This window comes from Flavobacterium sp. PLA-DH12 (assembly GCF_059511845.1).
Genome location: NZ_JCAMPD010000002.1, coordinates 634385 through 692055, shown reverse-complemented (window position 1 = coordinate 692055; position 57671 = coordinate 634385). Strand labels below are relative to the sequence as shown.

50 protein-coding genes and 1 tRNA gene (2 of these 51 running past the window's edge) are annotated in these 57671 nt (G+C 33.4%); 32 read left to right on the top strand and 19 right to left on the bottom strand.

What is annotated here, in order from left to right; translation table 11 throughout:
- The 7 genes from AC5ZCW_RS06165 to AC5ZCW_RS06135 all read left to right on the top strand — a co-directional run.
- Window positions 1–12, top strand: partial view of an AraC family transcriptional regulator gene (locus tag AC5ZCW_RS06165; RefSeq protein WP_496118524.1) — the end only. The gene continues 762 nt to the left of window position 1, outside the view; 12 of the gene's 774 nt are visible here — the last part of the coding sequence; its start codon lies beyond the left edge, outside the window; its stop codon occupies window positions 10–12.
- Window positions 13–79: 67 nt separating this feature from the next.
- Window positions 80–508: a hypothetical protein gene (locus tag AC5ZCW_RS06160; RefSeq protein ID WP_496118522.1), complete on the top strand. Its 429-nt coding sequence runs from the start codon at window positions 80–82 to the stop codon at window positions 506–508.
- Between the two features lie 55 nt (window positions 509–563).
- The gene (locus tag AC5ZCW_RS06155; RefSeq protein ID WP_496118520.1) at window positions 564–1121 is read left to right on the top strand and encodes a cysteine hydrolase family protein; all 558 of its coding nucleotides are present in this window, start codon (window positions 564–566) and stop codon (window positions 1119–1121) included.
- 15 nt (window positions 1122–1136) lie between these two features.
- Window positions 1137–1961, top strand: a complete 825-nt coding sequence (locus AC5ZCW_RS06150; protein WP_496118518.1) for a DUF6597 domain-containing transcriptional factor — start codon at window positions 1137–1139, stop codon at window positions 1959–1961.
- Window positions 1962–2032: 71 nt separating this feature from the next.
- Window positions 2033–2998, top strand: coding sequence for a nitrilase family protein (locus AC5ZCW_RS06145; protein ID WP_496118516.1), 966 nt, complete (start codon window positions 2033–2035; stop codon window positions 2996–2998).
- Window positions 2999–3071: 73 nt separating this feature from the next.
- Entirely contained in the window at window positions 3072–3578 is a 507-nt protein-coding gene (locus AC5ZCW_RS06140) for a GNAT family N-acetyltransferase (RefSeq protein ID WP_496118514.1), read from the top strand.
- Window positions 3579–3700: 122 nt separating this feature from the next.
- Window positions 3701–4099 carry a helix-turn-helix domain-containing protein gene (locus tag AC5ZCW_RS06135; RefSeq protein ID WP_496118512.1) on the top strand — a complete coding sequence of 133 codons (399 nt, stop codon included), beginning with the start codon at window positions 3701–3703 and terminating at the stop codon, window positions 4097–4099.
- Window positions 4100–4115: 16 nt separating this feature from the next.
- Here the strand turns inward: AC5ZCW_RS06135 and AC5ZCW_RS06130 are convergent, their stop codons facing one another.
- The 3 genes from AC5ZCW_RS06130 to AC5ZCW_RS06120 form a co-directional block, all read right to left on the bottom strand.
- Window positions 4116–4895 (bottom strand): KilA-N domain-containing protein, encoded by a 780-nt coding sequence (locus tag AC5ZCW_RS06130; protein ID WP_496118560.1) that lies wholly within the window; start codon window positions 4893–4895, stop codon window positions 4116–4118.
- Window positions 4896–5073: 178 nt separating this feature from the next.
- Window positions 5074–5160: transfer RNA gene (locus AC5ZCW_RS06125), tRNA-Ser, on the bottom strand.
- Between the two features lie 48 nt (window positions 5161–5208).
- Window positions 5209–6090, bottom strand: coding sequence for a LysR substrate-binding domain-containing protein (locus AC5ZCW_RS06120; protein WP_343540464.1), 882 nt, complete (start codon window positions 6088–6090; stop codon window positions 5209–5211).
- Window positions 6091–6180: 90 nt separating this feature from the next.
- Between AC5ZCW_RS06120 and AC5ZCW_RS06115 the strand changes: the two genes are divergently transcribed.
- Window positions 6181–7425, top strand: coding sequence for an MFS transporter (locus tag AC5ZCW_RS06115; RefSeq protein ID WP_343540466.1), 1245 nt, complete (start codon window positions 6181–6183; stop codon window positions 7423–7425).
- A 107-nt stretch (window positions 7426–7532) separates the two neighbouring features.
- Window positions 7533–8507, top strand: a complete 975-nt coding sequence (locus AC5ZCW_RS06110; protein WP_496118509.1) for an integrase core domain-containing protein — start codon at window positions 7533–7535, stop codon at window positions 8505–8507.
- Window positions 8508–8707: 200 nt separating this feature from the next.
- Here AC5ZCW_RS06110 and AC5ZCW_RS06105 read toward each other — a convergent pair whose 3' ends face one another.
- The 6 genes from AC5ZCW_RS06105 to AC5ZCW_RS06080 all read right to left on the bottom strand — a co-directional run bounded on the left by AC5ZCW_RS06105 (window position 8708) and on the right by AC5ZCW_RS06080 (window position 15103).
- Complete coding sequence (locus AC5ZCW_RS06105) at window positions 8708–9736, bottom strand: asparaginase (protein WP_496118507.1); 1029 nt, start codon at window positions 9734–9736, stop codon at window positions 8708–8710.
- On the bottom strand, window positions 9726–10862 hold the full coding sequence (locus tag AC5ZCW_RS06100; RefSeq protein WP_343540468.1) for a 1-acyl-sn-glycerol-3-phosphate acyltransferase: 1137 nt from the start codon (window positions 10860–10862) through the stop codon (window positions 9726–9728). The genes AC5ZCW_RS06105 and AC5ZCW_RS06100 overlap by 11 nt, the downstream gene beginning before the upstream one ends.
- 63 nt (window positions 10863–10925) lie before the next feature.
- On the bottom strand, window positions 10926–11705 hold the full coding sequence (locus AC5ZCW_RS06095) for a TatD family hydrolase (protein ID WP_496118505.1): 780 nt from the start codon (window positions 11703–11705) through the stop codon (window positions 10926–10928).
- A 303-nt stretch (window positions 11706–12008) separates the two neighbouring features.
- Entirely contained in the window at window positions 12009–13661 is a 1653-nt protein-coding gene (locus AC5ZCW_RS06090) for a S41 family peptidase (protein WP_496118503.1), read from the bottom strand.
- 129 nt (window positions 13662–13790) lie between these two features.
- Window positions 13791–14516, bottom strand: coding sequence for a CDC27 family protein (locus AC5ZCW_RS06085; RefSeq protein WP_343540473.1), 726 nt, complete (start codon window positions 14514–14516; stop codon window positions 13791–13793).
- 2 nt (window positions 14517–14518) lie between these two features.
- Window positions 14519–15103, bottom strand: coding sequence for an RNA polymerase sigma factor (locus AC5ZCW_RS06080; RefSeq protein WP_177211300.1), 585 nt, complete (start codon window positions 15101–15103; stop codon window positions 14519–14521).
- A 130-nt stretch (window positions 15104–15233) separates the two neighbouring features.
- On the opposite strand from AC5ZCW_RS06080, the gene AC5ZCW_RS06075 reads away from it, so the two are divergent.
- The 6 genes from AC5ZCW_RS06075 (at window position 15234) to AC5ZCW_RS06050 (ending at window position 23940) form a co-directional block, all read left to right on the top strand.
- A complete protein-coding gene (locus AC5ZCW_RS06075) occupies window positions 15234–15533 on the top strand; it encodes a hypothetical protein (RefSeq protein ID WP_343540475.1) in 300 nt (99 codons plus the stop codon).
- 184 nt (window positions 15534–15717) lie between these two features.
- A complete protein-coding gene (locus tag AC5ZCW_RS06070; RefSeq protein WP_496118500.1) occupies window positions 15718–16701 on the top strand; it encodes a hypothetical protein in 984 nt (327 codons plus the stop codon).
- A 112-nt stretch (window positions 16702–16813) separates the two neighbouring features.
- On the top strand, window positions 16814–18766 hold the full coding sequence (locus AC5ZCW_RS06065) for a PKD domain-containing protein (RefSeq protein ID WP_496118498.1): 1953 nt from the start codon (window positions 16814–16816) through the stop codon (window positions 18764–18766).
- A 113-nt stretch (window positions 18767–18879) separates the two neighbouring features.
- Window positions 18880–21507 (top strand): CHAT domain-containing protein, encoded by a 2628-nt coding sequence (locus AC5ZCW_RS06060; protein ID WP_496118496.1) that lies wholly within the window; start codon window positions 18880–18882, stop codon window positions 21505–21507.
- Window positions 21467–21904 carry a retropepsin-like aspartic protease gene (locus tag AC5ZCW_RS06055; protein WP_177211305.1) on the top strand — a complete coding sequence of 146 codons (438 nt, stop codon included), beginning with the start codon at window positions 21467–21469 and terminating at the stop codon, window positions 21902–21904. Before AC5ZCW_RS06060 ends, AC5ZCW_RS06055 begins: the two co-directional genes overlap by 41 nt.
- Before the next feature lie 53 nt (window positions 21905–21957).
- The gene (locus AC5ZCW_RS06050; RefSeq protein WP_496118494.1) at window positions 21958–23940 is read left to right on the top strand and encodes a T9SS type A sorting domain-containing protein; all 1983 of its coding nucleotides are present in this window, start codon (window positions 21958–21960) and stop codon (window positions 23938–23940) included.
- Window positions 23941–24010: 70 nt separating this feature from the next.
- Here AC5ZCW_RS06050 and AC5ZCW_RS06045 read toward each other — a convergent pair whose 3' ends face one another.
- The 6 genes from AC5ZCW_RS06045 to AC5ZCW_RS06020 form a co-directional block, all read right to left on the bottom strand.
- Window positions 24011–25270 carry a TCR/Tet family MFS transporter gene (locus AC5ZCW_RS06045; protein WP_343540481.1) on the bottom strand — a complete coding sequence of 420 codons (1260 nt, stop codon included), beginning with the start codon at window positions 25268–25270 and terminating at the stop codon, window positions 24011–24013.
- 274 nt (window positions 25271–25544) lie between these two features.
- On the bottom strand, window positions 25545–28721 hold the full coding sequence (locus AC5ZCW_RS06040; RefSeq protein WP_343540482.1) for an efflux RND transporter permease subunit: 3177 nt from the start codon (window positions 28719–28721) through the stop codon (window positions 25545–25547).
- Between the two features lie 92 nt (window positions 28722–28813).
- Window positions 28814–29881 carry an efflux RND transporter periplasmic adaptor subunit gene (locus tag AC5ZCW_RS06035; RefSeq protein ID WP_281634528.1) on the bottom strand — a complete coding sequence of 356 codons (1068 nt, stop codon included), beginning with the start codon at window positions 29879–29881 and terminating at the stop codon, window positions 28814–28816.
- A 12-nt stretch (window positions 29882–29893) separates the two neighbouring features.
- Complete coding sequence (locus tag AC5ZCW_RS06030) at window positions 29894–31225, bottom strand: TolC family protein (RefSeq protein ID WP_281634527.1); 1332 nt, start codon at window positions 31223–31225, stop codon at window positions 29894–29896.
- A gap of 93 nt (window positions 31226–31318) precedes the next feature.
- On the bottom strand, window positions 31319–31918 hold the full coding sequence (locus tag AC5ZCW_RS06025; protein ID WP_281634526.1) for a TetR/AcrR family transcriptional regulator: 600 nt from the start codon (window positions 31916–31918) through the stop codon (window positions 31319–31321).
- A 107-nt stretch (window positions 31919–32025) separates the two neighbouring features.
- Window positions 32026–32547 (bottom strand): YceI family protein, encoded by a 522-nt coding sequence (locus AC5ZCW_RS06020; RefSeq protein ID WP_281634525.1) that lies wholly within the window; start codon window positions 32545–32547, stop codon window positions 32026–32028.
- A gap of 266 nt (window positions 32548–32813) precedes the next feature.
- On the opposite strand from AC5ZCW_RS06020, the gene AC5ZCW_RS06015 reads away from it, so the two are divergent.
- The 3 genes from AC5ZCW_RS06015 to AC5ZCW_RS06005 all read left to right on the top strand — a co-directional run bounded on the left by AC5ZCW_RS06015 (window position 32814) and on the right by AC5ZCW_RS06005 (window position 36170).
- Window positions 32814–33788 (top strand): polyprenyl synthetase family protein, encoded by a 975-nt coding sequence (locus AC5ZCW_RS06015; RefSeq protein ID WP_496118491.1) that lies wholly within the window; start codon window positions 32814–32816, stop codon window positions 33786–33788.
- A gap of 52 nt (window positions 33789–33840) precedes the next feature.
- Window positions 33841–34194, top strand: a complete 354-nt coding sequence (locus AC5ZCW_RS06010) for a hypothetical protein (RefSeq protein ID WP_111378930.1) — start codon at window positions 33841–33843, stop codon at window positions 34192–34194.
- A gap of 344 nt (window positions 34195–34538) precedes the next feature.
- Entirely contained in the window at window positions 34539–36170 is a 1632-nt protein-coding gene (locus tag AC5ZCW_RS06005) for a phosphoethanolamine transferase (RefSeq protein WP_343540487.1), read from the top strand.
- Between the two features lie 342 nt (window positions 36171–36512).
- On the opposite strand, the gene AC5ZCW_RS06000 is transcribed toward AC5ZCW_RS06005, so the two are convergent.
- Both AC5ZCW_RS06000 and AC5ZCW_RS05995 read right to left on the bottom strand, forming a co-directional pair.
- Window positions 36513–37184 carry a hypothetical protein gene (locus AC5ZCW_RS06000; protein ID WP_496118488.1) on the bottom strand — a complete coding sequence of 224 codons (672 nt, stop codon included), beginning with the start codon at window positions 37182–37184 and terminating at the stop codon, window positions 36513–36515.
- Window positions 37185–37243: 59 nt separating this feature from the next.
- Window positions 37244–37810 carry a hypothetical protein gene (locus tag AC5ZCW_RS05995; RefSeq protein WP_496118486.1) on the bottom strand — a complete coding sequence of 189 codons (567 nt, stop codon included), beginning with the start codon at window positions 37808–37810 and terminating at the stop codon, window positions 37244–37246.
- A gap of 117 nt (window positions 37811–37927) precedes the next feature.
- Between AC5ZCW_RS05995 and AC5ZCW_RS05990 the strand changes: the two genes are divergently transcribed.
- The 8 genes from AC5ZCW_RS05990 (at window position 37928) to AC5ZCW_RS05955 (ending at window position 50707) form a co-directional block, all read left to right on the top strand.
- Window positions 37928–40702, top strand: a complete 2775-nt coding sequence (locus AC5ZCW_RS05990) for a 2-oxoglutarate dehydrogenase E1 component (protein WP_177211317.1) — start codon at window positions 37928–37930, stop codon at window positions 40700–40702.
- 90 nt (window positions 40703–40792) lie between these two features.
- Window positions 40793–42037 (top strand): 2-oxoglutarate dehydrogenase complex dihydrolipoyllysine-residue succinyltransferase, encoded by a 1245-nt coding sequence (odhB, locus tag AC5ZCW_RS05985; protein ID WP_281634521.1) that lies wholly within the window; start codon window positions 40793–40795, stop codon window positions 42035–42037.
- 217 nt (window positions 42038–42254) lie between these two features.
- Window positions 42255–44750: a TonB-dependent siderophore receptor gene (locus tag AC5ZCW_RS05980; protein WP_343540490.1), complete on the top strand. Its 2496-nt coding sequence runs from the start codon at window positions 42255–42257 to the stop codon at window positions 44748–44750.
- A gap of 56 nt (window positions 44751–44806) precedes the next feature.
- On the top strand, window positions 44807–45139 hold the full coding sequence (locus AC5ZCW_RS05975; protein WP_281634519.1) for a hypothetical protein: 333 nt from the start codon (window positions 44807–44809) through the stop codon (window positions 45137–45139).
- Between the two features lie 19 nt (window positions 45140–45158).
- Window positions 45159–45461, top strand: a complete 303-nt coding sequence (locus AC5ZCW_RS05970; protein WP_177211321.1) for a hypothetical protein — start codon at window positions 45159–45161, stop codon at window positions 45459–45461.
- 5 nt (window positions 45462–45466) lie between these two features.
- Window positions 45467–47014 (top strand): PepSY-associated TM helix domain-containing protein, encoded by a 1548-nt coding sequence (locus tag AC5ZCW_RS05965; protein WP_343540491.1) that lies wholly within the window; start codon window positions 45467–45469, stop codon window positions 47012–47014.
- A gap of 112 nt (window positions 47015–47126) precedes the next feature.
- Window positions 47127–49580, top strand: coding sequence for a TonB-dependent siderophore receptor (locus AC5ZCW_RS05960; RefSeq protein WP_496118482.1), 2454 nt, complete (start codon window positions 47127–47129; stop codon window positions 49578–49580).
- A 14-nt stretch (window positions 49581–49594) separates the two neighbouring features.
- Window positions 49595–50707, top strand: coding sequence for a PepSY-associated TM helix domain-containing protein (locus tag AC5ZCW_RS05955; RefSeq protein WP_496118480.1), 1113 nt, complete (start codon window positions 49595–49597; stop codon window positions 50705–50707).
- A gap of 55 nt (window positions 50708–50762) precedes the next feature.
- On the opposite strand, the gene AC5ZCW_RS05950 is transcribed toward AC5ZCW_RS05955, so the two are convergent.
- Window positions 50763–51110 carry a toxin-antitoxin system YwqK family antitoxin gene (locus tag AC5ZCW_RS05950; protein WP_496118478.1) on the bottom strand — a complete coding sequence of 116 codons (348 nt, stop codon included), beginning with the start codon at window positions 51108–51110 and terminating at the stop codon, window positions 50763–50765.
- A 211-nt stretch (window positions 51111–51321) separates the two neighbouring features.
- Entirely contained in the window at window positions 51322–52314 is a 993-nt protein-coding gene (locus AC5ZCW_RS05945; protein WP_343540494.1) for a TlpA family protein disulfide reductase, read from the bottom strand.
- 158 nt (window positions 52315–52472) lie between these two features.
- On the opposite strand from AC5ZCW_RS05945, the gene aspS reads away from it, so the two are divergent.
- The 6 genes from aspS to AC5ZCW_RS05915 form a co-directional block, all read left to right on the top strand.
- Complete coding sequence (gene aspS / locus AC5ZCW_RS05940) at window positions 52473–54224, top strand: aspartate--tRNA ligase (protein WP_496118476.1); 1752 nt, start codon at window positions 52473–52475, stop codon at window positions 54222–54224.
- Window positions 54225–54533: 309 nt separating this feature from the next.
- Window positions 54534–54728 (top strand): cold-shock protein, encoded by a 195-nt coding sequence (locus AC5ZCW_RS05935; protein WP_007137066.1) that lies wholly within the window; start codon window positions 54534–54536, stop codon window positions 54726–54728.
- Window positions 54729–54971: 243 nt separating this feature from the next.
- Window positions 54972–55337 carry an NADH-quinone oxidoreductase subunit A gene (locus AC5ZCW_RS05930; RefSeq protein ID WP_008466117.1) on the top strand — a complete coding sequence of 122 codons (366 nt, stop codon included), beginning with the start codon at window positions 54972–54974 and terminating at the stop codon, window positions 55335–55337.
- A gap of 158 nt (window positions 55338–55495) precedes the next feature.
- A complete protein-coding gene (locus AC5ZCW_RS05925; protein ID WP_496118471.1) occupies window positions 55496–56044 on the top strand; it encodes an NADH-quinone oxidoreductase subunit B in 549 nt (182 codons plus the stop codon).
- A 1-nt stretch (window position 56045) separates the two neighbouring features.
- Window positions 56046–56567, top strand: a complete 522-nt coding sequence (locus tag AC5ZCW_RS05920; RefSeq protein WP_177211328.1) for an NADH-quinone oxidoreductase subunit C — start codon at window positions 56046–56048, stop codon at window positions 56565–56567.
- 21 nt (window positions 56568–56588) lie between these two features.
- Window positions 56589–57671: the 5' portion of an NADH-quinone oxidoreductase subunit D gene (locus AC5ZCW_RS05915; protein ID WP_343540498.1), read on the top strand. It continues 156 nt past the right edge of the window; the window shows 1083 of its 1239 coding nt (coding positions 1–1083); the start codon lies at window positions 56589–56591; its stop codon lies beyond the right edge, outside the window.

The window sequence follows — 57671 nt, the reverse complement described above, 5'->3', positions numbered from 1 at the left end:
TCTTTTTGGTAAATCAATGATTTTTTACAATGATTTGATTTTCACAATTCTGAATTTTACATCAATAAAAACAGGAATTATGAAAACAAATCTTTTAATCGGAATTGCCTTTTTGACATTGCTAGCTTATAAAACAAATGCTCAATCAACAACTATCAATTCAGAAATTAAACCTAAAAAATCAGAAACCATGCAGCAAATTTTTATTGATAAATTTATCGTTCCCGAGAAATCAAAGCAAGAATTTTTAGAACGAGTACGAATCAACCGAAACTTCATAAAACATTTAAACGGATTTGTAAATGACAATGCTTACGAACGTACCGATGAAAATGGCAATTTAATTTACATCACAATTGCAGTTTGGGAAAATGAAACCGTCTTGAAAAGAGCAAAAGAAGCGGTACAAGCTCATTATAAAAAAGAAGGGTTCAATATTTCTGAAATGTTCGAAAGACTTCACATTACTATGGATAGAAACATCTACAAGGAATCAGAAAAACTATAATCGAAAAATATGTCTAATTTTGTACGAAGTTAATTCTTGATGATTTAAACTTAAAATGAAAAACGACATTATGCATTTAACATCTGAAGAATTACTGGTAATTATAGATCCTCAAAAAGACTTTACTGATCCAGAAGGTGTGTATGCAAAAAAACACCCCATCAAGCAGATAATAAAAGTCAAAAACAAAATTAACAGTCTAATAAAACAAATTGACACTAGGAGATTTGTGATTATTTTTTCTAATTATCAAAAAGACCAATTTGGCAGTGGAATTTCAATGTGTATTGAAGGAACAAAAGGCCATGAAATTGATCTCGACTTTGATGATTCTTCAATCTTAATTTCAAAAACACAGCACAGCAGTTTTTCGTCTCAGGAATTTAAAAACTTCTTAAAACAAAATAAAATCCGCCGACTTGTTTTATGTGGTTTTCTGGCAGAGTACTGCATAAAACAAACAGCGCTGGACGGACTGAAAAGCGGTTATGAAATAGTTCTTCTAAAAGAATTAATACAAACTGGCGACGATGTACAGCATAGAATAGAAGAAGTCTTATTAGATTTACAAAACCAAGGCGCCACAATAAATGACAATTTCATTTATGAATAAAAATGAACTGAAATCATGCAAGTTTCTCCACCAAAAGAATTATCACCTTATATCAAACATTATCTATTTTTAGATAATGCAGAAACTGCAATTCAAAAATTTCGTTTGTTTTCTGATGGCAATACTGGAATTGTATTTTCTGTAAAAAGCAAACTTATTTCTGGAATTAACAAACAGCAAATAAAAGATTATTTGCCTGTTTCGTTTTTATACGGACAACTTAATGGCTTTAAAGATCTTTATTCTGAGAATGAAATAACTCTAATCATTGTCGTATTTCAACCCAACGGAATGCATCAATTATTAGGAATTCCTGCCAGTGAATTTCACGATTCTATTATTCCAGTAGAAGATGTGTTTGACCAAAAGATTATTGAGCTACAGGAACAACTATCAGAAGAAAACAACCAGACTCGTATTGAGCTGTTAAATCAATTTTTCAAATCAGCAATTGCTTCAAAACCTTCTTCAAATCAGTTAATAGTAAATCACTCTTTAAATTTTATAATTGACAAGAAAGGTCTTTTTTCTATAAAACAATTGGTAGAATACACGGGTTATACTGAAAGACACCTCGAAAGAAAATTCAAAGAATGCATTGGGCTTAATCCTAAGAAATTTGGCAACGTTGTACGACTGCATTATTTTTTGAAACTATTGAAAAACAAACCCGACGATATCAATCTAACTGGAATTTGTTACGACGCTGGATTTTCAGATCAATCTCATTTAATAAAAGAGTTTAAAAAACATACCGGAATTACTCCAACAGAATATGTTTATAACACCGGAAAATTAGCCAATAATCTTATCAAAAGATTTCCTGCTTCAACATTCTAAAATGTCGGTTTTGTACAATTCATGACGTATTGATAAAGTTATTTTTGATCCATTAATTAATAGCTTACAATATGAAAAATCTAAAAATCGCCACCGCTCAGTTCGAAAATAAAAGTGGCGACAAAAACTATAATTTATCTGTAATTGAAAAACTTTCTCAAAAAGCTTCTCACGAAGGCTGTGATGTAATTTCTTTTCATGAATGCTCTATAACCGGATATACATTTGCAAGAAACTTATCAAAAGAACAAATGCTGGATTTGGCAGAATTGATTCCGAGTGGCGAGAGCATTTTAAAATTAATCGAAATTGCCAAAAACAATAACATTATAATATTAGCAGGACTTTTCGAAAAAGACGAAAACGACAATCTATTCAAAGCTTATGTTTGTGTAGATAAAAATGGTTTAGTTGCTAAATATAGAAAACTGCATCCGTTTATAAACCCGTATTTAACACCTGGAGATCATTATTGTATTTTTGAAATTGAAGGCTGGAAATGCGGTATTTTAATTTGTTATGACAATAATATTATCGAGAATGTACGCGCTACAAAACTTCTAGGCGCTGACATTATATTTATGCCTCACGTAACGATGTGCACACCTTCGACCCGACCTGGCGCTGGTTTTGTGGCACCTCAGCTTTGGGAAAATCGCGAAGCCGATCCAACTTCGTTACGATTAGAGTTTGACGGAATGAAAGGTCGTGACTGGTTAATGAAATGGCTTCCAGCAAGGGCTTATGACAATGCGATTTATGCCATCTTTTCGAACCCAATTGGCATGGATGACGATCAATTAAAAAATGGCTGTTCGATGATTATTGATCCTTTTGGAGATATTTTGGCAGAATGCCGCACTTTTGATGATTCTTTTGCAGCAGCAGTACTTACTCCTGAAAAATGTAATCTTGCAGGAGGAAGTCGTTATATAAAAGCTAGAAGACCAGAATTGTATAGAGATATTATTGGTCAAAATCATGAATCGGAACAAAATGTAGTCTGGCTGAACTCTGATAAAAAAAGCATAAAGTAAACATTTCTCCTCTCTAAAGCTATTGAAAGATTTACCTTTGAAGATTCATTAATCGACAGAATAAAGCTTAATAATGGAATTTTTAAAAACTACAAATGAAGATATCGATGCTGTTTTCGATATTTACAATCAAGCGACATCATATCAAAAAACAGTAAACAACAAAAGCTGGAGAGGTTTTGAAAGAGCATTAATAGAAAAAGAAATTGCCGAAGATCGTCATTTTATAATCAAAGAAGGAAACGAAATCGCCTGTACATTTGTACTTACTTTTGATGATTTAATTATCTGGAAAGAAGCCAGTAAAGATCCTGCAGTTTATTTACATCGTATTGCTACAAACCCGAAGTTTAGAGGGCAATCTTATGTCAAAAAAATTATTGATTGGGTTAAGCAATATGCTAAAGAAAATAATAAAGAATATATTAGACTTGATACGCACAGCGGTAACGAAAGAATCAATAAATATTACACCAGCTGTGGTTTCGAATACAAAGGAATAAGCACCATCGAATGGACAAACGAATTACCAGAACATTATAAAGAAGGTTCTTTTAGTTTGTTTGAGATTAAGCTTTAGTGTTTAATTAATTGTCTGAAAAACTGTATTTTTGCATATATATTGAAAGCTGTATCTTACAAAAAATGCCTGTTTTTTACCAAAATATTATTTTTATTTAAGATTTTAAATATCTTTGATTTATGAGCACAACAACAAAACCAAGTCATATAGGACGCAAAATCAGCCGAATTCGTGAGCTGAAAGACATGAAGCAAGAAGCTTTGGCACAAGCTTTAGGAATGAGTCAACAAAGTGTTTCTACCATGGAAAATAGCGAAACGATAGACGAAGAAAAACTAAAAGAAGTTGCAAAAGCACTTGGAATGACCGTTGAAGCGATTAAAAACTTTTCGGAAGAAGCCGTAATTAATTACTTTAATAATATTTATGATAATGACTTTAGCCACAGCAATGGAGCTATCCAATCAAATAATTGTTCATTCAATCCTTTAGACAAAGTTGTAGAACTTTATGAGCGTTTGGTTCAGGCTGAAAAGGATAAAAATGAGTATTTGGAGAAGTTATTGGATAAGAAATAAAAGCTTTTACAATACATTATTTTAACTTGTCTAGGTTTATATTACCTAATAATGATTTTATTTGTGTTATAGCAATAGCATTCAATTGTTCTAGACGTTGACTTTGTATCATCCCTTTATTTATTAAAACAGCATTAATACTTTCAATGTTACTAAGTACAACCAGTTGTTCAATTGTTGCTTCATCCCTTATATTGCCTGTGCTATTTGGGTTCTCAATACGCCATTGTTTTGCTGTTTTTCCAAACAATGCTACATTTAACAAGTCTGCTTCATCTGCATATATAAAATTTATTTTTTCTTTAGTAAGCAATTGAGGGATCAAATTCTCTTTTATAGCATCAGTATGTATCTTATAATTTACTTTTGCTAAAGTTCGCTGTAAATTCCATGTTAAATTTAGTCTTTCATTTTCTTCTTCTTTAAGTCTTTGAAATTCTTTTACTAACAATAGTTGAAACCTAGGACTAATCCACATCCCAAAATGAAAAGCTATGTCTTTGTGTCCGTAAGTCCCTCCATATCGCCCAGCAGTTGCAGTAAGTCCTATTGCACCTGTACTTTCTATCCAATGTTTTACTGAAAGCACAAAATTATTACTACCTGCTTCATTTTTAATTATACCGAATTCGGTATAATTAAAATCTGGATTGTACAATGCTTCCCATTCTCCAAGATATTCAATTGTACTTTTAAGGCTCAGCCATTTTATAATTACAACTTCTTGTAATTGACTACGTGCCATATCGGTTAAAGAAATATATTCTTCTCCTCCTTTTTTTGATAAGATAGTAATTTGAGTTCCTTCAACATTAATACTTTTTCCTTTTGCAATTCTTTTTTAATAAAATCATTTATACTCCTCCAAGCTTAATAATTACAACTTAATAGATTTAACACATTATAGAAAGTTAATAAAAAAAACCTCGAAATATACATTTCGAGGTTTGGTATTATTTTTAGTTAAAAACTCGCAGAAAGGAAGGGATTCGAACCCTCGATACAGTTACCCATATACTAGCTTTCCAGGCTAGCTCCTTAAACCACTCGGACACCTTTCTATTTTGGTCTGCAAATAACACAAAAAAAATCGAGTTTAAAAAGTAAAATCAAGATTCGTTTATACTTTTTCGAAATTCTTCCATAAACAATTTTACCGCTTTCTTTTGATAACTGCCAATTGTCAGCATAAACGAATCTCGCTTGGTTACTACGCCTGTAATCTGAATAGCTTTAAGGCTGTGCTCCCAACCTTTCAATGCTTTTTCGGCTACAATGGTTGCCCAATCACTGTTTTCTACCATTTGCAATAGCGCATGAATCGAATTTAACTCGATCGAAATTTTCGGATTCATATTGTGTTTTGCAAACAGCAATTCAACATATTCTCGCGAATTGGAACCTTTTCCTGGAAGAATTAATGGCACTTCATCTAATTTCTTAAACGGTATTTTTTCTAATTCAGCCAAAGAGTTCGATTTTGAAACCGCCATAACCATGTTTGAGGTAAACAAAGGCACTTTCTGAATTGGAGGTCCAATCTCATGCGATGAAATTACCAAAACCAAATCCAGTTCATTATTAATCAGTTTTTGTTCTAAAGCTTCTGTTGTGCCGTATTCTACAACTATTCTTAAATTCAGATATCTTTTGGCAAATGCATTTACAACAGGCAGAATCAATAATCCGAAAATATAGGTTACACCTATTCGGAGTTCTCCACCAATCATTTCGTTTAAATCTTCAATCGCCTGTTTTCCGTTTTCGACGTTTTCAACCACTTTTTTAGCATGAATCAAGAAAACTGCTCCAGCTTCTGTCAATTGTACTTTTTTTCCAATTCGCTTAAACAATGGCATTCCCAATTCTTCTTCGAGTTTTTTAATTTGCTGCGAAAGCCCAGATTGCGTTACAAAACACAATTCAGCTGCTTTGGTAAAATGCAAAACCTCAGCGGTTTTAATAAAATATTGCAGTTGATAGATTTCCATATTGATAAGCTTTACTACTTATTATCAGTAAAATTATTAATTTTTCTAATGAAATCATAATCCCGACCTTTGTATTAAATATTTAGGACTATGTTTAAAGCGTTAAAATCAAAAAATTTCAAGTTGTTCTTTTATGGACAATCTGTTTCAGTAATTGGAACCTGGATGCAGAAAACCGCCGTAAGCTGGATGGTTTATAGCATAACTGGATCTGTTTTTCTACTGGGATTAGCGACTTTTTTAAGCATGATTCCGTCTTTATTTCTGGCACCTCTTGCAGGAAGCATTATTGGCCGTTATGACAGACACCGTGCCATGATGGTATTGCAATCTTTGGCAATGCTTCAAGCGGGAGCTTTGGCTTTGCTTATTTATCTTAAAATTTATAATATCAATTTTATTCTAGCATTGAGTTTAATTCAGGGAATTATCAATGCTTTTGATATGACTTGCCGCCAAACCATGATGATTGATATTGTCGATAATAAAGAAGATCTTCCAAATGCTGTGGCGCTTAACTCCACTTTAAACAATTTTGCAAGAATCGCTGGACCTGCGCTTGCGGGGATTATTCTGCATCAATATGGAGAAGATATTTGTTTTATCGGGAACTTTATTAGTTATGTACCCGTATTGATTTCGCTAATGATGATGAAAATCACACCACACATTAAAGCCGAAAACAAATTAAATATGCTGGACGATCTTATAGAAGGCCTTGATTATGTGAAAAAAGAAAGCGAAATGGCAAGAATGCTTTTGATGCTAACTTGTAGCAGTTTGTTTGTAATTTCTTTTAACACCTTAATGCCTGTTTTTGCCAAAGATATTTTTAGTGGAAATGCCGAAACTTTCAGCTGGTTTGAGAGTGCGGCCGGAATTGGTTCTGTTATATCAGCAATTTATTTGGCCAATTTAAAATCGTCTGAAAATATGGGAAAACTAATGATTGCAGCCAGCTTATTGTTGGGTTTTAGCATTATTATTCTAGCAGTTTCAAGTAGTATTACAATTGCATTGATCTGTATGACGTTGAGCGGAATCGGAATGATGGGACAAACTTCATCCATCAATATTTACATTCAAACGCATAGTATTGTTAGTATGCGTTCTAGAAGTATTAGTTATTATATGATGGCGTATCAGGGAATGATTCCTGTTGGAAGTTTAATTATCGGCTATGTTTCTCATTCGCTTGGTGTAAGAACTACCGTTGCCATTCAGGGAATTATTTGTATTCTTTCTGTTATTGTTTATGTGTATTACAAGAAACAAAAAGCTTCAGAGGAGGATTTGGAGACTTGTCCGGTTGAGTATAGAAATTCCAAGTTTTAAAGGTTCTAAAAAAAGAAGTTCCAAATTCCAATTGCACACAATCTTGTCATTTCTGTAAAGGTTAGATATTTCGGTAACAAAATTTAAATTTAATAAATTTTGTTACGATGAGAAATAATAGTCAAGATTGCACATTAGAGCGGAACTATTTAGAGAAATATCGTTTCTTGATAAAAGAATATGAGCAGGTAAAAAATAAAACTCATCCACTTTATAAAAAGGCGATGGATTTTTACACAGCAAATGACACCTGCAGAAAAAGTTTCTTAAAGTATTATAATCGCTATAAGCAGAGCGGAAAATCTCGAGATCTATTGCCTCAGAAGCGGGGTCCAAAATATAAAACCAGACGCCCTTTGCCTTTTATAGAGCAAAAAGTAATAGAATTAAGAGAAAAAGGAAACAACAAATATGAAATTGTTAGTATCTTAAATCCCAAATTAGGAAAACACACACCATCATATTCTGGAGTTTATAATATTTTAAAACGGCATAAAATAAATAGATTAACTCCGAAGATTAAAAAGAATCATCAGAAAATAATCAAGGAAAGAATGGGACAGCTAGGTCATATTGATTGTCATTATTTAAGCAAAAGCATAATTCGCGGAGAAAACAAAAAACTCTATTTAGTATGTGTAATTGACGACTACAGCCGGATTGCCTGGGCGGAATTAGTCTCAGATATCACGAGTTTAACAGTAATGTTTGCGTCATTAAAATGCTTAAACATCTTAAGCAGTCATTATGAGATAAAATTTGAAGAGATATTATCTGATAACGGAGCTGAGTTTGGACCTAAAACAAGCAAAGTAAAAAACAATCATCCATTTGAAAGAATGCTGATGGAATTAGGAATATTGCATAGGTATACAAAACCTTATCGTCCACAAACAAACGGCAAAGTTGAGCGTTTTTGGAGAACTCTGGAAGATGATTTATTAAGAGATACTGATTTTGATTCTCAAGAAGAGTTAAAAGAAGAATTATTACAATATTTATATTACTATAATCACGAAAGACCACACCAAGGCATTGATGGAAAAAAGCCAATCGAAATGATAAATCCGTTACCGAAATAAGTGACTTTTACAATTTCGACGAAGGAGAAATCTTCGCGAGAAACTCGACAAAGGTTGGCTTATTGGAACGGAGTTACTTGTGGAGATTTCTCCTTCGTCGAAATGACAAACTTAGCAGGTTAATTTACTAAAAAAGAAAAATCCCAAATTCCAACTTTAGATTTTGGAATTTGGGATTTTTAAAATATTGTAATTTAAATTTAAGATATCTCACCACGGAGTGCAGTCTCAAAAATATCTTTAAACTCGTTTTGCGGAATATTATGTCCTAACAAATACATTAATTTAGTAATTGCTGCTTCTGTCGTGATGTCTTTTCCAGAAATAACCCCTAGCGATTTTAAAGCAGTACTCGTTTCATATTGTCCCATATTGACACTTCCTCCAGAACATTGGGTTACGTTTACGATATGCATTCCAGATTTAATGGCTTTTTCTATTAGATTTAAAAACCAATCTTCGGTTGGAGCGTTTCCAGAACCGTAAGTTTCTAGAATAATCCCTCGCAATCCTTTAGTAGAAAGGATCGAAGCTAAAACTACTTCGCTCATTCCAGGAAACATTTTGATTATGGCAACGTGATTGTCTAAATTTTTATGAACAATCAGTTTTGCATCTTTATTTACAGGAAGGAATAAATGTCTGTTTAGTTTTAAATGAACACCAGATTCTACCAATTCAGGATAATTTGGCGCTGTAAAAGCCCTAAAATGTTCAGCATTTACTTTAGAAGTTCGGTTTCCGCGATATAATTTGTATTCAAAATACAGGCAAACTTCATTAATAACAGGCTTTCCGTCTTCTAAAAGTGAAGCAATTTGTATTGCTGTAATCAGGTTTTCTTTTGCATCGGTACGCAAATCTCCAATTGGCAATTGCGAACCTGTAAACACAACTGGTTTTGCTAAATTTTCCAGCATAAAACTCAATGCCGAAGCCGAATACGACATGGTATCTGATCCGTGAAGGACAACAAATCCGTCGTAAGCGTTGTAATTTTCCTCGATAATGGTGGCAATTCTTGTCCACATTTCGGGATTCATATTCGAAGAATCAATTGGATCTTCAAATGAAATCGATTCGATTTCACAGTCCAATTGTTTAATTTCCGGGATTTTCTGAATTAATTTACCAAAATTGAAGGCTTTCAACGCTCCAGTTTCAAAATCTTTGCTCATACCGATGGTTCCTCCCGTATAAACTAATAGTATTCTTGCTTTAGATGACATCTTGGTATTTCAATTTATTGACAACAGGATTAGCGTACATAGCCAAAAATCCTTGTCTTGTCACAGGATTATCGCTTCCGATTCTCATTTCTAAACGACGCTCAAAAAGCTGTTTTTCGCTTTCTTTATATTTGTGAGCAAACTTGTCTGTTTCGTTTAAAATATCGTAAGCAATAAAGTTTGTTGGCCATAATTGGTAGTTTTTCAAAATAACATCATCAATAGTTTGTGCCAAAGCCTGAACTTGCTTGTTTGCATTGTCATTTTCAGCCACAATCTGATCGATTTCTGTATCTAGAACATCGCCAACAGAAATATGTATTCTTTTCTTAGTTCCCATGATACCACTTATAATGGTCATGAAATCTTCGTTTTTGTCTTTTACGTAAACTTCGTTGTTCGCTTCTGCCATTAATTGTGGCATTTTCAAAACATCGGTAGGATCATATTCATAAGAAATAGAAACTGGAACAATTTTTAATTTCTTGAAATAATCCATTAAGTTTTCTTCGTCAGAACCCATTCCAATCATTTTTAAAACACCTGGATTGGTTTCGTCATTTCCGTCTTTTGTTCTTCCTTCTCTTTGTGCAATCCAAACCGAACGATTTTCGCGAAGCAATAATTGTCCCATATATTCAGACAATAACTTGGAACTTTGCAGCATTTCTCGAGGCGTTAATCCTCTTAAAACCAAAAAGTTTCTGTTTAATTTTGCTAAAGTTGCCAAGAAAGCTTTCTTCACTAAATTATCACCAATTGCCGAAGCTGTCATTACCAAACCATGTTCGAACAAACAAACGTTCAATAAGGTTGTATCTAGAAGAATATCTCTATGATTTGAGATAAACAGATAAGAAGTATTAGGTTCCAGTTTTTCAAAACCTGAAGTTGTAAGACCTTCAGAGCTTTTTTCTAAAACTTTCTGGATTGTATTGTAAATAAAATTGCATTGAAAATCACGAATAGAATGTGTTTTCTTTAATTGTTCCTTCCAAACCTCATCTTCCACATCCGGAAAAGTAAAGTTCATCATGGTTTTCATCATAGGATGATTTACCACACCATGAAGTGCTTCATTTATTTCGGAATCATAAAACGGTCGAATGGCATCAAATCTCTGCATTATTTATTTGGGTTTAAGTGGGCAAAAGAACAAAAAAAAAATTAAAGTTTTGTAAGGCTTAAGTTAAATACCAAAAACGTCCTTTGAATTTTGAGTTGTAATTGTTGCAATTTCTTCGGCAGAAACATTATAAATTTCGCTTAATTTGGCAATAACATTGACTAAATAGCTGCTTTCATTTCTTTTTCCTCTGTAAGGAATCGGGGCTAAATACGGCGAATCTGTTTCTAAAACGATGTATTTTAAATCGATTTGATTTAAAAACTGGTCTATTTTTCCGTTCTTGAAAGTAACAACACCGCCAATTCCTAATTTCATATTGTAAGAAATCGCACGCTCTGCTTGTTCTAAAGTTCCGGAAAAACAATGAAAAATCCCAAATAAATCTTCAGATTTTTCTTCCTCTAAGACTTCAAAGATTTCATCAAATGCTTCTCTGCAATGAATTACGATTGGCAATTTGTACTGTTTTGCCAGCTGAATTTGTCTTTTAAACGCAATTTGCTGTTCTTTTAAATGCGTTTTATCCCAATATAAATCGATCCCGATTTCACCAACTGCATAGAATTTTCTTTTGGACAGTTCGTTTTCAACATGCGCCAATTCTTCCAGATAATTATCTTTCACGTAAGTGGGATGCAAACCCATCATTAAGAATATATTTTCAGGATAATTTTTCTCCAAATCGTACATAGATTGAGTCGCGGCAGCATCGATTGCAGGAATAAAAAAACGGGTAATTCCGGCATCAATAGCGCGCTGAATCATTTCGTCACGATCCTGATCAAATTCTTCAGAATACAAATGGGTATGGGTATCGGTAATAACGGGTGTTGAATTCAAGTCTATAATTTTAAAGTAGCAAAATTACGACAATATTAAAAGAATAGCAATTCCGCACGATTGGTACGCAGATGAAAAGGGATTCGCTTCGTGAAAACACTTATAAAAATGGATTTTCTGTATTTGATTAAAAAGAAAAACCTTTGTCAAAGTTTAAACTTTTACAAAGGTCTGAATAATAATAACCAATTTTTTATCATGCTGAGGAACGAAGGATCTCACAAGAAGCTTCGAGGAGAAAACCCCCATTTTTTCTCTCGATCAGCTAGTGCGATCCCTCGTTCTTCAGAACGATAATTGGAGTTATTTTCCTGTTTCTATATATAGCAAAGCCCGTTCCAAAACTTCATCTTTACCTTGTTGAATGCCTAAAATTGTTGGTTTTATTTCAATATCAGGTACAATTCCTACACGTTGGGTTTCTCTTCTGTCTGGGTAGTAAACGCCAATACCAGAAAAATTAGTGTGATAACCACTAAAATCAAATTCAAAAACATTTCCGTCTGCTCCAGCAGTCTGACTTCCAATAATTGTGGTATTTCCTGCTGTTTGAAAACACATCGCCGTCCATTCTGACTGGCTTATAGAATCTTCATTAAGCAATACAATCACTTTTCCTTTATAATGGTCTTTGTTTTCAAATCCTGCATTTCTTCCATCCGTCCAATAGTACTTACCTGGATAATTTAAATAGGGATAAGTATAAATCACAAATTTCTCTTCTTTAGCATTTAAAAAATTCGAAATTTCTGCATAAGTACCTTGCGGATAATTTCTCATATCAAAAACAATTGCCTTTGTATTTTTTAAAGCTTCAACCATATCTGGAATGTTTTTGGGTTTTATCACTCCCATATTAACATAGCCAATATTATTGTCGAGCAGTTTAAATTTATCTTTCTTTTTTTGAGCTCCTTTTTTAAACTCATTTCGATGTGAATCGTGATAGTTAAACCAAGTCATTGACTTTGTTTCGTATTTTCCATCTTTTAAGAATTCTACGTTTACCTTTTCAGATTCGCTCATTAAAATTGTGCGCAGCGCTTTATCCAGAAAAGCAACCTCATTTGAAGCAGAAACAATATCTCTCTTCTCTTCAATAATTTCTTTAATGCTCTTATCATTTATTTTAGTAATTACAGTTCCGATTCTAATATTGTCGACCTCTGCAAGACTATCTCCTAAAATCTCTGTGATTACCAATTTTTCGTCCATTATTTTTCCTGTTGCCGGAAAATGATAATAACTCTTTTTTGCTGTTTCTAATGATGGATATATATGAAACTCAACATGAGTATCATTGAGCTTTGCTGCTGCTTTTCTCAATACTTTATAAAAATCTTCTGGCGTTTTGGACTCAACAACAGAAGGCAATAACTCATTTAAAGTTTTATCCCATTTCTGATCCATTATGTATTTGTACGGATAATAATATTCTACCACATTCCAATATGCATAAAACATTAAAAGCTTTGAATTTCTATTAGTGTAATCAAGATTAAAATAGTTTTTTAAATTTTTAAAACCGTCAAAACTTGGCCCAAATTCTTCATTATTTTGAAATCTATTTTCTTCAATAAATTTTAATTTCTTTGAAAGCTTTTTTGAAAACAGTTTGTCGCTATTAATCCAACTTAAATCAAAATTTTTATCAAAGAACTTTACGTCTTTTGGTATTGCAATTGGCGCTATTTCTTTTACAGGCCCCAAATCATCGATCCAATTTTCCAGAATTAATGAAAACTCTTCTTTGGTTTGCGCTTTTTCTATTTTAGGCAATTTTTCCAAAAGCTCATTATCCCAATTCAATTCTCCGCCAGCAACTTTTGGATGATAATATTTTAAAAATCCCCAGACTTTACAGGTTGCATAAAGCTTTTCGGTCTCTGTAATTTTAGTAGCGCTAAAAATGCTATGAGAAAAAACAATAAAAAGCAACAATGCAAACTTCTTCATTAATAGGGTAGGTTTAGGTTAAATGTTTTGGGCGAATTCCTTTAAAAAGAAAATCGAATTTAGAACTAAAATTCCAAATTCGATTGAGGTTTTCCGTAAACGGATAAAATTTTTCTTAATAATTGTATTTTAGTCCAATTCTTCCGAGAGCTGTTCTACTTGATCATAGTCTTCATAATCCTGAGAAATAGTCTGTAAAATGTCTTTACATTCTTTATATTTTCCTTGTTTTAGCTTAGATAGAGCCAGATTCCATTTTGCTTTTTCTTTATAAACAGAATTTCCTGCTTCCAATTCTTTAAAAATAGTTTCTGCCTTTACATATTTGTCAACCTGCAATAAGGATACTGCATAAAAATATTTAATTTCGTCTGAATTGTTTTCTTTCAAAATCATTTCAAAAATCGGAATCGCGGTTTCATATCTTTTTCCGTTGAAATTATTCTCTGCTTGTTTTAAAATAGCCTCAGACACACCTCTTTCTGTAAAATAAGCGCTTTCCGGATGATTGTAATCTTCAAAATTAGGATAATGTTTATAATCAAAGAAAAACAGTCCGAACATAATAATCACAGATGCTGCCGCCGCAAAATACCACGGTTTAAGCGAAACCACTTTGTTTTGTTTCTTATGGAAATATTTATCCGAAATTTTAGTGAGGTTTTCTTTAAAGACTTCTCTCTCTTCTTCTTGTCCAAATTTATTTTCCAATTGAAAATGCATTTCTTTGAAACTTTCAAATTCTGAAGCCAATTCTGGATCTTCAGATAGTTGTTTCTCCAAATTGTGTTTTTCATCAACGGTCAGTTCGCCTTGAAGATATTGATCAAATAATATATAGCGTTCTTCGTTCATGATTAATTGTTTTTTAAAGAGTTAAAATTTTTCGCTTCTTGAATCCACTGCGTCAGCTGGCCCACGCATAAAGATTTCTTTTTACGCACATAACCATAAGTCACATTGAGTTTCTCGGCCACTTCTTCCATTGATTTTAAAGAAAAACTAAGTTTCAAAACTTCTTGGCATTTCTCTCCTAGTTTCTGAAACATAGTTTCGAAAAGTTTCTGTTTTTCATCAAATTCTTCGGCTTGTGCAACCAATTCGTGAGCAGATTCATTGATAGATACTACATTCTCATAAATTGTTACCCCTTTATTAGCAGAATTTTTCAATTCGTTTAGCCATCGTCTTTTGCACAATAAGAAAAAATAAGCATCAAAAGGACAGGTTAAAAAAAGTTTACCAGCTTTCGCCTGATTAAAAAGCAGAATCATGATTTCCTGAACTACATCCTGCGCCTGATCTTTATCTCCAGAGTTATTGGTGATAAACTGCACGACTTTGGGCGCAAATTTTTTATATATCATCTCGATAATCACTGAATCGTTTGCAGCAAGTCCGTCGATATATTTTTGATCAGGATGAATTTTATTTTGATCCATAAAAAGACATTTTACAGCTAATTTAAAAAAAAGAATCCTAAAAACTTTTAAAATAAGAGGTAACAATAATACAATCAATTGTATATAACGAAACAAAAGTCTTTTAAAAACCTTTAAAAAATTAAAAGAAATGGAAAGTTATCAGTTTATAGACGAAAAAAATCTAGATCGGTTTTACGAAATAATCGCCGCCAAAACACGCAATGGTTTTGTAATTACAGAACAAAATGAGAAACTGCCTTATGTGGTTTTGTCTAAAGAAAAGAAAACCATAAATCATGCTTTTCATTTATTTCTTAGCATCATCACTTTCGGTTTTTGGGCCATTGTCTGGATTTATCTTATTCTGAAATTCTCTCGCAAAAAAAACATTTTGGTTGCCATAGACGAAGACGGAAATCTATTTGAAGACAAATGCATTTCTGCTTAAAACAAAAAAGATGGGTAACAAATTTTATACTCCCTTGATATAGCGATATACAAGCCTCTTAAAAATATTTTTAGAAAAGAAGGGTAACAAAATCAAACCCGAATTGATTTAACTAAAAATTAATTAACCAAATCTGAAAATCCTCTGAAAAGATTCAGAACAGATTTATAAAAAACTAGAAATTATGAAAACAAATTTTAAAAAAATCGGACTTTTAATACTAGCTATGACAGCGTTTGCAAGTTGTGACAATACTGACGGAGACGATATTAAACTTTCTCCACCAACTTCGGCAGCATTTAAAAGCATTAGCGAAAAAGGAGTAAAAAGAAACACGCAAAATTTTACTATGACCGCAGGAAATGGTGTTGTCACTTTAACTTCGGCTAAAGGTGTAAAACTTAACATTAATGGAGACTGTTTAACCAAAAATGGAAATCCAGTAACGGGACAAGTCGACATCGAGTACATTGAACTTTTTGACAAAGGAAATATGCTGGTAACCAACAAACCAACTATGGGAATTACAGCAGACGGAAAGAAAAATCTTTTGATTTCTGGAGGAGAATTCTTCATCAAAGCAACTCAGGGGGGAGTCGAATTACAAACTTCATGTAGCATGAACATGATTGTTCCGACTACATTAACAAATGGTTTTGATAATTTAATGACTTTATGGACTGGAGTTATTGATGAAGATGGCGAATTGGCTTGGAGAGAAGCAAAAGCAAATGCTGACGGAACCGGCGGAAAAGGTGGCGTACAAGGCGAAGGAAACAATTATTATGTAACTTTTGGAAACTTTGGATGGACAAACGTAGACCGTTTTTACAGCGATCCAAGACCAAAAACAACTCTTTTGGTAGATGTTCCAGATGGATACAATAATACAAACAGTGCTGTTTATCTTTCTTATGATGGAGAAGGCACAAATGCTCTTGCTAAGTTGGATACGTTTACCACTGAAGGTTTATTTAGCGAGCATTATGGGCAAATTCCGATCGGATTAGCTTGCCACATCATTTTTGCTACTGAAGATAATGGTAACTGGCGTTATGCGATAAAAGGAGTGACAATTTCTGCTAATGCGGTTTACGAATTTAATTTATCCGAAACAACAGTCGGTACCGAAGCTCAACTTATTGCAGCAATTAATGCCATACAGTAGCTTACAAATGCTTTTTTTGAGAAAAAGTGGTGATTTGCTCATCACTTTTTTTTACATTTAATCTTGTTTGAGATTTCATTCAGAAATTTTTAAACCTCAAAACTATCTAGTTATGAAACCACAACTGTCTATTTTCTTTATTTTATTTTCTATTCTCTCAATAGGACAAACCAAAGTGAAAGACACCATAACCCGAAGAGCCAATATAGGTTTTATCCAAAACGGAAATCAGGTTTCTTTTAAACCCGAAACACCGCCTTTGATTCCGATTGCAGGTGCGCCAAAACCATGTTATTCTTATTTATGGGAATTGGGAGACGGTCATTACAGTAAAGAAGCCGAACCTAAACATGTTTATAAAAACAAGGGCACTTACACCACAAGACTTGCTGTAACCAATAATTACGATAACGGAAAACCTCCAGCAACTCGCCCTAAAAAAGTGGCCGTAAACGACATTACAGATACGAATTATAAAGACATTGCTTCTATTGCCGATCAGAATGGTTTTGCGATTATTAAAAACTGTGATCCTATTCCAGAACAGGAAATGGTAGTCGTTGTGAGTTATCAAAATCTGGAGAATTATGTTTCTAGCGGAAAGCTTTATTTGTTTTATAATGAAAAGCAATTTAAACACAATAATTTCGAGTTAAGCGATTTTAGAACTTATGCGGGCGAACGTGAAGTAAAAGAAAACTTGGTCGCTGCGGCTGATGATTTAAATGATTCGAATAATTTTCTGGCTTCCGCCGAAGGGAATTCTAAAACCAAAAAATACCGAAATACCACAACCGAAGAAGATTTAGACGCTTCTCTTTTCGACGCCAATAAAACGTATCATAATGTTTCGATTTTAGAATTTGATGATGCGAATCCTGGAGAAACCCGAAATGTATTTTATACTTTCAAAACTACTCCCGAAATGATAAAGGATACCAGTGCAACTGTTACAATGCGAGGTATTTTTGTGCCGAATAGAAGTTATAAAAACCACAAAGTAAAAAATCTGGAAATGGAAATTGTGACTTCTCATGATCCAAACAAAATGGGTTCTAACGGAAGTTTTATGAATTACAGATTAGTGCGTTTTAAAAGAGTAAATTTTAAAACGCGTTTTCAGAATAATGGTGAAGGTCCTGCAAGGAAAATTCGTTTGGAAACCGATGTTCCAGAGATGTTCGACAAAAAAACTTTTCAGATTGAAAGCATGTATCCCGAATGTCCAATTTGCCCAAAAGGTGAAGAACCTACGATAAGCTGTTTGGATACGATTATCAAACAAAAACAAATTATTTTTACCTTCAAAAATATTTATCTGCCTGGAAGCGAACAGAAAAATGTACAGGAAAAAGATTCGACAAAAGGTTTTGTGAAATACTCTATGAAGTTTGGCGAAGATTTTCATAAAGTAAAAACCAAAAGCCGAACTGCTATTATTTTTGATAAAAATGAACCCATCATTACCAATTATGCCACTACCCGATTCTTGCCCGGAATTTCGATTGGCGCAAAAGCGGGTTATAATTTTTATCCCGATTTAGATAAATCGACCAGTTATTTTGTGGGCGCAACACTTTCGCCTTTTAAATCGTATCGCTTTTATTGGCAGGTAGAATGGGAAAATGCTTTAAACAAATACAATAGTGACGTAAATGTCTCCGAAGAGTTTACTACAAATGCCAACGTAACAAGGCAATTGGTGCGAACCACAACTGCAACCGAAAATAAAAATATCAATTGGGAAATTCCAGTTTTAATTCGCTACAACATCAATAATTATATCGGAGTTGGAGCAGGAATTCAGGCAAATGTCAACGTATATTCAGAACAAAATCAAACGATCACAGTCGATACTTACGAAGGCGATAAGGGAAATTCTTTAATCAGTTCGACAACAAATTCAAATACCATAAAAAATAATTTTACAGATGTTAAAGCAGGACTTTTATTTGATCTAACAGCTGGTTTTGCTAGAATCGGACCAAGTTTAGGTGCGCGTTATGTGATTAATTTTGAACAGAATTTTAATTATTTTCAGGTTTATGGAATTTGGAAGTTTTAAAAATTATACCACAGAGATGCACAAAGGTTACACAGAGAGACACAAAGTCTTTTTTTTTGCGAATCTCTGCGAAAAAATCTTTGTGCATCTCTGCGAAATAAAAAAAGCTTAATATGAACTTACATCACTTATATGGTTTTATTTTCTTTTTCCTGAGTCTAAATGTTTTAGGACAAAGTCAGGAAGATCAAATATATAATGCTGTGGATCGTTTTACCGCAAATCCTTCCGCGGAAGCGTTACAAAATTTAAGAAGTATTGAAACTGATTTTTGGAAAAGTGCCAAACCTAAAACCAAAGAAGAATTACTGGCAATTGTAATTTTAAATTGCAACAAAGCGTATTATGAAAATCAGTTTGGGCAGACTTTAGATGCTATAAAAAGCTATGAAAAAGCATGGATGATTTACCAGAAAAACAAATTAAAAAACTACGATATTACCGAATTCTGCCTGAAGCCTCTAGGTAATTTGTACACGATTTTAGGCGATTATAAAAATGCCGAAAATACTATTAAACAATATTATTTTATTGCCAACGAAGAAAAGAATGAAAAGCAGAAAATTGCGGCCATCCTTAATTTATCAAACGTTTATCAAAATTCAGGAAAAGGCCATGAGGCTATTAAAATAATTGAAAAAACGCTTCGTTCAGAAAAAATAACCTCTTCTCAAAAAGGGCTTTTATTAAACAATCTAGGCGCAAATTATCTTTTAAGAAATATTAATGAAGATTTTATTGAGGCTGAAAATGCTTTTTTGAGAGCGATTCCATTATTAAAAAAAGATAAGGCACTTTCAGAAAATTTATATAATACTTACATTAATCTTTATAAAATAAAACTCGACTTTAATTTAAAAGATGCTACTTTATATTTTGTAAAAGCACAAGCCATTTTTGAAAAATTACCTCAACAGGAACCTAGAAAAAAAGCACAATTTTATCTAGAAAAAGCCTTTCTATTATTGAAACAAAATAGTTTGGAAGAGGCACAAAATGAACTTACGACTGTTTATAAAACATTATTGCCAAATTATCAAAGCCAGAAAAATATCCTTCCTAATGAAAGTTCTCTTTATGCCGAAACTGTTTTACTCGATGCTTTAGATTTGCAGGCAGAACTTTATCTATCTCAAAATGAACCCAAAAATGCATTAAAAAGCTATGCTCTTTCTTTCTATATTGAAGAATTATTTCAGTCACTTCTAATCTACGAAGACTCTAAAATTATAACTCAAATTAGAAATCGAAACCGAACAGAAAAGTGTCTTGATATTTATAAATCTCTTTTTGACAGCGAAAAAAAACAAAGTTATATTGAAGATGCTTTTAAACTTGCAGAAAAGACAAAATCTGTAGTTTTAAAAGATCATTTGAAAAACGTTGAATTACTTTCTAGAGAAGAAAAATTGATTTTGCAGCAGATGCAAAACTGGAACACCATTATTTTGAAAGAACAGCAAAAACAAGATCTTGCAGATATTTCAAAAATAAATGAAGCCATCCAGAAACAGAATAAATTAATGTTGCTGCTAAAATCAAATGAAGAAAAAAATAACAAAAAAAATCAAACTTCGTTCGACTTGCAAAAGCTTTACGCCAAACTTGATAAAGATGATGCTGTACTGTACGAATATTTTATGGGTTATAAAGCAATTCATCTATTTGTCGTTCAAAACAACAAAATCCAATTAAAATCAATTTGTATTGGCCATATATGCAGTGAACCGATAATAAGATTTATAAGTTTTTTTGATAATCCTGAGAATATTGTCAGCAATGTTGGAAACTACCAAAAAACAGCATTTTTTACTCATAAAAAACTTCTTTTACCTCTAAAATCGGATTCTAAAAATCTCATTATTATTCCTGATGGGCTGTTGAACTTCTTACCTTTTGAAGCTTTAATAACAAAGGAATCTAAAACGAAAAATTTTGCCAAAATGCATTATTTATTGAATGATTTTGATATTTCGTATAATAATTCTGCCGAATTGTATTTGAATGCAAATACGCTTTCAAGTGGCAAAAAAAATATTCTAGGTCTTTTTCCCGTTTTCGGAAAAACCAATTACGAACTTCCTTTTTCAAAAAATGAATTGCAATCTATAAAACACAATTTTGACGGACAGTTTTTTGAAAATGAAAATGCCACTTTTTCAAACTTTAAAAATAATGTTACAGGAAAATCAATTATTCATCTGAGCACACATGCCTCTTCGGGAGATTTTGAAATTCCGGCAAGTATTAAATTTTACGATCAAGAAATCCTGTTTTCTGAATTATACAATTTACAGCTCAGTCCAGATTTGGTGGTTCTGAGCGCCTGCGAAACAGGAATTGGAAAACTCTATAAAGGCGAAGGCGCCATGAGCATTGCCAGAGGTTTTCAGTTTGCAGGAGCACAAAATCTATTATTTTCTCTTTGGAACGTAAACGATTATACTACTTCTGTTTTCATGGATTATTTTTATAAAGATCTTAAACATAATTCTTCTTTTGCACATGCAGCTGCAAATGCAAAAAGGAAGTTTTTGAAAGATGAAAATATTCCCAATGCAAAAAAGTCTCCTTATTACTGGAGTGCTTTTGTCTATTACGGCACTCTTGAAAAACCTGAAACGCAAACCAATTATATCTTCTATATCATTAGTTTTTTGGCTGTAATTGGCTTATTTTTGGGTTTCAATCATTACAGGAATGGAAAATCTTCACGAAATTCTCAAAAAAGAGAATTATAAAAAAATAAAATTCAAAATCACTAAAACACAGCATTTGCAGATAAAAGCCAAAATTAATGGCATTTCTGGCAATTTCATTTTAGATACAGGCGCATCCAACACTTGCGTGGGTTTTGAATCTATTGAGCGTTTTGAACTTTCTGCAAAAAACTCTAAAACAAAAGCTTCTGGAGCGGGAGGAACCGGAATGACAACGCAGATTTCGTCTCAAAATAAATTGCAGTTAGGGAGTTGGAAAAGCAAAAATTTTAGTATCGTAATTTTTGATCTTTCGCATGTTAATGAAGCTTTAGAATCTTTTAAAGCCAAAGCCGTTCATGGCATTATTGGCGCTGATGTTTTATTGGAGGGAAAAGCGATTATTGATTATTTTAACCATTATTTATATTTAAAGTAGTATAATTTGTTTTTTTGATATATTTGTTTCGCCATTTTAACAAATCTATCCTTATGAAAAAAACTCTACTTTGTTTTCTTTTTTTACTGCCTACTTTATTTTTTGCACAGATTAGCAAGCTTGAAGCCTGTCAAAATTATCCCGAATTTGATCTGACAACTAAAAATGCAGAGTTAATTGGAAATTTAAATCCTTTACAAACTATTGTAACCTACCATTTAAGTCTCGAAGATGCTAACAATAATGTAAATGCAATATCAAATCCCGTAAGATATAGTTCTGGTCCACGAACTATATATGCCAGAATAAATAATAATGGTACAATTAGCACTAACTTTTTTGAGCTAAGTTTCTTTGCACCTTATGAGATTCATTATGCTAAAACTAGTGTCACTTGTTTTCAGCCAAAATCACAAATTACGATAGTAGCAACTGGAGGCAAAGCTCCTTACTATTATTCTATAGATTATGGTATGAATTATGTATCTACGAATTATTTCTATTTAGATCCCGGAAACTACACTGTTTTGATTAGAGACAGCCAAAATTGCCAGCCTACCAATTATCCTTTACATATTGAAGTAGAAAATTTCGATTTAACTGCTACCGCAACGGTTACAGAAGGCGTTAAATGTGGTGATAAAGATATTGTTACAATTACAGGAACTGGAGGAACATCTGTTTATACTTACTCTTTTGACGGCATTAATTATTCCAATTCAAATACTTCAAGCGAATTAAAAGCGGGTGAGTATACTGTATATGTAAAAGATCAAAATGGCTGTATTGCCTCAACAAAAGTTACGGTCAATCAGTATAAATCTACTTTATCTTCGGTTTATATTATAACCAATCCTACTTGTAATAACAAAGGTTCAATTAAAATTGTTACCGAAGGCGGAAAACCGCCATATCAGTATTCTATAAACGGTGCTCCTTATATAGCTAGTCAAGCATCTAGCTATACTTTAGCCAACATAGAACCAGGCTCTTATTCTATAACAACAAGAGATGATGCAAACTGCACTAGTAATTTAATTTGTATCGTTAACGAATATCAGCCATTAGCGCTAGATGTCATCACAAAAGATGCAATTTGTCCTTACTCACCTGAAGGATCAATTCAAGTAAATGTAACAGGCGGTATTTTACCGTACAAATATTTACTTAGAAATGCTGCTGGCACTGCACTAACAAACCAACAATCGTCTAATATTTTTGAATATTTACGTGCCGGCGATTATACTGTTGATGTTACCGATGGTGCTAATTGCAGTATAAAAGCGTCGATGATTCATATTAGTCAGCCTTCTTCATTAGATGTAACAGTAAGTGTTGAAAATCAAACTGTAACGGTAAATGCTACTGGAGGAAATGGTAATTATTTATATCAGATGGATTTTTTTGATCGAAAATCTAATAATGTGTTTACAAACGTAAGCTATGGAAATCATGAAGTCATGGTCATTGATGAAAAAGGATGTACCACATCGCTTTATATAACGGTTAATCCGCCAGCACCTTTAATAGATGGCAAAAAAGAAATGGTCTTAGAATTCAAATCTGGACAAACTTTGGGTGATCTTATTATTGAAGGTCAAAACATTAAATGGTACAGTAGACCAGGAACTTCTCCAACCGGAAAAACAAGTAAAGTTGCTATAGAACCCTCTTTACCATTGTCTACAGTTTTGGTTGATGGTGTAACGTATTATGCCTCGCAAACAATAAACGGAATCGAGAGTAAAGAACGTCTTGCTGTAACAGCCAAACTAAATGGCTCGCTTTCTACTCCAGATTTTGATTTGACTGACTTTCAGTTTTACCCTAATCCTGTGAAACATATTTTAACGATTAAAAACAAATCAATAATTGAAGACATTCAGATTTTCTCTGTTTCAGGACAATCTGTTTTATCAAAAAAAATAAATAAAACAAATTCTGAAATCGATTTGTCAAATCTTGTTAAAGGGTTGTATATTTTAAAAATAAAATCTGACGGAAAAGAAAAAGCTTTGAAATTTATTAAAGAATAAAACTTCTCTACAAAAAAGCCTTCATAATTTAAATATGAAGGCTTTTTTTATTTTAAAACATTTCTGTTTATTATTCCATTTCTGTTTTCGGAACTGCATGTTTTTTCAATGAAAAATAAGCAACAACTGTACTCAATAACATTAAAACTCCTCCTAAAATAAAAGGTGCTCCTGCAAATTTAAACGGCGCATCATCATGTGTGAAGAAATAAAATGTATTGGCCATCATTGGTGGACCAATAATCGAAGAAGCACTCATTAAACTGGTCAAAGTTCCTTGAATTTCTCCTTGCTCGCTTGGTTCAACTTTACTGGCTACAACAGATTGCAATGCTGGTCCTGCGATTCCGCCAAGGCAATACGGAATTAGAAAGACAAACATCATCCAGCTTTCTGTTGCAAAAGCAAACAATAGCATTCCGATGGTATATAAAGCTAAACCAATGTAAATGCTTTTCTCATTTCCTATTTTCGGATTGATGTATCGAACTAATCCTCCTTGTACCACTCCGACCAATAAACCAATTATCCCTAATGAAATTCCGATCATTCTTTCGTCCCAATTGAATTGATAAATGGTGAAGAAACTCCAGTTGCTTTGCACAGCATGCGAGCCAACATACAGAAGAAATATTGCGACAATTAAACCAATTAAAGTTGGGTGTTTTCTTAATCCTAAAATAGCTCCAATTGGGTTGGCACGTTTCCAATCAAAAGGTCTGCGGTTTTCTTTTTTAAGCGATTCCGGCAGAATAAAAAATCCGTAAAGGAAATTCAGCATACATAAAACTGCTGCGGCATAAAAAGGCACTCTTGATCCATATTGTCCTAAAAGTCCACCAATAACTGGTCCGATGATAAAACCTAATCCGAAAGCTGCACCTACTAACCCAAAGTTTTTAGCTCTGTTTTCAGGCGTACTAACATCGGCAATATAAGCTGAAGCGGTTGTAATACTGGCACCGGTAACTCCAGCGATAATTCTTCCGATGAAAAGCCAGATAATTGTTGGCGAAAATGCTAATAAAAGGTAATCTAAAGAAAAACCGAAAAGGGAAATCAAGATAATTGGCCTTCTTCCAAATTTATCACTCAAATTTCCAATAACGGGAGCAAATACAAACTGAGTTATCGCATACGCGAAAGTCAACCAGCCGCCAATTTTTGCGGCTTCACTAATGTCTCCGTGAATCAATTCTTCGATTAATTTTGGTATTACAGGAATAATAATTCCCCATCCTGTAATATCTATTAACATGGTTATAAAAATAAAACCAATAGCTGCTGACTTGTCTTTTTGTAGCATAGTTGTTTTTGTAAGGTGATGCAAATAAACAGATTTTTCGATTAACAATAAAAAAATCCTAAATCCCAATTTGGAAAACTTAGCATTGAATTATAAAACTTATATTTTTTTTCCCGCAGATTCAAAAAGGATTTAAGCAGATAAATGCAGATTTTTAATCTGATCTGCTAAAATCTGCGTGAAATAATTTTAAAGAATCAATAAAAAAATCCCAAATTCCAATTTAAAGGAACTTGGGATTTTTCATTGTGAAATTCCGAATTCGGGCTCGGAATTTCACTATCAAAAATTAAAACTATTAATGGGTATGTTTCGGATTAAAACCGTCTTCACTTAATTCAGTATGCACATAATCGGCATGCATTTCAGCTTCGTAGTCGATTTTTTCTCCTTTAGAGAACTTACGGATAATTTTCTCCATAATATCATAGATTACAGGAACCACAATCAGCGTTAGGAATAACGAAGAAATCAAACCTCCGATGATTACCCATGCCAATCCGTTTTTCCACTCTGCTCCAGCTCCAGATGCTAATGCAATTGGGAACATACCAAACACCATCGCAATTGTCGTCATCAAGATCGGACGTAAACGAGCGTGGTTTGCTTGGATTAGAGCATTTCTAATTGATTCTCCGGCTGCTCTTCGCTGATTCGTATAATCGACAAGCATGATCGCATTTTTACACACCAGACCAATCAACATGATTACCCCTAAGATCGTAAAGATATTTAAGGTATTGTTTGTTAATGCCAATGCAAATAAAACTCCAATAAACGAAAGTGGAATTGCAAACAATACGACAAACGGGTGAACGAAACTGTCATATAACCCAACCATTACAAGATAAACCAAAATAATAGCGGCCAATAATGCGATTCCTAAAGTACCAAATCCTTCTGATTGATTCTCTTGGTCACCACCCCAGATGTAATTAACTCCTGTAGGTTTTTGCAATTTATCTAATTTCGCCTGCCATTGCTGAACAATTGTTCCTGCTGGCACCCCAACGTTCTGACCTTGTACGGTTACAGAAGCTGTTTTATCTCTACGTTCTAATTTACTTGGTCCAGAACCTTCAGTAATTGTAGCAAATTGGTTTAATTTAATTTGCTGACCTGCATTGTTGATGAAAATTAAGTTACTAACGTCTGTGATATTTTTTCTATCAAATTCGTTGTATTTAATGTTGATGTCATATTCGTATTCACCAGCTCTAAATTTACCATCTGTATTACCACTATAAGCAGTTTGCATAGTTAAACCGACTGTTTGAAGTGTTAATCCTAAGGCGGCCATTTTATCTCTATCAACCTGAACGTTGATCTCAGGGTTTCCGTCTTCAACTGTTAATTTAATCTCAGTTGTTCCAGGAATTGTACGTAATTCAGCTTCAGCCATTTTAGCAAATTTCATTGCACTTTCTACGTTCGGACCTGTTACAATCAAACCTAAAGTTGCATCCTCAGCAGTACCTAAGATACCTACTGGAACTGTTTTTACTTTTGCTCCAACTAAAACTTTTTCTAGTTTACGTTTTACTTTTGCAGCGTATACGTTGGCGTCATCTGTACGATCTTTTTGATCAATCATTTTAACGTCAATCTCTGCTTTGTATGCAGTTGCCTGAGCAGCTCCTAAACCTTCACTGGTTTGACCAACTGTTGTAATCTGGCTGAAAACATATTTCTCTCCTTTTAAGAAAGCTTCTGCTTTTTGCGTCATAAAGTTAGTTTGCTCTAACGAAGCATCTTTTGGCATCTCAATCTGTACTAAGAACTCACCACTATCAGATGATGCGAAGAACTCTCCTCCAATATATCCACCTCCCATTAACCAGAAGATCGTTCCAAAAAACATTACTACAACTGCAACTATTGTTTTGATATAGTGATCTAAACACCAGTTAAGCAAGTTTGATACCCAGTTTGTAAAACGAGTCAAATAGCTTTCGAAACCAAGGATAATTTTTCCGAAAAGGTTTTTACCTTCAATATGCTCTAGTTTTCCAAAACGAGAAGATAACCATGGAATAATTGTAAACGAAGCCAATAACGAGAACATTGTAGAGATAATTACCGTAACACAGAACTGTGTAATAATGTTTGATACTAATCCCGTACTCATTGCAATTGGCAAGAACACCACCACAATTACTAATGTAATCGAAGTTACGGTTGCCCCAATTTCGGCAGTTCCGTCATAAGCCGCACGAATTCGGCTTTTACCCATCTCCATATGTCGGTAAATATTCTCCAGTACCACAATCGCGTCATCCACAAGAATACCTACAACAAGAGATAAACCAAGTAAAGACATTAAGTTAAGTGTATAACCTAATAAATAAATTCCGATAAACGTTGCAATCAAAGATGCAGGAATAGAGACCATTACGATCAACGAGTTTCTAATACTGTGCAAGAAGAACAACATTACAAATGCTACCAGAATAACCGCAATTAACAAGTCATGTACAACAGAATCTGCTGCTTCAAGAGTAAAGACTGTACTGTCTTTTGCAACCTCTAATTTCAATTGAGCCGATTTGTAATCGCTCTCTAAAGTTTTAATTGTCTTAATCAATTGCTCACTTACCGCAACGGCATTGGCATCTGATTGTTTTACAATTTGAAGTACAATTGCACTTTTTTGATCTACACGTGCAATTTTCTCTGCAATTTTTTGTGTATCCTGAACGTCGGCGATATCTCCTAAACGAATTTGAATTCCGTTTTGAGAAGAAACTACTAAGTTTCTTAATTCGTCAACATTTTTATATTTACCCGCTAAACGGATTAAGATTTTTTGGTTACGAGTCTGGATGTTACCTGTAGGGAAATCCAAGTTTGAACTCAAGATAGTCTGCTGTACTTGTGGAACTGAAAGTCCGTAACCTTGCATTTTTACTGCATCAAGGTTTACCTGAATTTCACGCTCTTGACCACCAATAATGTTTACCTGAGCTACCCCTTGTACACGAGATAAAACTGGCGCAATCTTTTTATCGATCAAATCGTAGAAAGCTGCTTCGTCCATTTTTCCATTCGCACCAAGCGTCATAATTGGTAAATCACTCAAAGAGAATTTAGTCAATGACGGAGGATCTGCATCATCTGGAAGATCACTTAAAATCGCATTAATTTTACGCTGTGCATCATTCATCGAAATATCAACATTCGCATTTGAAGTCAACGTAATTGACACAATCGAAAGACTCTCATAAGATTTCGAATCAATTTTCTTAATATTTTCCAGAGATGCAATCGCATCCTCGATTTTCTTTGTTACTGTATTTTCAACCTCACTCGGAGAAGCTCCAGGATATACAGTTGAAACCGTAATAACGTTGGTTTCGAATTTTGGGATCAGCTCGTAGCCTAATTGGCTGTAACTGAACAATCCACCTAGTGTCAGAATTGTAAACAATACAATTACCAACGACGGACGTTTTATGGATATTTCGGCTAATTTCATATATTTTGTTTTAGGCTGTAGGCTATACGCTGTAGGCTTTAGGCTTTTTTGAAAGGCTTAAAGCTTATGGCTTACGGCTTAAAGCGGTACAATTATTTAATAATTTCTACTGTATTTCCGTCTTGTAGGTTGATTTGACCAGTAACAATTACAGTTTCTCCGTCATTTAAACCATTAATGATTTCAACTTTATCTCCTAAAATTCTTCCTGCCACTACTTTTCTTAATTTAGCAACACCATTTTCTACAACAAAAATTTCGTTACTGCTCACACTACCAACAAAAGCATTTCTCGGAACCACTTTCAAGTTTTGTTTTTGACTCTTCGCACCAAAGTTTGCCGTTCCGTACATACCTGCTTTTAAGTCGTTGTTAGCATTGTTTGTAATTTCAATTTCTACAGGGAAATTTAAAGAAGCATCTGCTTTTGCTGCAATGAAAGTAATTTTTCCGCTAAATGATTTATCAGGATAAACACTTGCTGTAATGTCTACAGTTTGTCCTAATTTTAAACTAGCAACTTGAGTTTCGTTTACTGTAACAGTCAATTTTAATTTAGAAACATTTACAATATCAAATAAAGCAGTTGCAGGCATTCCTGCTAAAATAGAACCTGGCTCGATATATTTTTTATTAATGTATCCGTTAATTGGAGCTTTTACTCTTGTATCTCCAACATTAATTTTAGCTTGAGTATAATTAGATTGAGCATTAGTTAAAGCTAATTTTGCTTGATCTAATTGCTGTTTTGTAACACCGCCAGTTTTAAAAGCATTTTCATATCTAGCATAATCAGATTTTGCATTTTGATATGCTGCTTCAGCTGCTTGCGCGTTTACATTGATAACATCACCTCTTACTGTTAAAAGAGTTTGGCCTACTCTTACATAGTCACCTTCTTTAACTAAAACACTAATTACTTTTCCAGATTTTTCGGCAGAGAAAGTCAATTCCTGAATTGGTGCGAAGTTTCCGTTTGCAGTAAAACCTAAGTTAACATCTTCTGTTTTTACTGTAGCCACTTTTACAGAAACTGCTGCGTTTTTTTCTGCTACAATTGCAGTTTTCGCTTCATTTTCTGCCTTGTTCTTATTTAGAATGTAGTTAATCCCGACAAAAGCCACGACTATGATTACGACTGTTATAATTATTTTCTTCATTGTAATAATTTGTTATTTAGTAAGAGATTTAAGTTCTCCTTTCGATTTGATTAGAGATATTTCGGCAATTTTATAATTTAAAACTGCTCTTGTAAAGTTATTTTGAGCTTCAAGCGATGCATTTTCTGCATCTAGCAAATCGGTTAAAGATGCTAATCCTTGAAGATAATTGTTTTTAGTATTGCTTAAAATATCTAGCGCTAAACGCATATTTTCTCTCTGATTCTCAATAGTCACAAGGTTATTATTAATCTGTGCCATTGCATTTTTATAATCTAAATCAAGAGATAATTTAGTGTCTTTGATGTCTTCTTGAAGTTCTCTGATTTGAACATCTGCCTGTCTAACTTTTGCACGAGTTCCGAAACCTGTAAAGATTGGTACGTGTAAGTTTAATGCAACTGCTGAGAAATCTGACCAATACACTCCTTTTTCTGGTTTTGCAAACCAAGGCATTTCAGGTCCTTGTCCGATATAATTATATCCTGCAGATAATGAAAGCGTAGGATAATAACCTGCTTCAACTGCCTTTTTATTAAATACTAAAAGTTCTTCTTGTTTTTTCAAAAGCAAATATTCTGTTCTGTTTTCAATATTTGGCTCTTGTGTTAAAGCAGCTGGCACAACTTGAAATTCTTCTTTAGGCATAACGATTTGAGTTTCGATAGGCATACCCATGTAAAACTTTAATGCATTTTCCTGTAATTCAATCTGATTTTTAACCTGTTGGCGATCTGTATCGATGTTAGACATTTTTACGATAATACGATCTAAGTCAATTTTTTTAGCCAAACCGTTATTAAACTGTCCTTGAACAATATCACGAACTTTTTGCGTATTTACGTAGTTACTGTCTAATAAAATAAGCCTTTCTTTTTGTACATAAACTGAATAGTAGTTATTTGCAACTCTTTCAATAACTTGTTCTTCTGTTAATTGATCATTTATTTGATAAAACTCACGAGTCGTTTTTGCAGCTCTTAAACCTGTAAAAACAGATTGATCAAATAATGCCTGAGTTAAAGAAATCCCTCCAGTTGAAGTCCATTTCTGTCCAAATGCAGCCTGAATTGTAGTTCCTGGCGCACCAAATGCAGCTCCATCAATAACTGTAGTCTGAATTACCGGATTATACGTTAAACTTCCGTTTGCACTAATTTGCGGTAAAGCTCTCGAACGTATTTCCTGAATCTGATACTCACTATTTTCTACCTGTAGTTTTGCTTTTTTCGCATCAGCTTTATTTTGAAGCGCATAATTGACAGCATCTTTCAGGGTTAAAGTGGTTTGTGCGTTGGCAGACAAGCCAATGGTGCACAAAAATATAAGAAGGATTCTTTTCATAAGTAGTTAAATATTTATTTTTTAAATTTTGAGATAGTATCGTCATCTTCCATCCTCTCTCAGAATAATGACAATTGAATATATTTGGATGAATTAATTATTTATTCTCTTTAGCTGCTTCTCTAATTCTTCAACTCCTTTTTGAGTAGCCATTGCGCGAGTATGATATTCTAATGCTTCCAGCTCAATTCTTTGTGCTTCGCTTTCAGAAACAGTATTTTCATTTATATGAAAAACCAGTGTGTAATAAAACTTCACATACACTTCTACATTTAAATCACTTCTGTAAAGACCTTCACGAATTCCCTTTTCAATGTTTTCTCTAAAAAGCTGAGTGCATTGATCAATTTCGAAAGAAAGAATATTTTGGTAGATCTCAGGATAATGCTTCTTTAACTGATAAATTGGAGACGTGTCAATGTTATTTTTAAACATGTCACGGAACATTTCTCTGATTTCAAAATTTTCATGAATAGCATTAAAATTCTTTGCTATAATAGTATCCATGATTTCATGTACCTGGCCATGAACCAGCGAAGTGCTCTCTTCAATTAAAACTTCTTTATTACAGAAATACTTGTAAATCGTTTTTTTAGAAATACACATTTCGCCCGCAATATCGTCCATTGTAACACTCTTAAAACCAAGCTTTAAAAATAACTCGCTTGCTTTTGCTATAATCTTCTCTTTCATTTTAAATTCTCGATTGCATCACAAATATACTTTGGAAACTAAAATTAAAAAAATAGTTTCCTGTTTATTTGTAATAATTTTACATCAATTTATTGATTTAGTAAGATTTATATACTAAATTCTAAATTTGCTATAAGTTTTATGTCTTTCCCTAAGGCAGCACCGGAAGTATGATTGAAAGAATTGTAATCCAAACCAAAGTCCTCGCGTTTGATATTTCCTTTAATTTCAAAAGCGACTTTCTTCTCTCCGTTATAAATATTCTCTCCAAGAAATTCAGCATCCAATTCAACTACTCTTGTGATATCTTTTATCGTTAGATCTCCTTTGAAAAAATTGATATTCTGATTTACTTTTTGAAATGAAGTCGATTTGAAACTGATAATCGGATGCTCATCTTCTTCAAAAAAATCTTGTAGCTGTAAATAAGCGTCTATAGATTGAAAACTCTCTTTTTTGTTATTGATATCTAATGAGAATTCGACAGAAGCATCTTCAATCTCATTGTCTTCAATATTTACATAACCCCCAAATTTGTTTGTATCTCCTCCCAAATAAGAAGTTCTAGATCTTCTCATTTCTAATAAAACATCTGATTGGCTTGAATCTAAAGTCCATTTTGTCTTCATAAATAACTGATTTAATTGATTTTACAAATCATTAAAACTCTTCATGGAAACTTTTACAGTGTTCTTAGTTTCCATATTAACGCTGCAAATATAGACAGGAAACTCTGAATACCAAAAAAGTTTCCAAGTTTTTTGGAAAAAATTTTAACACATTAAAAATGAGATGCATTAAAAGTGCATTTTAAATGATTGATACGCTTTTAACATTTCATCCCTAAAAATTCATATTTGAATTGTATCTTTGAGCCTCGAAATCAGAATTCATTATGCACGATATAAGTCAGTACCAAGATTTTTTTATCAATTATCTAGAGAGTCAAAACATACATAAAGAACCAACAAATCTTTACGAACCTATTGAATACATTTTAGGAATTGGAGGAAAACGCATTCGTCCAGTTTTAACTTTAATGGCTGCTGAAGTTTTTGATACTGATTATTCGATTGCACTTCCAGCGGCGATGGCGGTTGAAGTTTTTCATAACTTTTCGCTGGTGCATGATGATATTATGGACGATGCTCCTTTAAGAAGAGGACAAGTAACGGTACATGAAAAATGGGATTTGAACACTGGGATTCTTTCTGGCGATGCCATGCTTATTTTGGCGTATCAATATTTTGAACAATACGAGCCGATTGTTTTTAGAAACCTTGCCAAATTATTCAGCAAAACTGCACTTGAAGTTTGTGAAGGACAGCAATGGGATGTAGATTTTGAAGTCCGTAAAGATGTTACGATTCCTCAATATCTTAAAATGATTGAATACAAAACAGCTGTTTTGGTTGCTGCCGCCATGAAAATGGGCGCAATTGTAGCTAAAACTTCTGAAAAAGAAGCAGATTTAATTTATGATTTCGGATTAAATTTAGGATTGGCTTTCCAGCTTCAAGATGATTATCTAGATGCTTTTGGAGATCCTGAAACTTTTGGAAAACAAGTTGGTGGCGATATTATAGAAAACAAAAAAACCTATTTATATCTAAAAGCCTTAGAATTTTCTTCTGATGAAAAAGCCTCAGAATTAGAAAAATTATTCACCTTGCAATTAGATGATAATTCAGAAAAAATAGAAACAGTCAAAACGATTTTTAACGAATCAGGAGCTTCAAAAGCTACGCAAGAAGCTATTGAAATGTACACTTTTAAAGCCTTTGAAACCTTAGAAAAAATGGATATTAATTCTGAAAAAAAGGATATTCTAAGAACATTTGGCGAGAATTTAATGGGACGTAAAGTTTAGTATTCAGGAAAAATCTACAATCATAAATCAGCAATCTAAAATCTAAAATCACATGTTTGTAGCACCAGTAAATACCGAATCATTATTAGCGCAAGCGCAAGCAGAGACTTTATACCTTAGTCTTATTGAACAGCTTAATAAAGATTTTAATTTAGCGAATGAAGGAATCGATTTTCCGCTGAGCATTTCTCCAGATGAATTGAAAATCCAGCTTCACGAAAAAGTCTACAGAATGATTCAGTACAAATTTGCTGAGTATTTAAACCTCTTATACATCATTGACGTTCCCGAAAACGAAATCAAACAATTGGATGGTTCAGATTTGGTTATTTTGGCTGAACAAGTTGCTTTCTTGATTTTAAAAAGAGAATGGCAGAAGGTTTGGTTTCGCAATTATTATAAATAACAAATCCTTTATAAATAAAGTATTTATTGAATATTTTATTTGATGCCGCTTTTAGTGTCTTTTTTATACTTTCATTTGATAGTAATTCTCATAAAAAACATCTCAAAAAAAGGCCTAAATAGTATAAACAAAGTTGGCGGCTTTTTAGAAAAAAAGCATTTCAAATATTTAGTTAATTTAAGTAGATTATAATTGAAATTTAATATTTAGACTGAGTAAAATTGCAAAATATATTGAAGGCTTTATGAATAAAAAGAGAGTAAAAAAAACATCTTTTACACAAACTAATAATTTTACATTCTTTGTTTCCTACTTTTGAACAAAACAGAAAAATTAAGATCGAAATGAAAAAAAAGGCCTTTTTAGTATTAGCTATCTTCTTATTTTTAATTCCTGATTTATTATATAACTACATAAATGATAGTTTTTTTAACGCACTCGTTATCATATTGTCAAAAATCACAATATTCTTAATACTACTAGCGCTTATCTCATTTTTAACAAAATCTTATTATCGTGCATCTATAATAGTCGGTTCTTTGTATCTGCTTTCAATGCTTGGAGAAATAACAAATATTGTTGTGCTAAAACATTATTTGACGATGGACAATTTGAAGGCTTTAGTTTACACAAACGCAAATGAATCTCTCGAATTTGTAAGTAATTTTAAATTGATATTTTTTAGCTTATTGCTTTTTTTATGTTTTATGATCTATCTCATCAAAGAAAGTAAGCGACTAAATTTGAAATTTGAAATTTCGAAAAACTTTAAAATTTTAGGAATATGCTTCTTTGTTTTACTGATATGTGTTTTTATTAGATTAAAAAACTCTGAACAATTTGATTCCGGAAAAAATCTGTTAAAATATTCTTTTAAACAATACATTCTTAAAGAACACCCATTCAACCTATATTATAGAACCTATGAGGTTATCTATTATAAGAGAAAAACAGATAGCTTAAAGGAAAAACGCCATAAATTTAGCTTCCAAGTAACAAAATCTAATTCAAAAACAGAAAGCCCTGACATTGTTGTCTTTGTTATTAGTGAAGGAATGAGAAGCGTTCAATGGAATTTAAATGGATATTACAGAATGACGAGTCCGGAATTAAATAAAATTAAGAATTTAATATCATATAAAAATCATTTTTCGAATGGCAATTCTACTTCAGCTTCCATTCCTTTAATCATCACAGAAGCAACTCCTGAAAACCCTAATTTATCTTTTTCAGAAAAATCAATCATATCCCTTTATAAAGAAGCAGGATATGAGACGAATTGGATTTCAAGTCAAAATATCTTCTATTTAGAAAATGAGAATGAACCTGATCATATTTTTAAAATATTTGAAAAAAAATCACATACTGATTTAGATGTTTTGCCTGTACTAAATAGTGTAGTGGCACAAAAGTCAAAGAAAAAGAAGTTTATCCTCATTAACTTAATTGGAAACCATGGAACGGTTCCTAAATCGTTTAAATTATTTAAGCCAAATGAAGCTAATGCTATAGAAGGAATTAAAAGTAAAAACGCACTAATTAATCAGTATGACAACAAAATTTTACTACAAGACTACGTGTTGTCACAAATAATAAAATGTATTGATTTAAAGGATCAAAAAGCTTTTCTTATGTTTACAGCAGATCACGGCGTTAATTTATATGATACTAAAAATGAAGCTTTGTTTGGCTACGGCTCCTCTAATCCTACAAAATATGAATTAAATATTCCAATGTTTTTTTGGGGTTCAACAAATTATTACAACATATACAAGGATAAAATAGAACAATTAAAAGCTAATCAAACTAAAAGAACGGTTAATAATAATCTTTTTTATACACTTTCAGATTTGTCGAACATAACGTATAAAGGTTTTTTAGCAAATAAAAGTTTTTGCAATAATAAATTCAAAGAGAATGAATTTATTTCGGTTTACATGAATGGATCTTTTTTAAGATACAATTATCGAAATTAATAAAAACTTCCCTTACAACACATTATTTTAATCAAATACTCTCTGATATTTCTTCAGCAAAAGAAAGCATCTGTTTTACAAGTTTTATTTCTTAAATTTAAAATCTTGATTTAAGAAATAGAAATTATAAACATCGGAGACTAAACATAACAACCGTATATATTGAGTGCAATAATTTCATTAATTATAAAATTGGAATAAAGCTGAGAATTACAAATTCTGCCTTTTTAATATCTATTGAAATTCTTACAGGATTAAGAAATGTAGATTTATTAAAAAATGAAAGTTTGGCTTAGGAATTATTATTAAGTAAGATTATGAGGCACTTAGACGCTAAGGTTTTTAGATTTGCTCTCCTAATTTTTTATTTTCAATTATTTTTTGAATCAAATCTCGAAATGTTTCAACTTTTCCCGCTGTAACGCTTCCTTCTGTGCAAATATAACTTGGTAATATTTTGCCTATCCAATATTTATATCGTCTTTGACGCTCTAGTTTTTCATACTCTAATTTATCGAAAACCATAACCCCTGTTAAAGTAACTTCTTCAATAAGAGGAGAAAAATTTTCATATACATCCAGAAAATCTTTGATTTTTGTTGAAGGCCTTAAATCTCCAACGTCAACACCTTTATTTCTTAAGTTATTTTTTAAAGTAATAAAAACTGCTGCAGACAAACACTCATCGCCTAAAATCTTAATTGGATTTATAATCTCTTTTTCAGCAACTTTAGCTATAAAATCACATAATTCTCCTAATGTTCTTTTATCTTCAGGATTTAAAATTGAATTCCATTTTTCTAAAGGTTCATTAATTTTGAATTCTTTGTTTAAAAACACTGCAAGTTCATTCCACTTCACTAAATCTAGTGCTCTTTTCCAATCTCGAATAACTGTTTTTGTAGTTAAAACAAAAGATTCATCTACTTCAATGTCAAGAGGGCTACAAAGTCGATGCTGTTCTTTAAATATTTCCAAAATTTCATCAGAGTTGTAACGGATTTTACAATTCATTTCTTAACTATTAAAAAAAACCTTAGAATCTTAGCCTCTCAGAACCTTAGCACTTTAGATTAAAAATACACTCTCACAAAAGGCATAAATCCAGAGCCGTAAAGACTTTTGTTAGGGTTATACAAAACGTCGTAACGGGCACCGATAGTGACACTTCCTGTTCTGTAACCTGCTCCTAAATATAAAGCGGTATTCCAATAACTATCTGAATATGGACGATAATAATTACCATAAATATCATATCCTCCTTCATATTGACTATCGACCCTTACTTGTTCTAATTCAGCTGATAACTGGATTTCTGGAATTGGATTTACTAAACCAATAAGACTTCCTCCCCAAACGAAAGATTCGTAATAATTTTTTTGATATAAATAGCCAAATTGAAGACCAGCACCAACGGCAACAATTTCGTTGACATTATAAATTGCACTCGGCATAACTGAAATATTGGTGTAACCAGATCCAAAACCCAATCCGAGTCCTCCACCAAATTGGACTTTCTCCCAAAAATGATTGCTATTGTCAATAACATATTTTTGCTGAGCAATACTGTAACTTGAAAATAAGACGGTCAAAATCACAAAAAAATATCTGCAATCGATTGAAAATTGAATTTTATTCATAGTTAACGTTTATTTTAACAAATTTTTACGTAAAAGTACGTAAAAAAAAGATTTAAATAAATGCGATTGTTGTACTTTTGCCTTTCTATATAACAAAAAAGTATATTCACTCATATTATGGATAGGTTTTCATTTTTAAACGCAGCGCATACAGAGTTTTTTGCACAATTATACGATCAATATTTAGTAAATCCAGACAGCGTTGAGCCTAGCTGGAGAAGTTTTTTTCAAGGTTTTGACTTTGGACAGACTGTTTATAATGACGAAAATCCAGTGCAAACAATCGTTGAGTACGTGACTAGCGATAACACAGATTACAGTCAGATTTCTGAAAAACTAAAGAAAGAATTCAACGTTCTTAAATTAATTGACGGATACCGTACGCGCGGGCATTTATTCACGAAAACAAATCCTGTTCGTGACCGTAGAACTTCATCTCCAACTTTGGACATTGAAAACTTCGGATTATCGACAGCTGACCTTTCAACTGTTTTTGATGCTGCGCAAACAATCGGAATGGCACCTTCTTCTTTACAGGATATTGTAAACCGTTTGAAAGCAATTTATTGCCAGCATATCGGTATTGAGTATATGTATATCAGAAATCCTGGCGTTGTAAAATGGATTCAAGATAAATTAGCTGTAAATGTTAATCAGCCAACTTTCTCTACAGAAGAAAAGAAAACAATCTTAAATAAATTAAATCAAGCCGTTTCTTTCGAGAACTTCCTTCATACTAAATATGTTGGACAAAAACGTTTCTCTTTAGAAGGCGGGGAATCTATTATCCCTGCTCTTGATGCTTTGATCGAACAAGCTGCTGAAAAAGGTGTTGAACAATTCGTAATGGGAATGGCACACCGTGGTCGTTTGAACGTATTGGCAAACATCTTCGGAAAATCTACTCAGGATATTTTTGGTGAGTTTGACGGTAAAGATTACGATCAAGAATATTTTGATGGTGACGTAAAATACCATCTAGGTCTTACTGCCGACAAAAAAACAAGATCAGGAAAAAGCATCAACATCAATTTAGCACCAAACCCTTCTCACTTAGAAACTGTTGGAGCTGTAATTGAAGGTATTACAAGAGCAAAACAAGATAAATATTACAATGACGATTTCTCCAAAGTATTGCCAATTGCAGTACACGGAGATGCTGCTATTGCAGGTCAGGGTATTTTGTATGAAATCATTCAAATGTCTTTACTTGACGGATACAAAACAGGCGGTACAATTCATATTGTAATCAACAATCAGGTTGGTTTTACAACGAATTACTTAGATGCTCGTTCTTCTACATATTGTACAGATGTTGCCAAAGTAACGCTTTCTCCAGTATTACACGTAAATGCTGATGATGCAGAAGCTGTTGTACACGCTGTATCTTTTGCATTAGACTACAGAATGCAATTTGGACGTGATGTATTTATCGATTTATTAGGATACAGAAAATATGGACACAACGAAGGTGATGAACCTCGTTTCACACAACCTGTATTATACAAAATCATCGCAAAACATAAAAATCCAAGAGACATCTATGCAGAGAAATTATTGTCTGATGGCGTAATTGATGCATCGTATGTAAATGCTTTAGAAAAAGAATACAAATCTCAATTAGAAGAAAACTTAGAAGCTTCTCGTAAAAAAGATTTGACGATCATTACTCCATTCATGAAAAATGAATGGGAAGGATTTGTTCAGGTAACTGATACACAAATGCTTCAAAAAGTAGATACTACTTTTGACAAAAAAGGATTAGATTCTATCATCAATACAATCTCAACTTTACCATCTGACAAGAAGTTTATCAATAAGATAACTAAAATTGTTACCGATAGAAAAGCTGGATACGACAACAACACTCTTGATTGGGGAACTGCAGAAGCACTTGCTTACGGATCTCTTTTAACAGAAGGATTTGATGTTCGTATTTCTGGTCAAGACGTAGAGCGTGGAACTTTCTCTCACCGTCATGCTGTAGTTAAAGTGGAAGATTCTGAAGAAGAAGTAATTCTTTTAGATGCTATTGAAAACAAAAAAGGAAAATTCGGAGTATTCAACTCTCTTTTATCTGAATATGGCGTTTTAGGTTTTGATTATGGATATGCATTGGCAAATCCAAAAGCCTTAACGATTTGGGAAGCACAATTTGGAGATTTCTCTAATGGAGCTCAAATTATGATTGACCAATATATTTCTTGTGGAGAAGACAAATGGAACAACCAAAATGGTATTGTGATGTTATTGCCTCACGGATATGAAGGCCAAGGTGCTGAACACTCTTCTGCAAGAATGGAACGTTATTTACAACTTTGCGCAAGACACAATATGTATGTTGCAGATTGTACAACGCCAGCAAACTTCTTCCACTTGTTAAGAAGACAAATGAAAACAAATTTCCGTAAACCTTTGGTAGTTTTCTCTCCAAAAAGTTTATTGCGTGACCCAAGATGTGTATCTACAGTTGATGAGTTAGCAAATGGAAGTTTCCAAGAAACAATTGATGACAATACAGTAGATAAAAAGAAAGTAAAAACGTTAGTTTTTGTTACTGGTAAATTCTATTATGATATTGTTGCAGAAAGAGAAAATAACGGAAGAAATGACGTTGCGGTTGTTCGTATCGAACAATTATTCCCTTTCCCAGTTGAGCAGATTAAAGAAATCATTGCAAAATATCCAAATGCAGACGATTATGTTTGGGCACAAGAAGAACCTAAAAACATGGGAGCTTACAGCTTTATGTTAATGAACTTTGATCTTGTAAAATGGAGATTGGCTTCATTAAAAGCATACGCTGCGCCAGCATCTGGAAGTTACACGCGTGCAAAACGTCGTCATGCAGATGCAATTAGAATGGTATTCGATAAAAATTTATTTAGATAATAAAAAAATTGTTTCATGTTTCATGTTTCAATCCCGATAGCTATCGGGACTGAAACTTGAAACTAACTAAACTTTAAACAAAGAAATAAGATGATTTTAGAAATGAAAGTCCCATCACCAGGGGAGTCAATAAAAGAAGTTGAAATTGCAACTTGGTTAGTAAAAGACGGAGATTATGTAGAGAAAGATCAGGCTATTGCTGAAGTTGATTCAGATAAAGCTACTCTTGAATTGCCTGCTGAAATGAGCGGTGTGATTACACTAAAAGCTGAAGAAGGTGATACAGTTGCAGTAGGCGCTGTAGTTTGTTTAATTGATACAGATGCTGCAAAACCAGCAGGAGGCGAGTCTGCAGCTCCAGCAGCAGAAGCTCCGAAAGCTGAGGCTCCAAAGGCAGAAGTAAAAGCAGAAGCACCAAAAGCTGCTCCAGCTCAAGCTCCAGCTGCTACAAGCTATGCAGCAGGAACTCCATCTCCAGCAGCAAGAAAAATATTAGATGAAAAAAATATTGCTCCAGCAACAGTTTCAGGAACTGGTAAAGGAGGAAGAATTACTAAAGATGATGCTGTAAATGCTGTGCCTTCTATGGGAACTCCAACTGGAGGAAGCCGTGGAACTGAGCGTACAAAATTATCAATGTTGCGTCGTAAAGTAGCAGAAAGATTAGTTTCGGCTAAAAACGAAACAGCTATGCTTACTACTTTCAACGAAGTAAACATGACGCCAATCAACCAAATTCGTAATGAATACAAAGATGCTTTCAAAGCTAAACATGGTGGTTTAGGTTTAGGTTTCATGTCATTCTTTACAAAAGCAGTTACAAGAGCTTTACAATTATATCCAGATGTTAACTCAATGATGGATGGTGACTACAAAATCGCTTATGATTTTGCTGACATCTCAATCGCAGTTTCTGGACCAAAAGGTTTAATGGTTCCTGTTGTTCGTAATGCTGAATTATTAACTTTCCGTGGAATTGAAGCTGAAATCAAAAGATTAGCTTTAAGAGCTCGTGATGGTCAAATTACAGTTGACGATATGACTGGAGGAACTTTCACAATCACAAATGGTGGTGTTTTCGGAAGTATGTTATCTACTCCAATCATCAACCCTCCTCAATCAGGAATTTTAGGAATGCACAACATCATCGAGCGTCCAATCGCTGTAAACGGGAAAGTTGAAATTCACCCAATGATGTATGTTGCTCTTTCTTATGACCACAGAATCATCGACGGACGTGAGTCAGTTGGTTTCTTAGTTGCTGTTAAAGAAGCTTTAGAAAATCCAGTAGAATTATTGATGAATGGCGACGCTAAACGCGCTTTAGAGTTATAATTTTAAGAATTTTCTACAATATAAAAAGCCTGTTCTTTCAATAGAACAGGCTTTTTTTTGCTTAATATTGGCTTAAGATTAGCTTAAGATGTTAATTTTTTGAATTAATGAAAATTTTGACCCTTAAAAAATATTTTATTTAGAATAAATAAAAACAATTTGCTTAGTTGCGAATCAGCAATTAAATTTGCGTTATCAAAATTAATTCTAAATAAAAATGAAATTAAAATTTACGATTTCGCTCTTAACTTTATGCTTTGTTCTTCTTACAGGAACATCTGTTTGGGCACAGGAGAAAGCGACAATAAAAGGTCAGATTAGTTCAGATAGCGGAACTGCAGATAATATATCTGTTGCTTTAAAAGGAACAAAAATTGGAACAAACACAGACAACAAAGGTAACTACGAAATAAAGAACCTTAAACCTGGAACTTATATCATTAGAGTCTCGGCAGTTGGATTTACATCTAAAGAAAAAAGCATTACGCTTAATAGTGGAGACGAATTAATTGAAAATTTCAGTATTACCTCAAACTCTGAGCAGTTAAGCGAAATTGTAATTAACGGAAACGGCAGAAAAAACCCGTTAGCTCGTAAAGAAAATCAACAAGTATCAAGATTACCGCTTAAAAATCTTGAGAACCCACAAGTTTATACTACAATTACTGGTGAGCTTTTAAAAGAGCAAGTAGTGACGAATATTGATGATGCACTTAAAAATGCACCTGGATTATCTCCTCTTTGGGCTTCTACTGGACGTGGCGGCGACGGTGCAGGATATTTCTCTCTAAGAGGATTTGCCGTGCAACCAACAATGACAAATGGATTACCAGCTTTGAATAACGGAAGTATCGATCCTGCAAATATTGACAAAATTGAAGTTATTAAAGGACCTTCTGGAACCTTATTTGGAAGTAGTTTAATTTCTTACGGAGGTTTAATCAACTTAACTACTAAAAAGCCTTACGACCACTTTGGCGGAGAGGTGAGCTATACAGCAGGAAGCTACGGGTTAAACCGTGTAACCGCAGACATTAACACTCCTGTAGACGAAGAGCACAAAATTAATTTTAGAGTTAATACTGCTTACCATACAGAAAACAGCTTTCAAGATGCTGGTTTCAGAAAATCATTTTTCTTTGCTCCATCTTTATCTTACCAAGTGAGCGACAGACTTTCGTTCTTTATTAATACTGAATTCATGAACAACAAACAGACCAATCCTACTATGTTGTTTTTAGACAGAGGTGCCCCACTAAGAGTTCATAATATGGATGAATTGGGTTATGATAACAAACGTTCTTATACAAGTAACGAACTTGCAATTGAAACTCCTTCATACTCTCTTCAAGGGCAAATGAATTACAAAATCTCTGACCAATGGACTTCTCAAACAGTTTTATCTAGAGGGTCATCTAAATCTGAAGGCTATTATACTTATTTGTATGAAGGAACACAATATGCACCTGCAGAGGTAAATCAAGGGATTGTTTTGGGACGTTCAATGAATTACCAAGATACAACAACTTTAACAACAGATATTCAACAAAACTTTATTGGCGATTTTAAAATCGGAAACTTAAGAAACAGAATTGTTGTTGGTTTAGATTACTTTAATAGAGGTCAAGTTGATAATGGTTCTGGATACGTATCAAATGGAAGAGTTTATATCGGAAACTTAGATGTAGCAACTGTAAACCAATACGTATTTAATATAACAGATCCTGCAAAATATATTACAAATGGTGACAGTGGTGTACTAACAAAAGCTGGTTCTGACAAACTTTTAGCAGCGGCTAGTGCAAACAATAACAAAACAAAACAAGAAGTTATTAGTGCTTATGCCTCAGATGTAATCAATATTACTCCTGCATTATCTGCAATGGCAAGTTTACGTGTAGACCGTTTTATGACTGCTGGCGACGTTACTACAAATGCTGATGATTTTAATCAAACTTCTTTTTCACCAAAATTTGGTCTAGTTTATCAGCCAATTATTGACAAAGTTTCGATTTTTGCCAACTATATGGATGGTTTTACGAATACAGCTCCAACAACTGATACTGGTTTTGGTGGCGTAGGTATTCCAAGAACTTTCAAACCAGAACACGCTAACCAATTTGAAATTGGAACTAAATTAAATGTTCTTAAAGATAAAGTTTACGCAACATTTAGCTATTATGACATCAAAGTAACAGATCAGGTTTATACTGTTTATGGTTCTACACCTGAAGGAGTACCAACTCAAACTTCTTACCAAAATGGAGAACAAAGAAACAAAGGTTTTGAAGCAGAAATCGTTGCAAATCCAGTTACTGGTTTAAACATTGTTGCTGGTTATAGCTATGTAGACGCTATCTTAAATGCTGGAGATCCTTCGTTCGTAGGAAACAGACCTGAGAGTTCAGGGCCAAGAAACACAGCAAACTTTTGGGCAAGTTACAAATTCTCTGAAGGAGATTTACAAGGATTTGGTTTAGGTTTTGGTGGAAACTATGCTGACAAGAACTTAATCATGAACAGGAATGTTGTTGGACAGTTTACAATTCCATCTTACACTGTTTTAAATTCTTCTATTTTCTACGGAACAGAGAAATTTACATTGACATTAAAATTAGACAATATTGCTAATGTTGACACTTACGATGGTTGGTCAACAATTCATCCAAAAAATATGAGAAGCTTATCTGCAAACTTTTCATACAGATTCTAATAAATAACAAAAACACCTTCCTTCACCGGAAGGTGTTTTTTAAATTCTAATTGATTATGATTACAATTGCCAGCCTTATCGTTTTCTTAGCTTTTTACACACTGTATTATACTTCGAAAAGAGCAGTGTTATCGTACGATTTAGGCTTTGAAAAATGGATGCAGAAAAATCCAAAGCAAACTAAAATCATCGGATTAATGCTCTTGCTTACTGCTTATGCAATGTGGCTTTTTACACAATCATTGGGTTGCGGAACTTTGATGTTTTTTATACAGCTCATGACCGTTGGAAGCTTAATCATTATTCTTACGCCTTTAAAAAAAATAAACAGTAAGTTACTTTTGGCTCTATTAATTTTTATTGCCGTAACTGAATTTTATTATAACTAAAATCTACTTTAACTATACCATGCCAGCAAATTCAAAATATCTAAATCCTTCTTTTTGGCCTCGTTTTTCCAAAATTACTGCTGCAATTTTAGGCGGATACTTTGTTTCTGTTACTTTTCATTTGGCTTTAGCCGCTTGGTTTAGCCGCAAAGATGTATTAATCACAATGGCTTTTACTGGTTTTATTCTATGGGTAGCCTTAATGATTATTGCTTTCTTAGCCAAAAGTGGCTGGAAAATTTGGGGAGTTTATATTCTGTTGTCTTTACTTTTTTGTCTTTTCATTTATTTGGGTCAAACCTATAACCATACGGCACAATAATATTTATGAATAACCGTCATTACAATATCTATTTTCATACACATACTGTCAGCGGCATCGTTATCAGTGTAGTTCTTTTTGTAATTTTCTTCGCTGGATCTTTTTCTTTTTTTAGAGATGAAATCATCAATTGGGAAAGAAGTGAATCTACAGCAATCACAAGAGAAATCCAATTAGATTATAATAACGCACTACAGTATTTGGACAAAAAATACGTTTTGCACGGAAGAAATATTACCATTTCTAAACCTTCAGTAGAAAATCGAGTTGCTGTTTATATGGAAGGAACCAAAGACACATTGGCTCCAAAAAAACAACAGGCGGGAGAGTTTTTTTATTTAGACAATAAAAACTATAAAGCCTATACTTATGAAGAATCCTATTCGTTAGGTGAGCTTTTATATCGTTTACATTTCTTGGCGCAGATTCCTTATCCTGCAGGATATTATTTGGCAGGATTTACAGCTTTGTTTTTTCTGTTTGCAATCGTGACAGGAGTTTTATTGCATTGGAACAAAATCGTTTCTAACTTTTACATGTTCCGTCCAAAAGAAAAATTAAAAACGCTTTGGACAGATGCACACACTGCTTTAGGAATGATTGGTTTGCCTTTCCAATTTGTATATGCGGTTACAGGAGCATTTTTTATGATTAAGCTTTTAATTGTAGCACCAGCTGTAATGGCTTTGTACAATGGAGATCAAGATAAATTATATAAGGAACTAGAATATACTGATCCAGATTATAAATTTGAAAATAAAAAACTGGCAAATCCATTTAATATTAATGAACTGGTTGCTAAAACCAAAAAAAACTGGGCTGATTTTGAAATCACTCGTGTTTTTATCCAAAATTATGGAGATGCCAATATGCATATTTTGGTAGAAGGTGAGCTTTTGAGTCATAAAAAATTTACTGGAATAGGAAAAATAGTTTACCGAATTGCTGACGGAAAAGAAATTGCGAAAAAAGATCCTGTTTTACATACCAGTTATCTAGATATTGTAAAAAATGTTTTGTACCGAATACATTTTGGCGATTATGGCGGATATGCATTGAAAATTGTAAGTTTCATTTTAGGAATTATAACTTGTTTTGTCATTATTTCTGGAGTTATGATTTGGCTTGTTGCCCGACAAAAAAACAATATGCCAGAAAAGAAAAGACGCTTCAATAATGCTGTTGTTCGCATTTATCTAGCGATTTGCTTAAGCATGTATCCAATTACAGCAATGGCTTTTATCGGAAGCAAAATTTTCTACCCTTTAAGTCAGTCTAATTTGTATGCGCTTTATTTTGGAGGATGGTTGGTACTTACCATATTCTTTATCATTAAAAAGAACGATTCGTTTACCAACAAATTCTCTTTGATTTCGGGAAGTATTTTAGGATTCTTAATTCCAGTTACCAACGGAATCGTTTCTGGAGATTGGTTTTGGAATTCTTTTATGCAAAACAAATTTCAAATTTTCTTTATCGATGTTTTCTGGATTTTCCTGGCAGCAATTTCATTATATACTGCTTATCATTTAAAGCCTAAGAAAATAAATTAGCACATAAGCACTTTATTGGGTATTATAATTTCTTTCTAGTAATACATATTGCAATTGGTCATATAAACTATTAGTCTTACTTTTGCCTAATCAATATTTATTCTAAATAAAAATGAAGGGAAAGTTTGCAATAGCATTAATTAGTTTTTGCTTTATATTTTTTGCACAAACATCGGTTTTAGCACAACAAAAAACAGTTATCAAAGGAACCATTTCGTCTGTAAATGGTGAACCTTTAGAAAATGTTTCAGTACAATTAAGAGGAACTAAAATTGGTGCCCTTACAGATAATCAGGGTTTATATGAAATAAAAAATATTAGCGAAGGAAGTTACACGTTGCGAGTTTCGGCAGTTGGCCATACTTCAAAAGAAAAGAAAATTATTGTTAGCGGTGAACCAGAAATTATAGAAAACTTCACCCTTTCAACTAATACTGAAGAGCTTGAAGAAGTTTTCGTTAAAGGAAACATCAATAAATACAACAAATCTGAGAGTCCTTTTGTCGCTAGAATGCCGATTAATAATCTTGAAAATTCACAAGTTTATAGCGTTGTTCCTAAAAGTTTGATGAGAGATCAATTGGTTATCAACCAAGATGATGCTTTAAAAAATGTACCTGGATTGTATCAGCTTTGGGCTGCAACTGGAAAAGTTGGTGATGGAGGTTCGTATTTTGCGTCGCGTGGATTTGTAACGCAAAGTTTATTGAGAGACGGAATTGCTGGAAAAATCACAAACAGCGTTGATGCCGCAAACTTAGAAAGAATCGAAAGTATCAAAGGGCCTTCGGCAACGCTTTTTGGAAGTATTTTAACTTCTTATGGTGGATTAATCAATAGAGTTACCAAAAAACCAACAGAAACTTTTAGAGGAGATATTAGTTATCAATCTGGAAGTTATGGTTTGAACCGATTATCGGCTGATTTTAATACTCCCTTAAATGAGGAAAAAACAGCTTTGTTAAGAATTAATGCGGCTTATAACGACGCAAATACGTTTCAGGATTACGGAAAAAACAGAAGCTACTTCTTCGCTCCTTCTTTTTTATATAAAATAAATGACAAACTGTCGATTTCTATCGATGCCGAATTGTCAACGGTTAATTCTTCATCGCCAGCATTTACTTATATTCCGTACGGACAAACTCCAAAAAGCATCAATTTATACAATGCCAAAGACATTGCCAGAGACTGGAAAAGATCTTTTACTGGTGGCGAATTCATGATGAATACTAAAACTGCGAATGTTTTTGCGCAAGCGCATTATCAAATCAATGAAAACTGGAAATCTCAAACTATTTTCAGTTCAAGCGCCAATCAATCAGACGGACCTCAAGCTTGGTTTTATTTATTAGGAAACAACAAAATGTCAAGAAATGCCTGGAATATGGTTGGAAAAGACAATATTGTTGAATTTCAACAAAACTTTAATGGCCAGACTGAGCTTTTTGGAATGAAACATCAATTGCTTTTTGGTGGCGATATTTTGAGATCTGAAACCAACAGCAGTCTTGGATATCTTGGCGGAGACCCAAATAATCCGTTCAAAACAGATTATGATATTGTAGATTATTCTGCAGCAAATTCTAATTATTACAATTTCAACCCAAACAATATTGAGCCATTATTTGTAAACGGTTATCAATACAGAACCATTACTTCTTTGACAACGTACAGCTTATATGCTGCAGATGTTATCAATATTACAGACCAGTTAATTCTATCGGCTGCTTTGCGTTTCGATCATTATAAGAATAACGGAACTTACGATCCTTCAACCAATATTAATTCGGGTGCGTTTTCGCAAAATGCCTTTTCACCAAAATTGGGACTTGTTTACCAAATTATAAAAGATAAAGTTTCTGTTTTTGGAAACTACCAGAATAGCTTTAAAAACATTGGCTACTTATTTGCAAACGTAAACGGAAATCCAGAATTAAAGCAATTTGATCCTGAAAAAGCAAATCAGTTTGAAGCTGGTTTGAAATTAAATATCATACAAGATAAATTAAGTGCTAATTTAAGTTATTACAATATTGACGTAAAAAATATTGTTCGTGCTGGACAAGTGGTTAACACAAATGTTCAAGACGGAAACCAAACAAGTAAAGGTTTTGAAGTTGAAGTTACTGCAAACCCATTTTCTGGTTTAAACTTTATTTTTGGATATGCTAACAACGATAGCAAGCTAAACAATGCAAATGCAGATGTTAATGGTTTAAGACCTGAAACAGCTGGTCCGGAAAATTTAATTAATTACTGGGTTAGCTACAGCCTTCAGACTTCTAAATTAAGAGGATTAGGTTTTGGTATTGGAGGAAATTACGGTAGCGAAACTTTTGTTTACAATAGAAACCCAACCGGTTCAGGAAATCCTGCCGATGTTGAAACTTTTGTCTTACCATCATATTCTATCGTAAACGCTACATTATATTATGATCAGCCAAAATACAGACTCTCTTTAAAAGTAGACAACCTTACAGACGAACTTTATTTTAATGGTTACACTACTGTAAATGTGCAAGCGCCAAGAACTTTTATGGGAAGTATAACTTACAAATTTTAAGTTTCACTATAAAAATGGGATTCAAAACGAAAATACGTTTTCTGCATAAATGGCTCGGATTAATTTCTGGGCTTATTGTTTTTATTGTCTGTATTACGGGATGTATTTTCTGTTTTCATGATGAAATAAAAGACATAACAAGAAAAGAATGGCGTTTTGTAGAACCTCAAAATAAACCTTTTCTATTACCATCTCAATTGCAGGAAAAAGCAAAAGAAGCTGTTCCAGAAAACAAGGCCAGTATGGTTGCTTATTATGGAAAAAATAGATCCGCAATTGTTTATACTTATTCAGATACCGAAAATTTATATCTCTATTTTAATCCTTATACAGGTCAATACTTAAAATCCGAAAATCCGAAAACCGACTTTTTCATTATTGTCGAATATATCCATTTATATCTTCTTCTGCCCGATTATATCGGAAAACACATTATTGGCGGAGCAACCATAATTTTTATTCTTTTACTGATTTCTGGAATTATACAATGGTGGCCAAAACGAAAAAGCGATATCAAAAGGAGTTTCACCATTAAATGGAATGCGAAATGGCGCCGTGTCAATTACGACTGGCATAACACAACCGGTTTTTACATTTCTATAATAGCTTTAATTCTAGCCATAACCGGACTTACTTTTACATATGAATGGGTTGGTGACGGAATCTATAAATCTTTCAATTTGGGCGGAGACAAAGCAGCCGAGACAAAAACACCTGTGATTGATACCACCGCATTCAAAATAAATTCGATTTCAGCAATTGACAAAGCGTTTGCTCAAACCCTTAAATTACAGCCAAAAGCAGAAATGTTCTTTGTAATGATTCCGCAGCAAAAAGGCACTATTGTTAGTACGGGAGCTTATCCGAATGCATTGCGGTACGATCAGCAAAGTAATTATTATTTTCATCCGTCAAGCGGAAAATTACTCCAGAGCCAGCCTTTTGATAAAAAAAGCCTAGGACTGCAAGTTGTCGAAATGAATTACGGAATACATACAGGACAAGTTTTAGACCTTCCAGGGAAAATTATAGCTTTTATAGTAAGTCTAATTGCCGCCGCACTTCCTGTAAGCGGATTTATAATTTGGTTTGGAAGAAACCGAAAATCAAAAAAAGCAAAAGCATAAAAAAACCGTCCCGAAGTATCGGGACGGTTTTTTTATAGTTAGTCTTGAAATTATATTAATTTCTGTTTGCTAAAGCGTTTTTCTGTAAATTTTTAACCGAGCTTACTTTGTTATCTACATAAGCAACTTCGCTTAAAGTATTTTCATTAAAGAAAATCCAATTTCCAGTTTTAACTCCGTCTGCGTATTCTCCAACGGCTTTTTTATTTCCTTTTTCGTCATAAGATACCCAAACACCGTCTAATTTACCGTCTTTAAAAAAGCCCTCTTGCTGCACTTTACCATTATCATAGTAATAAGTTGCTTTTACCTTGTTTCCAGCAGCTTCTAATTCAGGCTTTCCTTCTTGTGCAACTACAATTCCAGAGAACAATATTGCAGCTAAAATCACACTCTTTTTCATATCTTTAGGTATTTAATGTTAAGAAATCTTTATCAAATATAGTTAATTGTTTACATTAAAAAAACTTTTGCTTAACAATTTGGTAACATTGAATAAAAACTTAACATTGGAAAAATCAATAAAACAAAAAAACCAGCGCTTAAGCACTGGTTTTACTGGTATTTTCGAAAAATTTGAATTTTACGATAACGTTGTAAATTTCGTAAAAAAATTAGTTCAATAATGCACTTAACTGTTTATCCAACTCAGGATCAGAAGGTCTAGGTGCATCCGATTTTACAATATTACCCTTTGGGTCTAGAAGGATAAATCTCGGAATTCCTGTTACACCATAGTTAACAACAAACTCAGATTCCCAGTCTTTATCTGCAAATAATTGAACACCTCCTAATTTTTTATCCGTTACAAACTTTTTCCATTTTTCATTGTCTTTTGCTCTATCAATAGAAATACTCACAAATTCAATATTTTTTCCGTGATATTTTTCTTCGATCTTTTGCAGATAAGGAATCTCAGCTCTACAAGGTGCGCACCATGTTGCCCAAAGATCAATATAAACATATTTCCCTTTTAAATCTACCAGTTTTGTTTTTCCTCCTTTAAAATTCTCATAGTCAAAATCTGGAGAAGCTTTCCCAACCATTTTACTTGCCTTATAGGCGCTTTCATAATCTCTAAGCGAAAATTCATGAAAATTTTTAAAATTACTTTGCATTGCGGTTACAAATTGCGGATCAAAAGTTCCTTTACTCAAACTTTCATTGTCTGCTTTTTCTTTAGCTTCCAATATTTTAGCGAACTCCGCTGGTTCTTTAGAAAAAGCTTCTTCAAGTTTTTCATTTCTTAAAGATTGTTGCGCCATAAAATTACTTTCATCAACACCTTTTCCTTTGTATACAATAGTTTCATCAAATTCTTTTGCATCCAATGTTAGATTAACTTCAGAATTTGGTTTTAAATATAGATTAGAAGACTCTGTCCCGTCAGAAAACACATAAAATCCCTGAGGCGCATCAAAAGTTGCAGCAAAAATTTCTTTTTTATCAATTGGAATTACTTGCCTGAAATTATCTCTTCCTTTAATAACCAAAGTATCGCTATTTCTATTGGCGATTTTAGCTGTAAACTTTACTGAATTTTTGCTTTGACCAATGACATTTAAAGCATTAAAAAGCACTAAACCTGCAACAAAAAGTTTTTTCATAGGTATTATGATTAGTTTTTTAGAGAATCAAAACTAAAGAAATTTAAGCTTCGGATTTTCACAATTAACAATTTATTTGAAATTATTCTGAATCAACTTATCACTTTACTATATTATCTTGAATTTTGTATTTACTTTTGCAATCTAAAATTTTGATTATGTATAGAAGTCATAATTGTGGCGAATTAAACGCTTCAAATATTAATACCGAAGTTACACTTGCGGGCTGGGTTCAAAAATCACGTGATAAAGGATTTATGAATTGGGTCGATTTACGCGACCGTTATGGAATTACACAACTTATTTTCGACGAAAGTCGTACTGATAAAACCGTTTTTGAATTGGCCAAAACTCTTGGACGCGAATTTGTAATTCAGGTTAAAGGAACTGTTATTGAGCGTGAAGCCAAAAACAAAAACATTCCAACTGGTGAAATCGAAATTTTAGTTTCTGAATTAACGATTTTAAACTCTGCATTAACTCCTCCATTCACAATTGAAGATGAAACTGACGGTGGAGAAGACATTAGAATGAAATATCGTTATTTGGATATCAGAAGAAACCCTGTAAAAAATAGTTTATTATTCCGTCATAAAGTAGCAATGGAAGTTCGTAAATATCTATCTGATTTAGATTTCTGCGAAGTTGAAACGCCTTACTTAATCAAGTCAACTCCAGAAGGAGCAAGAGATTTCGTTGTACCAAGCCGTATGAACGAAGGGCAGTTTTATGCATTGCCACAATCTCCACAAACTTTCAAACAATTATTGATGGTGGGCGGAATGGATAAATATTTCCAAATCGTGAAATGTTTCCGTGACGAAGATTTACGTGCAGACCGTCAGCCAGAGTTTACTCAGATTGACTGCGAAATGGCATTTGTCGAACAAGAAGATATTTTAAATGTTTTTGAAGGATTGACAAGACATTTATTAAAAGAAATTAAAGGTATTGAAGTAGACAAATTCCCAAGAATTACCTACGACTATGCTATGAAAACATACGGAAACGATAAACCGGACATTCGTTTCGGAATGAAGTTTGGAGAATTAAACGAATTTGCACAACACAAAGAATTCCCTGTATTCAATGCTGCTGAATTAGTTGTCGGAATCGCTGTTCCTGGCGCAGGAAATTACACTCGTAAAGAAATCGACGGATTAATTGACTGGGTAAAACGTCCGCAAGTTGGTGCATCTGGAATGGTTTACGTAAAATGCAATGAAGATGGAACTTACAAATCATCTGTTGATAAATTCTACGATAATGATGATTTGGCAAATTGGGCAAAAGCAACAGAAGCAAATCCTGGAGATATGATTTTTGTACTTTCTGGTCCTGCTAATAAAACTCGTGCGCAATTGTCTGCACTTCGTATGGAATTGGCAACTCGTTTAGGATTACGTAATCCTGAAGAATTTGCTCCACTTTGGGTTGTTGATTTCCCATTATTGGAACTTGACGAAGAAAGCGGTCGTTACCACGCGATGCACCACCCCTTTACTTCTCCAAAACCAGAAGACATGGCTTTACTGGAAACAGAACCAGGAAAAGTTCGCGCAAATGCATACGATATGGTTTTAAACGGAAACGAAATTGGCGGTGGCTCAATTCGTATTCACGATAAAGCTACGCAACAATTAATGTTCAAATATTTAGGATTTACTGAAGAAGAAGCAAAAGCACAATTCGGCTTCTTGATGGATGCTTTCCAATTTGGAGCACCGCCACACGGAGGATTAGCTTTTGGCCTTGACAGATTAGTCGCTATCTTGGGAGGTCAGGAAACGATTAGAGATTTTATCGCCTTCCCAAAAAACAATTCAGGACGCGATGTTATGATCGATGCGCCAGCTGCAATTGATGATGCGCAATTAAAAGAACTTCGAATTAAAGTCGATATAGCATAATTGCAGTAAATTAGTCATAAAAAAATAGAAAAGCCGTTGAAAATTCAGCGGCTTTTCTATTTTAATGAATTGTTAAGAAAAATCTTAAGCGGTATTTTTTTTGAATTATCATATTCTTACAATTGAAACATTTTCATATTCCTACAATTAATGATTCGCAAATTAAGGTATTCCATAAGCAAATTGATGCAATAAAGCACGTAAAAAGACTGTAAATCAATAATTTTTACAAAAAATTAACACGTATATGTCTTTTGTATGATTTTATATATTACATTTGTTTTATTATAAATTATTATTACAATTACAATGCGTACAGGTACAGTAAAATTTTTCAATGAATCTAAAGGTTATGGATTCATTACAGACGAAGAAACAGGAAAAGACATCTTCGTTCACGCTTCAGGAATTAACGCGGAAGAATTACGCGAAGGTGACCGTGTAAGCTATGAAGAAGAAGAAGGAAGAAAAGGGAAAGTTGCTGCTAAAGTAGCAGTAATCTAAGAAAAATATAGCAATTTATTTTTTTTGCCTCTGAATGGTCTAAGAAGACGTCCCGAAGTATTCGGGACGTTTTTTTTTGACCTTTTCTTAAAAAAATATTAAAATAACGCAATGTTATTTATAATGAATAAAAATTAGACACAAACACGGTTTCTCCCCCTACTTAAATCCTTTTTTAACTTGTGTTTTACAGACTTCCAAGTTATCTTTGTGGCTCATTTTTTAAGTATAAAACCTAAGTTTATGCAATCTGATCAATACAGTTACATTCCTATTTTAATGCAGTTTATTTTAGCTGTTGGTTTTGTGGTAGGAACAATCATCATTTCTGGGAAATTAGGACCAAAAAGATCCTCTGAAGTTAAAGATCAAAACTTCGAATGCGGTATCGAATCTGTTGGTAACGCCCGTATTCCTTTTTCTGTAAAATACTTCTTAGTTGCCATTTTGTTTGTATTGTTCGACGTAGAGGTTATCTTCCTTTATCCATGGGCAGTAAACTTCAAAGATTTAGGAATTGAAGGAATGTTAAAAATGTTAGTTTTCATGTCTTTGCTTTTGGTTGGTTTCTTTTATATCATCAAAAAGAAAGCATTAGAATGGGAATAATTTAGAGATTTTAGATTTTAGATTTCTGATTTTAGATTAACCGATTTAGAATTAAGATTTAAAATTTAATCCTCAAATAAAAATTTGATTTAAAAAATTGATTTTACTTTTTACGATTTCAAAGAATCTAAAATCTAAAATCAGAAATCTAAAATAAAATGAGCGATTCAAAAGTAAATATGGTTGCGCCGCCAGAAGGAGTTACTGGTGAAGGTTTCTTCGCTACAAAACTTAGCGATGTTGTTGGTTTAGCAAGAGCCAACTCATTATGGCCGCTTCCTTTCGCGACTTCATGCTGTGGTATCGAATTCATGGCAACAATGGCATCTCACTACGATTTAGCTCGATTTGGTTCTGAGCGTGTGAGTTTCTCTCCTCGTCAAGCAGACATGTTACTTGTAATGGGAACTATTTCTAAAAAAATGGCTCCAATTTTAAGACAAGTATACGAACAAATGGCTGAGCCTCGCTGGGTAATTGCTGTTGGAGCTTGTGCTTCATCAGGAGGAGTATTTGATACCTATTCAGTTCTTCAAGGAATTGACAAAGTAATTCCTGTTGATGTTTATGTACCAGGATGCCCTCCAAGACCAGAACAAATTGTTGATGGAGTTATGAGACTACAAGACTTAGTGAAAAATGAATCTGTAAGAAGAAGAAGTTCTCCAGAATACCAAGAATTATTAGCTTCATATAATATCTCATAAGATGGCCTTAGAAAATACCCTGATTCAAGACAAACTTGTAGAAACATTTAACAACGATGTTTTTAACTTTCAGCAAGAAAGAGATATTTTTTCTTTAGAAGCTTCGGCTGATAAAATCACACCGTTGATTCTATTCCTTAAAAACGATCCAGAATTACGTTTTCATTTCTTAACAGATTTGTGCGGCATTCACTATCCAGATAACGAAACAGAACGTCAGTTTGCAATTGTGTATCATTTGCACAACTGGTACGAAAACAAAAGATTAAAAATCAAAGTTTTCTTAAACGGAGAAAAACCAGAAATTAAATCGGTTTCAAATATTTTCTTGTCTTCCAATTGGATGGAAAGAGAAACTTACGATTTCTTTGGGGTTAACTTTATTGGTCACCCTCAATTGAAACGTATTTTAAATATGGACGAAATGCAATCTCACCCAATGAGAAAAGAATTCCCATTGGAAGATAGCGGAAGAACTGATAAGGATGACAGGTTCTTTGGAAGAACAACAACAAATTGCTAAAAAATAATTCAACATTATAAAATGTCAGAACTATTATTACCACCAGAGCATCGCTATGCTAAAATAATTAAGGAGAGACTAAACGACGACGGAAGCGAACTTTCTGTACTGAATTTAGGTCCGACTCACCCTGCAACACACGGTATTTTTCAAAATATCTTATTGATGGATGGTGAAAAAATTCTTGAGGCTGAGCCAACTATTGGTTACATCCATAGAGCATTCGAAAAAATTGCCGAAAATCGTCCTTTTTATCAAATTACACCTCTTACAGACCGTATGAACTATTGTTCCTCTCCTATTAATAATATGGGATGGTGGATGACAGTAGAAAAACTATTAGGTATTGAAGTTCCAAAAAGAGCACAATATTTAAGAGTTATCGTGATGGAGTTGGCTCGTATTACGGACCACATTATCTGTAACGGAATTTTAGGGGTTGATACTGGTGCGTATACTGGTTTCTTATACGTTTTTCAATTTAGAGAAAAAATCTACGAAATCTACGAAGAAATTTGTGGAGCTCGTTTGACTACAAATATGGGAAGAATTGGTGGTTTTGAAAGAGACTGGTCTCCAGAAGTTTTCAAAAAACTAGATAAATTCCTAGAGGAATTTCCTCCAGTTTGGCAGGAATTCCAAAACTTATTCGAAAGAAATAGAATTTTCCTTGATAGAACTGTAAACGTTGGTGGTATCACTGCCGAAAAAGCAATGGCTTACGGATTTACAGGTCCAAACTTACGTGCTGCCGGAGTTGATTACGATGTACGTGTAGCACAACCATACTCATCTTACGAAGATTTCGATTTTATTGTTCCTGTTGGAAAATCAGGAGATACTTACGATCGTTTCTGTGTTCGTAATGCTGAAGTTTGGGAAAGTTTAAGCATTATTCGTCAGGCATTAGAAAAAATGCCTCCAGGAAACGAATATCACGCTGAAGTTCCAGATTACTACCTTCCTCCAAAAGAAGATGTTTACACTTCTATGGAATCTTTAATCTATCACTTTAAGATTGTAATGGGAGAAGTTCCTGTACCAGTTGCAGAGATATATCACCCTGTAGAAGGAGGAAACGGAGAAATCGGTTTTTATTTAGTG

What these genes read in the sequence shown, in the direction of transcription:
- AC5ZCW_RS06160 (WP_496118522.1), top strand. Translation starts at nt 80, where the DNA reads ATGAAAACAAATCTTTTAATCGGAATTGCCTTTTTGACATTGCTAGCT.
- AC5ZCW_RS06155 (WP_496118520.1), top strand. Translation starts at nt 564, where the DNA reads ATGAAAAACGACATTATGCATTTAACATCTGAAGAATTACTGGTAATT.
- AC5ZCW_RS06150 (WP_496118518.1), top strand. Translation starts at nt 1,137, where the DNA reads ATGCAAGTTTCTCCACCAAAAGAATTATCACCTTATATCAAACATTAT.
- AC5ZCW_RS06145 (WP_496118516.1), top strand. Translation starts at nt 2,033, where the DNA reads ATGAAAAATCTAAAAATCGCCACCGCTCAGTTCGAAAATAAAAGTGGC.
- AC5ZCW_RS06140 (WP_496118514.1), top strand. Translation starts at nt 3,072, where the DNA reads ATGGAATTTTTAAAAACTACAAATGAAGATATCGATGCTGTTTTCGAT.
- AC5ZCW_RS06135 (WP_496118512.1), top strand. Translation starts at nt 3,701, where the DNA reads ATGAGCACAACAACAAAACCAAGTCATATAGGACGCAAAATCAGCCGA.
- AC5ZCW_RS06120 (WP_343540464.1), bottom strand. Translation starts at nt 6,090, where the DNA reads ATGGAAATCTATCAACTGCAATATTTTATTAAAACCGCTGAGGTTTTG.
- AC5ZCW_RS06115 (WP_343540466.1), top strand. Translation starts at nt 6,181, where the DNA reads ATGTTTAAAGCGTTAAAATCAAAAAATTTCAAGTTGTTCTTTTATGGA.
- AC5ZCW_RS06110 (WP_496118509.1), top strand. Translation starts at nt 7,533, where the DNA reads ATGAGAAATAATAGTCAAGATTGCACATTAGAGCGGAACTATTTAGAG.
- AC5ZCW_RS06105 (WP_496118507.1), bottom strand. Translation starts at nt 9,736, where the DNA reads ATGTCATCTAAAGCAAGAATACTATTAGTTTATACGGGAGGAACCATC.
- AC5ZCW_RS06100 (WP_343540468.1), bottom strand. Translation starts at nt 10,862, where the DNA reads ATGCAGAGATTTGATGCCATTCGACCGTTTTATGATTCCGAAATAAAT.
- AC5ZCW_RS06090 (WP_496118503.1), bottom strand. Translation starts at nt 13,661, where the DNA reads ATGAAGAAGTTTGCATTGTTGCTTTTTATTGTTTTTTCTCATAGCATT.
- AC5ZCW_RS06085 (WP_343540473.1), bottom strand. Translation starts at nt 14,516, where the DNA reads ATGAACGAAGAACGCTATATATTATTTGATCAATATCTTCAAGGCGAA.
- AC5ZCW_RS06080 (WP_177211300.1), bottom strand. Translation starts at nt 15,103, where the DNA reads ATGGATCAAAATAAAATTCATCCTGATCAAAAATATATCGACGGACTT.
- AC5ZCW_RS06075 (WP_343540475.1), top strand. Translation starts at nt 15,234, where the DNA reads ATGGAAAGTTATCAGTTTATAGACGAAAAAAATCTAGATCGGTTTTAC.
- AC5ZCW_RS06070 (WP_496118500.1), top strand. Translation starts at nt 15,718, where the DNA reads ATGAAAACAAATTTTAAAAAAATCGGACTTTTAATACTAGCTATGACA.
- AC5ZCW_RS06065 (WP_496118498.1), top strand. Translation starts at nt 16,814, where the DNA reads ATGAAACCACAACTGTCTATTTTCTTTATTTTATTTTCTATTCTCTCA.
- AC5ZCW_RS06060 (WP_496118496.1), top strand. Translation starts at nt 18,880, where the DNA reads ATGAACTTACATCACTTATATGGTTTTATTTTCTTTTTCCTGAGTCTA.
- AC5ZCW_RS06055 (WP_177211305.1), top strand. Translation starts at nt 21,467, where the DNA reads ATGGAAAATCTTCACGAAATTCTCAAAAAAGAGAATTATAAAAAAATA.
- AC5ZCW_RS06050 (WP_496118494.1), top strand. Translation starts at nt 21,958, where the DNA reads ATGAAAAAAACTCTACTTTGTTTTCTTTTTTTACTGCCTACTTTATTT.
- AC5ZCW_RS06040 (WP_343540482.1), bottom strand. Translation starts at nt 28,721, where the DNA reads ATGAAATTAGCCGAAATATCCATAAAACGTCCGTCGTTGGTAATTGTA.
- AC5ZCW_RS06035 (WP_281634528.1), bottom strand. Translation starts at nt 29,881, where the DNA reads ATGAAGAAAATAATTATAACAGTCGTAATCATAGTCGTGGCTTTTGTC.
- AC5ZCW_RS06030 (WP_281634527.1), bottom strand. Translation starts at nt 31,225, where the DNA reads ATGAAAAGAATCCTTCTTATATTTTTGTGCACCATTGGCTTGTCTGCC.
- AC5ZCW_RS06025 (WP_281634526.1), bottom strand. Translation starts at nt 31,918, where the DNA reads ATGAAAGAGAAGATTATAGCAAAAGCAAGCGAGTTATTTTTAAAGCTT.
- AC5ZCW_RS06020 (WP_281634525.1), bottom strand. Translation starts at nt 32,547, where the DNA reads ATGAAGACAAAATGGACTTTAGATTCAAGCCAATCAGATGTTTTATTA.
- AC5ZCW_RS06015 (WP_496118491.1), top strand. Translation starts at nt 32,814, where the DNA reads ATGCACGATATAAGTCAGTACCAAGATTTTTTTATCAATTATCTAGAG.
- AC5ZCW_RS06010 (WP_111378930.1), top strand. Translation starts at nt 33,841, where the DNA reads ATGTTTGTAGCACCAGTAAATACCGAATCATTATTAGCGCAAGCGCAA.
- AC5ZCW_RS06005 (WP_343540487.1), top strand. Translation starts at nt 34,539, where the DNA reads ATGAAAAAAAAGGCCTTTTTAGTATTAGCTATCTTCTTATTTTTAATT.
- AC5ZCW_RS06000 (WP_496118488.1), bottom strand. Translation starts at nt 37,184, where the DNA reads ATGAATTGTAAAATCCGTTACAACTCTGATGAAATTTTGGAAATATTT.
- AC5ZCW_RS05995 (WP_496118486.1), bottom strand. Translation starts at nt 37,810, where the DNA reads ATGAATAAAATTCAATTTTCAATCGATTGCAGATATTTTTTTGTGATT.
- AC5ZCW_RS05990 (WP_177211317.1), top strand. Translation starts at nt 37,928, where the DNA reads ATGGATAGGTTTTCATTTTTAAACGCAGCGCATACAGAGTTTTTTGCA.
- odhB (WP_281634521.1), top strand. Translation starts at nt 40,793, where the DNA reads ATGATTTTAGAAATGAAAGTCCCATCACCAGGGGAGTCAATAAAAGAA.
- AC5ZCW_RS05980 (WP_343540490.1), top strand. Translation starts at nt 42,255, where the DNA reads ATGAAATTAAAATTTACGATTTCGCTCTTAACTTTATGCTTTGTTCTT.
- AC5ZCW_RS05975 (WP_281634519.1), top strand. Translation starts at nt 44,807, where the DNA reads ATGATTACAATTGCCAGCCTTATCGTTTTCTTAGCTTTTTACACACTG.
- AC5ZCW_RS05970 (WP_177211321.1), top strand. Translation starts at nt 45,159, where the DNA reads ATGCCAGCAAATTCAAAATATCTAAATCCTTCTTTTTGGCCTCGTTTT.
- AC5ZCW_RS05965 (WP_343540491.1), top strand. Translation starts at nt 45,467, where the DNA reads ATGAATAACCGTCATTACAATATCTATTTTCATACACATACTGTCAGC.
- AC5ZCW_RS05960 (WP_496118482.1), top strand. Translation starts at nt 47,127, where the DNA reads ATGAAGGGAAAGTTTGCAATAGCATTAATTAGTTTTTGCTTTATATTT.
- AC5ZCW_RS05955 (WP_496118480.1), top strand. Translation starts at nt 49,595, where the DNA reads ATGGGATTCAAAACGAAAATACGTTTTCTGCATAAATGGCTCGGATTA.
- AC5ZCW_RS05950 (WP_496118478.1), bottom strand. Translation starts at nt 51,110, where the DNA reads ATGAAAAAGAGTGTGATTTTAGCTGCAATATTGTTCTCTGGAATTGTA.
- AC5ZCW_RS05945 (WP_343540494.1), bottom strand. Translation starts at nt 52,314, where the DNA reads ATGAAAAAACTTTTTGTTGCAGGTTTAGTGCTTTTTAATGCTTTAAAT.
- aspS (WP_496118476.1), top strand. Translation starts at nt 52,473, where the DNA reads ATGTATAGAAGTCATAATTGTGGCGAATTAAACGCTTCAAATATTAAT.
- AC5ZCW_RS05935 (WP_007137066.1), top strand. Translation starts at nt 54,534, where the DNA reads ATGCGTACAGGTACAGTAAAATTTTTCAATGAATCTAAAGGTTATGGA.
- AC5ZCW_RS05930 (WP_008466117.1), top strand. Translation starts at nt 54,972, where the DNA reads ATGCAATCTGATCAATACAGTTACATTCCTATTTTAATGCAGTTTATT.
- AC5ZCW_RS05925 (WP_496118471.1), top strand. Translation starts at nt 55,496, where the DNA reads ATGAGCGATTCAAAAGTAAATATGGTTGCGCCGCCAGAAGGAGTTACT.
- AC5ZCW_RS05920 (WP_177211328.1), top strand. Translation starts at nt 56,046, where the DNA reads ATGGCCTTAGAAAATACCCTGATTCAAGACAAACTTGTAGAAACATTT.